Genomic DNA, 56,861 nt, shown 5'->3' on the forward strand with positions numbered 1-56,861 from the left:
GTAGATTTTCTCCCCAAGACTTTAATTTTGGATGTCCACTGGCAACCAGCGCATCCAGGGTTTCTGAAAATATTTCTAAAATTCAAGAAATATTGATCCAAATCAAAACGGAAGTTCCAAACCAATCTCAGTACAATCGTTTTTACTGTCCTATGGTAGATAAATCTTGGTTAATGACGGGAAGAGAAGTTAAAAATCCCTATGCTCCCGAAATGAGAGACTGCGGAGAATTATTACAATAGTTTATGCCAAAGTGTTTTCTAGGTACATCTTTATATGAAGCCTGCCCTCCAAGTTGCAGGCATTCATTCGCTAAACAAGACGTAGATGAAGATTGTATTGCCAAAAATAAATTAGAAGCATTTTTACAGGATAGAGTAACCTTTAAAATTGGATTTTCTGCATTTTCACAAATTCCGGCAAAAACCCTAGAAAAATTCATTTGGACATCAAAAGACAATTTAGAATTAATTTCCTATTTTCTGTATATTGGTGAACCAACACTTGTTCGTGAAATCATCGAATCTTTTTCTAACCACACATTAAGTTATCTTTTTAAGTGTGATTTTGAAAATTATATGAACATTCGAGAATCCATCAAAAGAGAAAAATCCGTAAAACATATGTTTGATATTCGAAGTTTCAAATATTGGACATTTGTTAGTTATTTGAGGATCTGTGATTTAATTCAATATTTTGTTCGTTATCTCAAAGAACCAGAGTATGCTTGCCAGTTTATCGTGATTTTACCTTCGGAAATAGTTTCCAACCTGAACAAATATACTGGTTTGGATTTTGAAGAAGAAAAAACTTTATACAATGCTTTGGGTGATTCCATCTACGAATTGCCATTACAATCGCCTAAAATTTATGAACATATGATGCAATTGTTTGCAGATGATCCAGAAGTTTCAATTATCCTTTCCACAATGGAAGGTCTCATTGAAAGACAACAGTTGATTTTGGAAACCACGGACAAACTAATCAACTTCATTGGAGAACACCGAATTGATAAAAACTTCCAATTTATTTTTTCTGAAATGGCAGGAATGGAAATTGGTACCGCTTCCGAAATTTTAAACCAATTGTTAGAAAGAAAAATGATCACTCCATCTCAAAAACAAATGATTATCGATTTTCTTAACACTGGAAAATTAGAATTATAGAATAAACTAACCTTCGCTAGTTTATTCTATATCTTTGAAATCTTTAACCTGCAATTTTTATTTTTTTTGCTAAATAAACGCTAAACAACAAACTAAATACAGAAATCATTCCCACCAGTTCATAATTCACAAGTTGGTTGTCAGCTGATTGCACCAAAATAAGTCCTGCAATGTATGAAGCGGCTCCTGACGAAATTTGTTGGATGGCAGAATTCACAGACATAAAACTCCCACGAATCCTTGGTTCAACTGCAGAAGTAATCATAGCAAATGCAGGAACCATCCTTCCCGAAACCAAAATCATAAATAAAGTTGTGACTGTGAGCACTACAGGCAATGAAGTTTTTGTTAGAGTCACAACAATCACAATAGGAATAACGGCAATGATGGAAATGATTTGGTAAATTTTTAGTTTTCCGTATCTGTCTGAGAGTTTTCCAATAAATCGGCTTGTAAAAAAAGTAAAAAGTCCTCCAAAAAAATAAATATAAGGAAGCTCACTTACCGCTAAACCAACGTTAGAAACTAAAAATGGGCTAAGGAAAGGGATAACCGTAAATCCACCAAACATCAAAAACACCATAAAAATGAATGGGGCCATATGGTCTTTTTTCACAATTACTTGTTTTAAAGATTTTAACTGCGATTGTTTTGGGTGAACATCAGAATCCAAATGATAACGAATGGATGGTAGTACCTTATAACCGATAGGCAAAATTAAAAATCCAGCAATCGCCAAAGATAGGAAAGGGAAATGCCATCCAAACTTATTGGCCAAAGATAAACCAATCGGAATTCCAATCACAGATGCGACAGAAAAAGAACTCATCACAACACCTGTGGCAGTTCCTCTTCTGAATACTGGAATGATATCTCCAATGATGGAAAGAACAGTGGCTCCAATCATTCCCCCAAATCCGCCGGCGACAACTCTTGCAAAAAGTAAAAATCCATAGTTAGGGGCAAACGCACAAAGTAATGTCCCAAAAGAAAACCCAAAGAACAAAACAAGAAGGCTCATTTTGCGATCATAAGAATCTAAAAATAAAGCACCGATGAGTCCAAAAACTCCAGCACTGATGGAATAAGAAGAAACAAGCAAACCAAATGCCGCCGAATTAATTTTGAAACTCTCCATAAAAACTGGTCCGAGTGGCATCATGATGACAAAATCAAGTATGTGTAAAAATTGGAGGGCAGCTAGGATAAAGATGATGGCTCTTTCTTTTTGGATGGTATGAAGCGGATGGGTAAGAGGTTGGCTCATAAAACTAATATTGACCAGGCATTCAAAATTTCCAAAACTATTTAGTTTCGAATTGCCAACTTTTGCATTCAGTCATAAAATTCCATCTATGAAATACGCGTTAATTACAGGTGCTTCCACTGGACTGGGAAAGGATTTTGCTTTGGCTTTAGCGGAAAAGGGTTACACCCCCGTTTTAGTTGCAAGGAGTGCTGATCGACTGAAAGCATTGGCTACAGAAATCAAAACCAAATTCGGCTTACAAAGTGTCGTCATAGCCCAAGATTTGGCCAAACCCAAATCGGCAGAGGTTCTATACAAAGCGGTTAAAAAACTAAAATTGTCGATTCATTGTTTGGTGAACAACGCCGGTTTTGGTCTGAACGGAGAATTCCATAAAAATTCTTTTGAAAGTGAATCCCAATTGATCCAATTGAATGTCACAACACTCGCAGAACTTTGCCATTTCTTTTTGCAAGATATGGTAGCAGCAAAAGATGGATACATTCTGAATGTTGCCTCCACTGCGGCTTACCAACCGGGTCCACTGATGTCGAATTACTATGCATCAAAAGCTTATGTTCTTTCACTCAGTGAAGGACTTGCTGAAGAAGTAAGGGATTATGGTGTTACAGTTACTTGTTTTTGCCCAGGACCAACTCAGACTGAATTTTTTGAAAGAGCAAATATGACCAAAATCAATTTAGTAAAGTCATCCTTTCTCATTATGAAATCTAGAGAAGTGGTTGATATTGGACTCGATGCTTTATTCAGTAAAAAAGTGATCAAAATTCCTGGTTTCGCTAATTTTCTATTGGCACAGTCGGTTCGGTTCTCACCAAGATTTCTCGTTCGTAAAATTGCAAAATATTTGCACCAAGCAGGGTAAATTTGGCCGAATTTTCATTTTCAAACAGATTTCATTTGTTAGGTGATTTGGATACAGAAAACCAAATCTATCAAACAAAACAAATTCTCGAAAACTCTGGAAATGAAATCTTAGATCTCACCAATTCCAATCCTACCAAACTAGGGTTGGAATTTCCTCCTTCTGCTTTATCTCATATATTCTCTAATTTGGATAGTAGCCTATATGAACCCATTGCAGAAGGATTGGAATCAACAAGACAATCCATTGTTTCCGAATATGAAAAAAGAGGGATCCCGATCCAAACATCGGATCTAATTCTGACAGCTAGCACTTCAGAGGCATATTCGTATTGTTTTAAACTTTTTACAAATCCCGGGGATGAAATCCTCACGCCAAACCCTGGTTATCCTCTGTTTAGTTTTTTAATTGGCCTTGAAAATCTAAAAGAAGTACACTACCCCCTCAAAGAAGAAAAAGAAACAGGAACCTGGACTTATTCTGCCGAAGCTATTGCCAACTGTATTAGTACAAAAACAAAACTCATAGTCCTTGTGAGTCCGGCAAATCCCACAGGATCTCGAACGACTGCAAAGTTCTGGAAAGAGTGGGAGGAATTAGGAATTCAAATTCCTGTTTTAGTGGATGAGGTTTTTGTGGGTTATGAATTTTCCGGGGAACCACACCAAATTCCTTTATCACCAAAATTTCCACTTTTGGTATGCAATGGTTTATCCAAAATGTTAGCTCTGCCAGGACTCAAACTTGGTTGGATCCTAATCAAAAGTCCAGAACCCTCTCGATCTCAAATTTATAAAAAAATAGGATTTATTGCTGATACTTATCTTTCCGTCAACTCCCCAGTCCAACTTGCCACACCGGAACTCATCCCCTGGAAAACAATGGTGCAAAATCGTATTCGAACAAGAATTATGCGAAACTTGAACAATTGTATTTCTTTTGCAGAAGAATGTTCCAAAGTTCTAAATTCACCAGGTTTTGAAGCCGGTTGGTATTTTTTATTTGAATTTGATTTAGAAAAGAAGGATGAAGATTTTGTTTTAGAGATTTTGTCTCAAACAAAGGTATTTTTTCATCCTGGTTCTTGGTATGGACTTTCGCATAATCGTTGTTTTCTTATCGTTAGTCTAATTTCCGATGAAGAAACATTACAACGTGGGTTAGAAACTCTTCAGGTTTATCTCAAATAATCAATGATGGCTGTTTTTTGGGCCAAGGCGTCAGCCTTTCCTAATTCGAAAGTTTCTCTGACACCTTTTGGATTGGTATAATCAAAAGAAGTAATCGGCAAAGGTTTTGATGGGGTAATCAAATAAGATTTTGCCAATAGTTCTGGGTCTTTGCCTACGATGGTATTTTGTTCATAGTGAATGCCAATGATTTTTGCGTTAGGCGAAAAAGTTTCAATGACCATATTATTTGTTAGTCCCCCATCCAAATAATATTCATCATCCACGGATTGAAAGTCGACGATAGGGGGAATGGATGAAGAGTTCATAATGAATTGTTCTATGGTTTCGGGATTTACAAAGTCTTTCTCGGTAAAATCAACGTCTTCCATATTCCATTTTTTGATCATCTCAGCTGTTCGATTTGCCGGGATACCTTCTGACCGGTCCCGATCATCCAAAATAAAAGCTCGACCCGTTTCCGAAATCAATCGCGCCAATCGAAATTTATTTTTTAAAGAATCTTCTTTCGGATGTGCTTTTACCGAATGGATCCACACTTTTGCACCGGATTCTAGAACTTTATCAAACTTCATTCCAAACCGAATGGTTCGGCGATACATATCCTCATGAGGAAAAGTGGATTCTCCTCGTAAAAGATTAGAAAAATGGAAATTCCTTGAGTTTCGTTTTGTGATTTCCTCAAAGTATTCAACCGATTCTTCTTCTGTTTGGGAAAGAATACACAAGGCCATGGCGGCACCAGCGGATACACCCGATACTTCTGTGAATCTTACTCCCCATTCACGAAGGGTTTTCCCCACTCCCAAAGCATAAAATGCCTTACAACCACCACCAGCGATGGCAAGAGAAGCATCATAAGATGGAAAAATTTTAACTAGTGTTTGTAATACTTGTTCTCTAACGCCCATACGATCGACAAATTCTAATCCCCTTCCCAACGAAAGCATAGAGTATTATTCTCACCTAAAAATCTGTCAAAATATAAACTTGCACGACAATCATCTTCTGTCGCAAGAAAGAAATCATAACCACCAGCTGGGTATTTGATTTTACAACATCCCTTTTTGTCTTTTCGTTCGGGTGGTTGGCGAACCGATTTATCTTGGCCTTTCAAATCTCCAAGAGTGGGAGGTAATTCCTGTCTCGAATCAGCAAAACTTTCAGAAACAATCATAACACAGAAAAAAAGATAGATCAGAATCGTTCGCATTCTGTAAAAATAGACTTGGTTAATGGTACACAAGTTCGGCGATTCCTAAAAAAGTCATGAATTAGGTTCAATCGTACGAAATGTATTTCTTATGGATAGGAAATATTTTTCTTTACCCATTTGTTTGCTCTTTTTATACTCTCCCCACTAAACATCCTTTGGGGACACCAATGAATAACACAAGACTACAATACCACGCTACGGGAGGACAGCTCTTCGTAATTTTACTGAAGAATATGTTTCTGACCGTTGTAACTTTGGGGATCTATAGCTTTTGGGCAAGAACCAATATACAAAAATTCATGGCAGAAAATTTAGAATGGGCAGGAGAACGTTTTTCCTTCCACGGAACAGGAAAAGAAAGGTTCATTGGTTTCCTTAAAGCCTTAGGAATTTTCATCGTTCTGTACATTGGAATTTATATCATTCAAACCATCCTCAACTACATTCCCATCCCTTATTTCGGAATGATTGTAGGTTATCTCTTGACACTTGGAGTTTTTCTTGCTCTTGTCCCTATCATTGTCGTGGGTGGAAGAAAGTATTTAACTTCTCGCACGGGTTACCGTAACCTTCGATTTGGCTTCGATGGAAAAATTTTAGAAGTCGCAAAAATCTATGGTAAAGGAATTCTTTTAACAATTGTTACGTTAGGGATTTACTACCCATGGTTCTTTGCGGAAAAAGAAGCCTACATCCAAAGCAAAACAAGATACGGAAATACAAACTTCGGATTTTCAGCGGAAGGTAAGGAAATCTTTTTTTTGTATTTAAAGGGTTTTCTCTTGAGCATTGTGACTTTCGGAATTTACTATTCCTGGTTTTTAGCCGACATCCAAAACTATATTTGGAACAGAACAAGCTTTCAGGGAAAAAAATTCAGTTCTGACATCACTGGTGGAAAAATTTTCGTAAATTTTATCATCGCCTATTTAATCATCCTATTTACCTTAGGGATAGGATTTGCATGGGCTGTAGTTCGTTTGACCAAACTCTTCCTTGAGTCGGTAAGTTTGGAAGCTGAAGTTGATTTCTCAACTATTTCTGCACAAACAGATACAACAGCAAATGCGACTGCGGAGGGATTGGAAGCACTAGCCGAAGCACTGGAAGGCTTCCTTTCATAAACATTGTTTCAAAATCAAACATTCACATCCCGATATTTTAACGGAGTATCAGCAGTCCCTGAGGAAGGGACTGTTTTGATTCACGGCCAAACCATTGATTTTTCATCTGCAGACACAGCCCACAAGCTAAACGTATCTCAATTTACTGAATTTGCACTAACGCATAAAGGTTGTAAGTTGGTTTTGCGTCCCGATGAAATTCGAGAAAGTCCAGTATTAGAAATCATTTGCCCAAAAGACGACGCAAAAAAGTTGGAATCACTTTGGATCCAATCAAAGAAAAACCAAAGCCACTCTCATGCGTTTTTTTATTCCATTAGAGAGATGAACCCAATAGTACTCGGGATTCTATCGATTGCCATCGTAGCCTTGATTGGCTTTTTTTATTTTAAAGGTTTGGAACTGGTGGTCAACCTGATTCCTATCTCTATGGACAAGTCACTGGGAGAATCAGTACAACTGAAGATGGATGCCCAGTTTCAAGAATGTAATACAAAAGCTACCGACAAGTTCTTTGCCGAAGCATTAAAAAAAATCGTACCAAAAAATAGTCCGCACCAATTCAAGGTCTCAGTGATTGGATCAACCATCCCCAATGCCTTTGCACTTTCCAATGGAAGAATTTATTTTTTTTCTGGATTGTTAAACGATGCTAAATCGCAAGAAGAAGTCATCGGAGTTCTAGCACATGAAGTAGCTCATGTGGAAAAAAGACACCATATGCGAAATCTTGTAAAGGCTGGTGGAACATCGCTTGCCATCTCTTTAGTGGTTGGACCTGGTTTAGGAAATATGGAATTTCTGGAAACATTTACAGAAATTGGCTCCACAATTCTGGTACTAAAGTTTTCAAGAGATTTCGAAACAGAAGCAGACATAACTTCTATTGAATACCTCAAAAACCAAAACCTTTCCCCATCTGGTCTCCTAACATTCTTTAAGCGAATGTCAGAACTTGAAAAAGAAATTACGAAGTCAGAAAAAAATCCACCGGATGCAAATGCCAAGGATGACCAAGTGGTTACATCGTCCATTACGGATTTTTTAAGTACACATCCAGCAACAGATGAAAGAATGAAAACTTTGGAAAAATTGATTCAATCAGGAAAAAAAGGTTCCGTCAAAAAAATAGTTTCTGACCAAACCTGGAAAGAAATTCAATCGGTTTGTTTTGATTTTAAAAAATCCGATTCTAAATGATTGTAAATTTGGCGGAGAGTTTCGCTTAAGCTATGTTTGTTTTTCCAGCCAAGTGATTTTAGTTTAGAATTATCTCCATAAACTTTGGATGTTTCGGATGCTCTCACGCGCCCGGCATCCACTTCAAATTTGATTTCATGACCTGAAATTTTTACTAACTCTTCTACCATATAACGAATACTTCGTTCTTCCCCAGAGCAGATATTGTAAATTTCACCCGATTCCCCTTTTTCTATTAATGTCAGATACCCACTAATGATATCTTCCACATGAGAAAAATCACGAGTCGGTGCCAAATCGCCGACAGAAATCGATGATTTTCCAAAGTGTTTCGCTTCAATGATTTGAGAACAAAAATTAGGGATGACAAACTCTTTACGTTGCCCAATTCCAATATGGTTGAAAGGACGAGCAATGACAATGGAAACGAAGGGACTATATGCAGAATACTGACGACAATAGGATTCGGCTGCTAATTTACTTCCTGCATAAGGATTGACTGGATTAGGCAAAAGAGATTCTTTCAACGGTAGAAGAGATAGGTTTTGTTTTCCGTAAACATCAGCTGAAGAAACATACAACATTTTGCATGGTCTTTGCATCCGATGTAAAATTTCGATTAAATTCAGAGTACCACCCACGTTGATTTCTTCGGTCTCCCAAGGATTTTCGATGGCAATCGGAACAAAGGCTTGGGCAGCCAAATGGATGAGGATATCTGGTTGAACCTCTTTTAAATTTTTTGCAACAACCTCTCGGTCACGAATATCACCTTGAAAACAATGGATTTGGTATTCACCAAGCGATTCTAGAGCAGGAAGGAGGTAACTACCGACAAATCCAGTGGCTCCGGTGACTAAAGTTTGTTTTTTTTTCATAGAAAAGGGAAATTTCCGATTCGGCTCTAAGATTTAGTTGCCATTCTTCCAATTTTTCAAATCCTCTCAACAAAAGAAAGAAAACTGTGGAAGACAAAAAGAAATTCAATCCATCCCCCTTTGTCGAAGTCCGAGATCCACAGTTGAATGTATCGGAATTGGTCCAAAAAATCGAATCCAAAATCCCATTGGATCCTGGACAAACTCCAAATTGGAAAGAACTCACAAAGATCAGTTACAAGCCGGAATCCCCACAAGGGTTTCGCAAATTTGATCCGGCAGGAACAGCCCATTTATTCGAAAAAGGGATTTCCAGCCCCAAGTTTTCCAATCCCAAATTTTGGTTTATTAAAGGACCTATTAAATATATCGTTAATCGCCTAATATCTGTTTACGGACTCATCGACAAAAAACTATCTGAAAATAGAATTCGTGCTTTTTTTTCAGTTCTCCATGAATTAGTTCGATTAGGTAGACGAATCGAACAAATTGAAAATCGGTTTGATGGATTTTACCGTGATCATCTCCTAAATGATTCTTCTGAAGAGTTGCCTAACTTTGGTTGGGCGGTCAATTCTTACTTTATCGATGCCGGTTCCAACTCAACTTGGAAAGTTGCATTAGAAGATATTTCAAAGACAAAGGGAATTACCGTTTTATTTCCAGAGTGGGGAGATATTTTAAAACAACTTTCCATTTTGAAAGTTCCTTTTCAATGTTTCACATCTCATGAAAGTGAATTTCAATTCATCCAAAGTAGAATTACAGCAACAGTCCAGTTAGAAAAAAAACTTTTTCCCCTTAACCAAATTCTGAAAAAAACGGACGTATTGGTTTACTTACCTTTAAATCGATTTCCATCGTTTTGGATTGAAAAAATTTTTGCAGAAATATCAAATTCTTTATCTAGCGGAAACCATTTGTATTTTTCCGTTTCAACAAAACCAAGTGAAACCAATCGACCCTTCCGAGATCTTCAAGTTTCAGAAATTGACTTAGATCGTTTGCCGAGTTACTTAGAAACTCTCGGCTTCAATCAAGTCCGAGATCTTTCCACAACGGAAGATACAAAAGTATACAAGTATACAAAATTTGATAAATGAATGTTTTTCAACATTTAGATGAACTGAAGGATTCAGATGGAGTTGGAAATGATGCAATTGGACTTGCAGAAGTATTTGCCTCACTTGGATACAAATCACATTTCATTACCAGATTACCAAGAAAGGGAAAACCATTAAACAGCCAATTTCATCTTGTAAACTCTTTTGATTTTCCAACAAGCGAAGAAGATATTCATATTTTACACTATGGTGGGGCAGGTTATCCGTATTTTCTTTTTCAAAACTTACCCGGACGGAAAATATTAAGATTTCACAATATAACTCCCGCTAGTTTTTATAAAAATACAACTACTCCTGAAATTCATTCAGCAATGGAAAAATTTGAATCTCTTTCGTATTTAGAAATCGCAAGTTTGTCCATCTTTTGTGATTCGATTTGGTGTGATTCCGAATTTAACTTCCAAACAATTTCAGGATATCAATTCAAAAATCCTTACATCATCCCTATTTGCAAATTATATGAAACGAATTCTAATTTAGATACAGGGATAAAAAACCATTCTTTGGTTTTTGTAGGACGTTATTCTCCACAAAAAAAATGGGAAGACCTGATCGAACTTTTTTCATATTGGGTCGAGGAATTTCCAGATGCCCAGTGTTTGTGTTTGGGTTCTGTGATTGGTGCTTTTGATGGATACTTTGATAAGCTAACAAATATTGTGCGAATTAAAAAATTAGAAGGAAAAGTTCTTTTTTTAACAGGCAAGTCTGACCTAGAAGTAATCTCAATCCTCAAGGAATCAGCTGCTTTTGTTTCGATGAGCGAACATGAAGGTTTTTGTTTGCCAATTTTAGAAGCCTTTGGTTGCGGAATCCCAGTTTTTGCTTATTCAGCTGGCGCTATTCCGGGGACAATGAAAGGTGCTGGTTTTCTTTTTCAAACGAAAGATTACCATTCTCTTCTGCTAAAACTAAAAGAGAATTTATACCAAACAGACAAATTACATTCTTTGATTGAAAATCAATACAAAACATTGAAATTTTATAACCAATTTCCATTCCAAGAAGTGATTGATAACATTCTTAAATCAGGTATCCAATGAATATACATCAATTTTCCGCAGGATTCCAGTTAGGTGATGCAATTTCCCAGGAAATGTTGGAGATCAAACGATTACTATCCAAAGAAGGATATAATGGAAAAATATTTGCTGAAAACGTATTTTCACATGATCGAAAATATGCAGAAAAACTAACCAAAGCGAACATCAAACCAGATGATGCTCTGGTATACCACCATTCCATTCATAGTGAAGCTTTAGAATTTATCTTAAAATTCCCAAACCGAAAAATTCTGATTTATCACAATGTAACTCCTGAAGATTTTTTTACAGGTTATGATCTTAAATTTTCTTATTTGCTACGCAAAGGTAGAGAGGATTTAGAAATGATTCGTGATATCTTTCATCATTCATTTGCCGTATCAAACTTTAACTTGTTAGAACTCCAAGAACTTGGATTTAAAAATGCAAGATTACTTCCTCTGCACTTGAACTTTCAAAAATGGAAAGATGTTCCTAGAGATCTTAAATTAAAAACATTTGCCTACCCTTCCTTTTTATTCGTAGGCCGCATTGCTCCAAACAAAAGACAGGATGATTTGATTCGGTTTGCAAGAACTTGGAAATCAAAAATGGGAAATCAGTTTTCTATGCGAATGTTAGGTTTTTGTAATCCAAACCAACAATCTTATTTAGATGAATTGAATTTTATGATTCACCATTTGGATCTTTCTGAAGAAGTAAAAATTATCTCTTATGTAGATGAAACTATGTTAAAGAAAATCTACTCTGAAAGTAATATGTTTTTGTCTATGAGCGAACACGAAGGATTTTGTGTCCCACTAATGGAAGCAATGTATTTCCATTTACCAGTGGTTGCCTTTGCAGCAGGAGCAATTCCTGAAACATTAGATCATTCAGGAATTCTTTTTGATTCTAAAGATTTTGATTCACTAGTTCCTTTAGTTGATTCTGTGTTCCAAAATTCGGAATTCCGAAATTCAATCATTGGTGCTCAAAATATTAGATTGGATGATTATTTACAATCTACAAGTATTCTCCCCATTCTCGAAGTTGTGAGAAACTAAAAGTGGCAAAAATTTTAATCATCACTGCACGATTTTTGGAACAAGCTTCGGGGGGAGCCGAAAAATTAGCTTACGATTATGCATCCATTTTATCTGAATTTAATGATGTAACAGTTTGTACATCTTCTGCTAAAGATTATGTAAGTTGGAAAAACGAATTTCCCAAAGGGGATCAAATTGAAAATTCGATTCGTGTGAAACGTTTTCCTGTCACACAAACACGAAACATAAAAAAAATGAACCATCTATTAAACCAATGTTTAGAAAAAGGTGATTCTGTTTCAGAAAAAGAACAATGGGAATTTCTAAAAGAACAAGGACCTTATTGCCCAGACTTAGTCAAATATGTAGCCAAAGAACAAAAATCATATGACCTAGCCATTTTAATAGGATACCTTTATTATCCGGTTGTGGCAAGTATTCCTAATTTAGAAATACCTTTTGTCATTGTTCCTACCTTCCATGATGAACCTCCATTCCGCCTTCCTATCTATCGAAAAACATATTCAAATCATTATTTTTATAGTTTTAATGCACCAGAAGAATTGTCAGTTTACGAAAGTTATTCAAAACAAAAACTTAGTTCTTATTTTTTGATTGGAACGTATCTTGTTGATCGTTTTGAAAAACAAAAATCAAAAATTTCTAATTCTACTCAATTGATTACCATCGGTCGTATTGAACCGGCAAAAGGATATCCTGACCTTTTTCATTATTTTGAAAATTGGAAACTTTATTCCAACAGAACAGATGTAAGTATAAAATGTTTAGGTTCCATCTCCTCTTTGGAAATACCAAAAGACCCTTTGATCACATTTACAGGATTCGTAAGTGAAGAGGAAAAAATTTCTGAAATTCAAAAATCCTTTCTTTTATTAAATCCATCTGCTTTTGAGAGTTTTTCGATATCCATAATGGAGGCTTGGATTCAGGAAAAACCTGTTTTGGTCAACGCCAACTCATCTGTAATGCGAGGACATTGTTTAAGAAGTCAAGGTGGGTTGTATTATTCGGATTCTCTTTCATTCCAACGAACCTTGGATTTTCTTTTGGAAAACCGTGACTTGGCCTACAGATTGGGCAGGAATGGAAGAGAATATGTTTTGAAAAATTTTACCCAAGATGTGATTCGTATCAAACTAAACCAGATGGTTAGTATACTACTCGGTTGATCTGCCCTTCAAATTCAGCTAACAAATATTCATGCACAAGACCGTTCGAAGCAAGTAAACTTGGAATCAAAATTGAAAAATCATTTCCATCCATAGAAGTAATTTTTCCATTTGCTTCTAAGACAATTAATCCTGCAGCTGCCATATCCCAAGGTTTTAATCCAAGTTCATAATAACCTTCAAATTTCCCTTCAGCTAACCAGCATAAATCGAGAGTGGCCGCACCAGTTCTACGGATTCCACGAGATTTTTGCAAAATGGATTTATAGTATTGCATAAGTGTATCTAAAGACAAGTTCCTATCGTAAGGAAATCCTGTTACAAAAAGAGAGTCTTTCAAAGAACCTGTTTTGGATACTTGGATTGGAGTTTTTTCTCTGAAAGCTCCTTGTCCTTTGATTGCATGGTAATAGGTATTTAGTTCAGGAAAAAAAACCATTCCAATGACGGGAGTCATTGATTCTGTTTCCACAACTCCAACAGATATTCCATACAATGGCAAACCATGAGTGTAATTTGTGGTTCCGTCCAATGGATCCACAACCCATGTATAACCAGATTTACCATCAATCTTTCCACGTTCTTCCGATAAAATTCCATCCAGAGGAAAGTTTTTTTGAATTTCATCCAGAATCATAGACTCGGCTTTTAAATCTGCTTCTGTGACGAGATTGTACAGACCCTTTTCATCAACCTTCAGTCCAGACTCTTTGTGTTTTTGGACCAAAAAATCGGCAACTTCTGGAAGGAAGTTTAAAAAATGATAAGATCTATCAAGTAATTCAGATTGCATCAATACCCACCAAATTCGATGTTTTTCTTCATTGCGGTGATCTCAACATCTAAATTTAGGGTCTCATCTGCCTTCAGTTTATTTCTTACTTGCTCCGTCGTTTTGATGACTTCGCTTAGTAGAGAACTTAATTCAGTTTTTCGTTTTTCTGATTCTGGTGAATTAACTTCTGAACTCAATTGATTGTATTGGTTTAAAATTTTGAAAACGGTTTCAGGAAAGTAATTCAAAAATTGTTTGGCTTTTCGAAAGGAAAGTGGATCTTCCGCAAGTTTTACACGCAAATCAGAAAGAGAATGTAAATATTCATTACATAGTCCTTGTAGATTAAGATCCTTAAGTAACTTGGACTCCTTTTCCGTTGTGATTCGAAATCCATCCAACTTTTCCATTTGTGATTTGTAATCGCTAAACTCTACTTTATCTTCAAATTTTTTCTTAAGTTCATTCCAGTTTTCTTTTGTTTGGTTGGATGAAAAAAGAAATGGAAAAAAACTAAATGGATAATGGTGCGCTTTCCCAATGGTGGTCCGATAAATGGCAATTCCTAAAAAAACAACATGAATGAAAGCCATCAAGACGTATGAAAACACAAGCAACACTCGATCATTGCTAAACTTTGTACCAAATCCAAAAAAACCAAGAGACAACAATGCTTGCAAATAAATTGCTTCTAACGATTGCTTTGCGGAATAAGAAGACTTATTTCTAGAAAGCCAAAGAACAAAAGGATAAACCATTGCACCAAGTGATGAGATAAAAAAAGGAAAAGGCAATAAAGCCATAGGATAAGTTAAAATTGTTGAAAGATGGGCACGTCTGGCCCATTTCCTTTCTTCTTGATTTTGTTCCAATTGTACTTCTGACATTCTATTTTGATTCCAACAGTTTTTGTTTGATTTCAGACTCAATTTTGATCATTTCTTGTTCTGCAGATTTTCGTTTTTGGCGTCCATCTTCTTGAATTTTTAAAGTTTCTGTAATGGTTTCGATTAACTTTTGATTCACTGATTTTAATGTATCAATTTCAATGATTCCTTTTTCCGACTCTCTCGCAATTTCTACCGTTCCCGACTTCAACATTTCAGCATTTTTTTGGATTAAATCGTTTGTTGTTTTGGAAACTTCTTTTTGTGCTTCCAAAGCTTTCCTTTGGCGTAACAAACCCAATGCGATCACGATTTGATTTTTCCAAAGAGGGATAGTATTTAAAATTGAACTTTGAATTTTTTCAACAAGGACTTGGTTCCCATTCTGAATGAGTCGAATCTGAGGTCCTGTTTGTAACGAAAGGATTCGAGTGAGTTTGAGATCATGGATTTTTTTCTCAAATCGGTCCACCATTTGTACCATATCTTGGTACTGCTGCGAAGCTAAAGTGTCTCCTTGGGCTTTTGCCTTTTCTAACATTTCGGGAAGGATTTTGTCTCGTAGTTCTTTTACCTTTTGGTCACCAGCAGCAATGTACACTTGGATTTCTTTAAAATATTCCAAATTTTTCTCATATAACGCCTGCAATAATGTTATGTCCTTTGTTAGGTTCGTGCGTGCAGTGTGTAACTCATCCACTATTTTTTCAATTTGGGACTGTAGATCTTCAAATTTTGCCAAAAACTTTCTGGAAGCATCAAAAAGACCACCTATGAGTGGAATCTTCGATAATGTCCCACCCTGACCTGCAAAACTATCCAAATTTAAATCTTTGATTTTGAATAATAAATTGTTTAATAGTTCGCCGGCATAACCCGAATCTTTGGTCTTAATTTCAGATAAAACCTTATCCGCAAATTCAGAAACCTTCGCCTGAGCCGGGGCTCCGTAGGAAACTACATCGTTTGGACTATTGAGTTTGATTTGTCCAGTCAGCTCCTCCACCTTTTGTAAATCTTCCTTTGTCAGTTGGAGTTCCGGGTCATTCGTTTTCAGTTCCAAAGAGTCCATTGAGTTTCTGTCCTTTATCGTTTCTCATAAAGATAGGATCGTTTTTTGAATATGAATCAAGCAGAAAACACGAAGGTGCGAAAACATGAACTAGTAAATTTATTTCTCTGAAAATTTGAGCCAAAACCGAGGTTTGGTGACAATTTGATTGCATGGATTGTTATAACTGTTACATTCCTGCGAGAAAAAAATATGCTAAATAAAGATTTGAAATTACCTGCCCTCCTCCCACAAGTTCTGACTGTTGATGTGACAACACTTGACAACCGTTTGATTGACCAATCCGAAGTACGAACATTATTGTTGCGACTCCGTTATCGAAATTACCATCATTACTTAATCATTAAGTTTTTGGTATGTACTGGCCTTTCACTCCCCGAGCTCATCCATCTTAAAATATCTGACTTCAATGCCGAACGCACCATCTTTAAATTAAAGAACGGTGGTCGTTTGCAAAGAAGAAAGATCTTCCTTGAACCTAATTTGGCTTTGGAACTTTATCGTTACTCGTCTGAATTTTCTCCTACAGATTATCTATTCCCTGGCCGTTATGGAAAGTTACGCACGAGAACAGTTCAGAAAATTCTTAAGAATGCAAGTAACCTCATTTCACGAGAAATCCACATACCCTTCCTTCGTGATGTGATCGCATTAGATCTTTTCAAAAAAGGTTTTCCTGTTTGGGAAATCCAAGAGTTTTTGGGACATAGAACCACTCGATCCACCAAGCAAAGAATATTATTGCACATTCCGGTCGAAGAACGAACAGATCCGCGACTTTTTAACCGAAACAAAAACCAAGCAGCGTAAAAATTTCTTGAACCTTTGGTGTTTTCAGAGATTCTAGTCACCAAGTAGGCTCGCCTTGGAAATAAAGACCAAAAAAATCGGAAAGCACACACTCGTTCACCTTAACGGTCGTTTGGACATTACCCATTCGGATGAAGTGGAGGCCAAATTGGCCGACGACGTGCAAAACGGCGAGGGAGATATTATCATCAACCTAGAGCTTATCTCCTATATCTCTTCTTCTGGAATTCGTATCTTTGTTGGGATGGTTCGAGAATTGGACAAACAAGGAAGAAAGTTAAAACTCTGTTGCATCACACCTCCTGTCAAAAAGGTATTCGATGTAGTAGAGCTTCTGGACTTGTTCGAAGTTTTTGAAACGGAACAAGAAGCCGTTAATTCCCTTTCTAAATAAAATCCACGTGGCTTACGCCTCGTTTTTCATTATCTCCGCACTTTTTTTCTTCCAGGTTTGGATCAACCTGGATATCTTCCCGGTTGTTTGGCCTGATGAAGTTTTGTTTTTTTCACCTTCCCTCTCATTTGCAACCGAAGGACATCTACAGACCAATGTTTTAAATGGACTAATCCCCGGTATGGAATCCAAAACTTTATGGATGCCTCCCTTATATTTTCTTTTCTCTGGCCTCACACTCACTGTTTTTCCTGACTCACTCACAACAGTTCGCATTGCAAATGCCTTCATCGTTTATCTTACTGGTTTAGGTTTTTATATTCTTTTGCGAAGACAATCCGTCTCGGAGTTTGCAAGCCAAATTGCTTTGGCCAGTTTGTTGTGGGAACCTTTACTTTTCCGTTTTGGAACAGCAGCAAGAATGGAAGGTCTTACTGCATTTTTCTTTATCCTGAGTCTACTTTTTGCAACTAACAAAAGATTTACGAATTTATGGTCTCCCTTGTTCGCTGGAATTGCACTTTCCTTATCTTCATTATCACATCCAATCGGTGCATCCTTTGGATTAGTAACTTTATTTTTGGTATGGAGGAACTTTGGAATCAGATCTTTTCCTTGGTTCATTCTCGGAGGAATCCTCCCTATCCTATGTTGGTTGTATTACATTCATCCCAATTGGGATTGGTTTGAAATCCAATTTGGAGCTCAACTCACACGCAAAAGAAATTTACTGCAAACATTCACCCTGATTGACAAACTAAAAGTTTTTTCTTTTGGATTTGGATTTTCCAAAGTCCGTTTGTTTGTAATCGCAATTCAACTTACATCTTTAGTCTTTGTAGCCTATCGATCACTCAAAGAATTCAAAACACTGAATCAAAAGTGGATTGTATTTTGGATTTGGATTTTTTCAGTTCTTTTGTCTTTATATACTTCATCAGAAGGATGGTATGTTTTTCATATTTTGTTCCCACTCGCATTTGGGATGGCTTTGTTATGCGACACAAAAGGATTTTATTCAAAGATTGCTTTTTTCGGAATCATATTATCTCTTTCCAGCTTACTTTATACAAATCACATCCATTGGTTTCGAACTGAATCCAAACAAATTCTTGAATCCCACTTCCAACATTTGGAAATGAGTTTAAAAAATTCTAAATTTGTTTATTTGCAAGCACTTCCCGATCCGTATTTTGACTTACGAAAAAAAAGACCCGATTTGAATATTTTGGAATTTATTCCAGGAGAACTAGACATTCCTTCCGAGGCGTACATCAAAACCATCCAATCCAGAGATAGTTTTGTATTTTATGATGACCAACTCATCAACCATGTGATCAAAGATATTTTAAAAAAATCCGCATGGAATCGAGAGGAATGGGAAATTCCTGTTCCAAGTAATCATTGGTTACACTATAAAACCATTGTGTACACAAAAAAATGAATGAGCGGTTTTTATTCAGAACTGTATTGGTTCCAATCTTCAGTTTTCTTTTTTGTATCGGTTGTTACCATTCTAATCATCCAACAAATCATTATTTATCTCTTTTAGGAGGACTATCTTTGGAGAAACGCATAACAATTGTTGGAGACTCTCTAGGGCAGTGGTCTGATGGTTTTGGATTAAGAACAAAACTACCGCAAGAGTTCAAAATCACCGATATTTCAGTTGCTGGTTACACAACAGAAGACTGGTTACAAAATCGAAACAGAATGACTGAAATTCCAACTGATCTTTGGATCATAGAATTGGGAACCAACGATGCAATGGTCTATGGAACTAGTGGTTTTGAATCGAGAACCTTAGAATTGATTTCTATTTTGCAATCCTCACCAATTACAAAGATCCTTTTGACAACCATTCCGTTAACCAATATGACTTCTATTCGGGAAATCATTCGTTCAAACAACCAAATCCTTCGACAACTGAAAGTTACAAAACCAAATGTCGATTTTGTAGAAATCGAATTGTTATTTGAATCGAATTCTGCAGAAATCCCATTGTATCCGATTTCTGATCCCATTCACCCCAATCAATTGGGGTATGAACTCATGGGAGAAGCATACCGCAAAAAAATATTAGGAATTTAAATCTGCGAGGATTTTGAGACCCTTTAGAGTCATCATTGGATCAATTTCATCAAACACTTGGTTATGCGAAGCATGTATTGTGGTAACAAGACCACCAGTTCCAACTACCACATAATCACCAGGATGTTCTTCTTTAATCGCTCTTACAATTTCTTTCAATAGTCCAATCCAACCAAAGAAAAATCCAGCCTGAATAGATTCTACGGTAGATTCACCTAATACGCGTTTGGGAGATCCAAAAACGATAGGAGGAAGTTGGGCCGTGTTACGCGTTAATGCGTCCATAGAAATTTTTAAACCGGGAGCAATAACTCCACCAACATATTCTGGTTTTTCGCTAATGACACAAAAGGTAGTAGCAGTTCCCAAATCCACGAGGATTGCTTTTTTTCCGGGATAGGTTTTGGCACAATATGCTGCGTTTACCAATCGGTCAGCACCAATTTCAAAGGGGCGCGGATAACTAATGCCAAAGTTAAGTTTCATTTGGTAATGAACACGTAGTGGATTTACATTAAACCAATCCTCTAACATTCGTTCTACGATTGGATTCAAAGAAGGAACTACACTAGAATAAATAGCCATTTTCACTCGATCAGCTTTTACATTCTCTTGTGTTAAAAATCCCTTCAAAAAAAGGCCAAGTTCATCGGAAGTTCGATCCCTTCGAGTTACCGTTCTCTTATGAAAATCAGGAGTGTCCTCACCTTCACGAAAAACTCCAAATACAGTGTTTGTATTTCCTACATCGATTACTAATAATAATGGTGATTCTGACATTTATATAATCCGAAAATTTGGTGAAGTGTCCATAAGTTCAATCTTTTCGCCGGTTTCCGTCATAATGAGAAGGAATCCTAATTCATCAATTCCCAAAACACGGCCACGAACCATTCTGGATTGCCATTCGGTTTCAATGACTTTGTGTTTTAATAAGGAATGATCTTCGATCCAAACCAAATCCTTTAAAATTTGTCCTTGGTCGAGTAAGGAAATCACTGCTTGATTGATGTCTACAATCAACTGATTGACAAATCTTTCTAAAATACCTTCCCCCAATGGTTCGTCACATAAAAAAGTAGCCTTCTCTTTCAAAGTTTCAGGAATACTCCTTCCAAAAAAATTGAGTCCAATTCCAATCACCACTTCAAAAATTCCATTTGTGAATTCGGATTGAACTAAAATTCCTGCTACTTTTTTATCTCCGCGATAGATATCGTTAGGCCACTTGACGGTTGTATCTTGTTCTCGTTCTGGAAAAAAATGATAGGTAGTTTTTAAAACAGCAGAGGATATGAATATGGATAACAAAGGAAGAGAAATTTCCGCAGCAGAAATTCTAATTTTCCCGGAAAATATCAAAGGATCTTCACCTAACGATTGCCAAACATTCTGTCCGCGGCCTTTCCCCGCAGTTTGTTCTTCAGCAATCACCCATGAACCAAAAGGAATTTTTTCATCACGAATCCACTCGTTGGTGGAAGTGACGGTAGGAAGCCTATGACCCAATTCTGATTTTAACAATCTATATTCCATGCGTCTATTTCTCTTTCGATTCGGATTGACGAAAGTAAAAAATCTATTAGATTGAAAGTATGAAACTATCTGGAAATACAGTACTTGTCACTGGTTGTGGTATGGGAATCGGAGCCTTAACAGCAGAACGATTGGCCAAAGAAGGAAATGATATTATAGGTGTAGATATCAAACTACCAATCCTAAAAGAAATCCAAACCAAAGTGGAATCACTTGGTAGAAAATTTTATGGCTTTGCTTGCGACCTTTCCAAAGAATCAGAGATAGAATCTCTAATCAAACAAATCCAAAAGAAAAAACTGACCTTCCAAATTTTAGTCAATAATGCCGGAATCGCTCCCAGCGGATATTACGAAGGAAAGGATTTTTCCGTTTGGAGTAAGGCAATTCAAATCAATGTGGCCGGACCCATGAAGTTGGTTTATCTTTCTCTTCCTATCCTGCGAGAACAAAAGGAAGCGACAATTATCAATTTGGCAAGTATAGCCGGAAAATTTGGTACGGAAGGAACTGTAACCTATTCAGCAACGAAACATGCAATGGTTGGTTTTTCCCAAGCTTTAAAAATGGAGCTTTATGATACCCAAATCGGTGTTAGCTGGATTTGTCCAACAATGGTCAATACCAGAATGATCGACGGAGTCAAACCTTCTCTTTTCACCCCAGTGATTGAACCTTTTCAGGTTGCAGATGCCATTGTCAAAGCGATCCAAAAAAATCCTGGTGAAGTTTTGGTTCCTTCTTATTTGCGGGCCTCCATTGTCATCCTACCCGCCTTATTTCCCAAATTTTCCCTCTGGTTGGCGGTCAAAACAAAAGCATCAAAAGGTTGGCTATTAGCAAACAAGGGACTTGAGAAAAATATTCCTGTTTAGAGGATAGGTTTTATGCATATTTCTCAGATCCTCGGTAAAAAACAAACAACCATCAGCTTCGAATTTTTTCCCCCAAAGAATGCGGAAGCTTCCGAGGATTTGTTCCGAAACATCCAAGAATTGTCCCAAATGAACCCAGCATATGTAAGTGTCACTTATGGAGCTGGGGGATCGACAAGAGATCTGACTCATGACCTTGTGGTCAAACTACAGGAAGAAACTGGACTAACGATTGTTAGTCATCTTACTTGTGTTGGTTCAACAAAAGATGAAATTCGAGAAATTCTGAAACGATATCAAAAAAGTGGAATCCATAACATCATGGCACTACGTGGTGATCCACCAAAGGGCCAAACGGAATTTCACAAAACGGAAAATGGATTTGAATTTGCTGGTGAATTGGTTGGGTTTATCAAAAAAGAATTTCCAGAGATGGGAGTTGGAGTTGCTGGTTTTCCAGAAGGCCATCCCTCTACGCCCAATCGTTTAAAAGAAATCGAATATTTGAAATGGAAAGTGGACCAAGGTGTAGATTATATTTGTACCCAGTTATTTTTTAATAATAACGATTTTTATGATTTTGTAGAACGTTGTGAAATTGCCGGAATCAAAGTTCCTATCATCGCTGGGATTATGCCTATCACTTCTCGAAAAGGAATGGCTCGAATGGCAGAATTGTCACTTGGAACCAACTTCCCTGCTAAATTATTAAAATCTCTTTCTCGTGCAGAAGATGATGTGTATGCAGAAAATGTTGGCATTCATTGGGCCACTGAACAAGTACGGGATTTATTGGATCACAAAATTGCTGGCATCCATATGTATACGCTTAACAAGTCCAAGGCGACAAGAAGAATTTACGAATCACTCGGGATTAGAAATTTCGACAGCATTGGTTGAAGACGTCGGAGTCGGTGAGATACTTATCCACCGACTATCTTTCCAAATTCCATCCAACACCAAATTCCCTTTTGCATTTACGATCCTCGATTGACCTTGTAGTTCGTTATTCTCCCAATTTCCTTCTAACAGTAAACCATCAGAGAAAAGATATTTGCCGAATCCATGTCGTTTGCCTTTTTTATAGGTACCAATAAATTTGTCACCATTCGCATAACGATAAATACCTTTTCCTTCTTTATAACCAAACTGGTATTCACCTTCAAAAATATCTCCATTAGAATATTGATAAATTCCTGAACCATGTTTGATATCTTCAAAGAATTCACCTTCAAAACGATCGCCGTTTTCATATTGAACCAGAAATTTTCCATTCCTGCAATTTTCCCCTTCGCAGATTTTTTGGTTCGACTTGCAGAGGCAGAAAAGGGATAAAAATAATAATAATAAATATTTGGGACGCATGAATGGCTGGGAGATGGATTTTTTTCCGTCAATTAGTAAGTATAAGTCTCAAGTAAAAACTAGTTCGGAATTAAGGCAATACATATGTCACAAAAAAAAGCACTGATCGTAGACGATAGTACTGTTACTCGTTTAATGATCAGAAAGATTATTTTAGACAAATACCCAGAATGGGAGATTTTGGAGGCAAGTTCTGCAGACGATGCCAAGACTTTGTTGTCCGAAAACCAAGACATCGACTTTTTCACGTTGGATCAAAACATGCCTGGGATCTTGTCCGGTTTGGATTTAGCTGAAGAACTCAAAAAAAATTATAACGATACAAAAATCATTTTAATCACTGCAAACATTCAAGATGCGATCAGAAATAGAGCAAAATCCATTGGAATCGAATTTGTAGAAAAACCCGTTACTGCTGAAAAGATTATCCCACATCTGGACTAAATATGAATTTTCTAACTGAAATAGAACGAGATTCTTTGTGTGAATTATTCAATATTAGTTTGGGTGGGGCTGCAAAGTTAATGAGCGAAATGATCTCGGATGAGATTTTATTAACGGTCCCAAGTTTAAAACTCATTAGCACAGAAGAAGCCAAAAATATTGAATACCTAGCGAACCAAGAAGTCTGCACCATAGAACAAAAGTTTATTGGTGGAATCGGAGAAGGATCGGCATTTCTTTTATTTCATAAAAGTGCAAGTTTGGAAATTGTCAAAATGATGATGAAAGACTATGTTGCACTCAATGAAGTTTCGCAGTTTGAAAAAGATGCGCTAAGTGAAATCGGCAATATTATCTTAAATGCTATCTTATCAAATTTGGCAAAAATGTCCGATTATAAAATTGAAACTCATATTCCGGAATTTTTTGCCGGCAAGTATGAAGATCTCCTTCTAAGAAGAAATCCCAAAAAAGACAACTCAATCCTTTTGGTTTTTATCGATTATAAACTAAGTGGTAAGGATATCAAAGGATATATATTTTTCATTCTTAATTTCGAAAGTATCAAAAACCTTTCTAGAGTACTCATAGAAAAGTTGAAACAGTGAATACTCTTAGTGAAAAACACTTACTAACAATTATTAAAAAGTCCGGAATTGGAATCCTTATTCTGGATCAAAATCTTAATATCGTTTTAGTCAATAGTTGGTTTCTTAAGAACTCTGGATTGAAAGAAGTTGATTTAGAAAATTCTCCTTTTTTAAAAATTTTTCCTGAACTCAAAAATACACGAACATATAAATCTATTGAACTTTGTTTGGAATATTCTCAATACTCCATTTTAACGCATACTTTAAATCCATTTCCGTTTCCTCTTTATGATAATGAAAAAAAAAGAGAATCTGAAGAACGTATTTATCAGTATTTACATATCATTCCTATTTCTATTGAAAATGAGACGGATCATTTTTGTATGATCCAAATTTCAGATGTTTCTCAACAAGTAGTCCGTGAAAAACTTTTACGAGAACAAATGAATTTGGCAAACCTAAGGGAAATCGAAGCACAAAAAGCATCACAAGCAAAAACAGATTTTTTAGCTTCAATGAGCCATGAAATTCGAACCCCACTCAATGCAATCCTAGGTATGACTGATACCTTAAACGAAACAGAGTTAACAGAAGAGCAACAAGAATATCTAACAGTACTTCGAAACTCAGGAAAGGCTCTCTTTAATATTATCAATGACATTTTAGATTTATCACGAATTGAATCAGGAAAATTGGAAATGGAACATATCCATTTTTCGATACGTGATCTAATGAGTGAAACAATCTCTTTATTCTATATGAAAGCAAAAGCAAAGGGTATCGAAATATCATTTCATGTAGAAGAAGAAATTTCCGAGAGTATTGCAGGAGATTCCACCCGATTACAACAAGTGCTAATCAATTTACTAGGCAATGCAATGAAATTTACGGAAAAGGGAAAAATTACCGTAGAGTGTCTGTTAAGCGAAAATAAAAAGAATCTAAAAATTTCTGTAGAAGACACTGGGATTGGCATTCCGACTGAAAAATTGACATCCATTTTCGAAAGTTTCACTCAAGTGGACAGTTCAACAACAAGGAAATATGGGGGAACCGGGCTTGGTTTAACAATAACCAAAAAGTTAATTCAGCTCATGGGTGGGGATATTTATGTTATCAGTAAAGTGTCTGTAGGATCAAAATTTATTTTCGAAATTCCGTATGAAGGTTTTATCAAACGTATTTCAGGAATCCACCAACATTGGCTCAATTTAGAACTCCCTGAACCAGAAAACTTTCCTGTGTGTAAAATTCTTTTAGCAGAAGACTCCGAAGAAAACGTTTTTATCATCAAAACTTTTTTTCGCAAATATCCGATCGAAATTATTACCGCATACAATGGGAAGGTGGCATTAGAAAAATTCAAATCGGAAAAGTTTGATATTGTTTTGATGGATATGCAAATGCCAGAAATGGATGGATTGGAAGCTACTAGAGAAATTAGAAAAATCGAACTCGCCAATCAAGTTAGAGCAAGTGATTCCGTACCAATTATTGCAATTTCTGCAAACGTTCAAAAGGATGATATAAGCAAAAGTTTTTTAGCAGGAATCACTTCCTACTTATCCAAACCTGTAAGAAAACAAGAGATATTGAAACTAATGTATTTTTACCTCGTTATGTAACCAATTTATATTTGTTATACGAAAGTTACTTTAAACTTTTTTCAACTGCCGTATCAGGATAAGCTTCCAATACATTTGGTTCCGACAGAATTCCATTTGCCTTTTCCAAAGATACAAATCCAGGTTCCGTTTGAAAACTAACCAAACGTGGCGAAAACTTGTTTTGAATTTGAACTCCATGTTTTTTGGCAATTCGTTCCAGAGTTTCTTGTGATTGGTCACTCGAAAATGTTACAATCAAAATTCCGGGCAAAACAATATGAGGTCCCATACCAACGGCTGTTGAATAAACTTCCGTAACTTTTGTTGTCGTTGTCGACTTAGATGATTTAGCAAATAACTCTTTTCCAGTAGGTCGCACATTCCAACCTGTTTTAATCCCTTTTTTTCCCTGTAAGTTTTGTTGGTTGTCTTGTGCTTGTTTTTGGTCAACGAACTCAGCTACAACATTTGGATTTCTATAGAATGTTTTAGTAATACCGCCTTCCACAAAGGTAATTGAATTAGGTGGATCTTTTGGATCTGCTTCCAAAGGAAACAAAAAGAATCCTAAACCTAAAATTACTAAATAAATAAGAACGATCTTTTTGAATTTCTGATTCATTGGTTACCTCCCATAAATGCGTAGTTGCACAGAATTGATTGAACCAGTATCAGTCGCACTTGCATCAAACACTCTGATGGTCCAAATTCCATTTGGATTTTCTCCCAAGTTGCGGGCCAATCCAAATCGATAAGTTGCAGAACCTGTCATAGAAGCGATGGAGGTGTTCCCAGAAGAACACAAACTGCCACTATATGGATTTGCACAAGCATGAGCTTCTGAAAGGAAACTTGAAGTACCACTAGGTGAAGTGATACGAATAAACAACTCAGGAAAATAACTATGGTGTGATGTAAATTCTACATCAATATACTCGATGTAAGTAATACTAGAAGTTACATTGTAATTAACAGTAGCACCTGTTACTAAATCATTATCAGGGATCGGTGTATTTGGTGATAACAATGGTTGGGTGTCAATGATTTGTGGTGTAGTAATTGGAGTCCATGTACCTGCACTGGTAATTAAACTAGCTGCGTCCACAGCACCAAACCCATATTTATGATTGATATTCAAACCTGCTGCATTGGTTGTCCAATCTGTATCCCCTGGATCGTTGGTTCGAGCAGAATAAGCAACTAACTCTCTTACATCACGCCAGGTCAAATCTGAACGATAACTTAATAATAAGGAAATCACTCCTGCAGCAAGAGGAGTGGCAGAAGATGTTCCATTGAATTTTTTTGTATAACTTGCAAATGAATAATCCCCAGATGTTCCACCGGCGTTGATCCCATTAGTTCCGGTCGCATCGGTTGTGGAAATCGCAGTTGTATATGCCGTTGCATTGTTTCCTTGCGTATGTGCCGATGCCCATAAATTGGCTCCAGATTCAGAATAATTTGCTTTCTTTCCATCTTGCCCAATACCGCCAATAGCCATCACACCGTAAAAATTTGCCTGACCATCATAGTTGGCATTATCTACTAGGATTGGTACCGTGATGCTTCCGCCGTTGGCACCATTCCCTGCAGCCCAAACGTAAACAGTACCTTTACCTGATTTACCCAGTAGAACTCCTTCTTTCACTCCTTGTTGCCAAAGAGAGCTAGAAGGCCAAAGCCATCCGTATCCATCTGGAGAACCCCAACTATTATTCGAAATAGAAACCCGAGAGGATTCATTTACCATAGCTCTATATTCGTCCGAAGTATAGATGGTAGATTTTTCAAGTAGATTAACACCTACCAATTTAGCACAAGGTGCTGACCCACGAACACCAATACTATTCCCTCCGCGTGCTGCGATCACGCCTCCAACAGCGGTACCATGAAAACTATTAGAATAAGTATGGTTTGGATAAATAGTATTGTTTAAAAGATTTAATCCTCTGGCTGTAACTGATATGTTTGTCAAAAGATCTTCATGTCTTGTGTCTAGACCATCATCCACAACACTGACAATCACTTTGTTCCCAGAAATGCCTTGGTTCCATACAGGATTGACATTTGCGTCTTCGCCTACCGTTCCTCCCGATTGGCCAAGATTACTTAAATGCCATTGGTCATTAAAAAGGGAATCCGCACTTGCTGGAGAAAAACTGCAGTTTTCTTCTTGTGCGTTACCAATCGCTTGAAATAAGAAAATATAAAATAGAGCATCACTGAAAGGGTCATTTTTATTGACTGGACTACAATTCCCAAAAAGAGCACTTACCAAAGTTAAAATGGAAATTGTAGTTTTCAATTGATTCATCTGAAGAAAATTCCTGACCTACTCTTTATAACAGTCGAACAGCCGGAATCAATCGAATTCCAGAGGTATTTGGAATCTTTTTTATGCCTTTGCTTCAGCCAGTCGCTTCGACCGGTCCTCTTGGACCAAAGCATCAATCAATTCATCCAAATCGCCTTCCATAATTGCCGACAAATTATGACTCGTAAAACCAATTCTATGATCCGTACATCGCCCTTGTGGGAAATTGTAAGTTCGAATTCGTTCCGATCTATCTCCTGACCCCACTTGTGCTTTTTTGAGAGCATCAGCACTTTGTTTTGCGGCGTCAGCCATCTGATCGACAATCCTTGCTCGCAATACGCGCATTGCCTTATCACGGTTTTTGATTTGTGAACGTTCTTCTTGGGAAGCAACTACAATCCCTGTGGGAATATGGGTTATCCTTACCGCAGAGTCTGTTGTGTTAACGTGCTGACCACCAGCACCTGACGAACGATAGACGTCTATCCGGAGATCACTTTCTCGAATTTCCACTTCTTTTTCTTCTGCTTCTGGAAGGATGGCAACAGTAACAGCTGAAGTATGAATTCTACCACCAGATTCCGTTTCTGGAATCCTTTGGACACGGTGAGTACCTGATTCGAATTTAAATAAGTCATAAGCCCTATCATCATCGAGGGAAAAAACAATCTCTTTGAATCCGCCAATACCTGTTGGACTTGCATCAATGATTTCTGTACGAATCCCCTGTTTGTCCGCATACTTATTGTACATACGAAATAAATCTGCACAAAACAAACCAGATTCGTCCCCACCTGTTCCAGCACGAATCTCAACCAAAATGCTTTTACCTGAATTTGGATCTGGGGGTAACAACATTATTTCGAGTTCTTTCGCCAACTCTTCTAATTTTTTTTCGCCTTCATCCACTTCTGATTTTAACATGGAATGCATGTCAGGATCACTTTCCGATTCGAGAAGTAATTTTGCGTCTAGGCAGTCTTTTGTAATTTTTAAATATTCGTCAGCTTTTGTATATACGGGCGTTAGGCGAGATCTTTCTTTCGATAGATTCTTCAATGTATCCGATGCGGTGGCCTTGGAGAGCTCATCCTCGATACGCAGGTATTTTTCTTGAATTTTTTTCAATCTATCTATCATGTCTATGGAAAGGATATAGAATGCCTGTTTTTGATAAACTAAAATCTAAAGAGGAATTCAGAAACCAGTGAACGAAACACCATCTCAGGCCCAATCGGCAGGTTTTTTAGACGGCCTAATCGAATTATTTGCCGGCTTAGAGGATTATCGAAGTCCCTATGCGCCGACAATCCAGCCTCCAGACGATTTGATTCGGGAATTGGTCCAAAATGCTTCCTTTAAATCTGGGCTCGTCAGTGCCACTTGTTCTCTTCCACCAGGCCCATTAGGGATTCTCAGCATCCTTCCTGAATTACTTTTTATGTATCGAATCCAAGGCCATTTGATTTTGGACATAGCAGCACTTTATGGAAAAGAAGTACAAGTCACAAAAGAACTATTACTCTATTGTCTCTTCAAACATGGTGGTGCTCATGTATTTCGTAAAATTATCGAAGAATCATCCCTAAAAATTTTAATTCGCCCAACAACCGTTAGAGTATTTCAAACTATGTTGGAAAAGTTAGGATTACTGATTTCAAAATCCATCATCCGTAAACAATTTGCGCGTTGGATCCCAATTGGTGGTGCAGTGGTAACAGGAACCTTTGCCTATTATGATACAAAACGTGTTGGCCAAACTGCAATGGATCTTTTTTCCAAAGAAATCCATGCAGAGGAAATCAGAGAGTTATTGGAGTCTCAGTGAAATTATTTTCTTTTTTAATCCCAATCGTCTTTATTCTTTTCTCTTGCCAGTCAAAACATGAATCCTTAGTTTCAGAAATAGAAGATTTAATCTCAAAAGAAAAATACGAAAAGGCACTGGCCTTATTACAAGATAGGCTTTCCGCCAATCGATCAACATCAGAAATTCTTTCCAAAAATAAACCAAACCAACCTAGGTTATTTGCTCTTTCCGAAGATAGAACCAAAATTGTTTGGACCGAAAACAAAACTTTATTTTTCAAAGATTTAGTTAACGATAATAGAAATTCAATTGAATTGAAACTTAGACCAGACTCCATTCAAGTTTCAGCTAATGGAAATTATGTGGCGGTCCAATATCCTCTAAAACAGTATGGTGGTTGTGCTTTGTTTGGATATTCCACCTCGGATTCTTCACTCGAACATGAATCAATCGTACATATTCCATGTAAAACTGGAATGACAATGACCAATTCCGGAGATTTGTTGTTATATTTTTTTGAAAACCAACTCTTCGTTGAAAAAACAGAAAATGGTTCTAAACCAGAAAAATTCATTTCTGGGGAATTGTTTCCCACTCCTTACCCAAAATTAAAAACGCATTACCATATCACTTCCATTGGAAATGAATTTCTCATTTGGTCTGGAATCGGCGGTTCATATAATTTATTTTTTCTAAATATGGAGTCGAAAAGAGTCACTCTACTTTCAAAGGACATCGTATTACCAAGGTTTTATTATCACAATGGCAATTCAGGATATGTTGTCGGTGGAAAAATTGGTGATCTTTATCTCAAAGAAGTTGTTTACCACCAAGGGAAAACTCCTTCAATCAATCGAGGAATTCCTATTGTCACTCGCGAAGCATTTTCATGGCGTCTCACAGGAAAAGATGAATTTATTGCCACCAATCAGAACGATCCCAACCAACCGATGAAATGGAAGGTTTCCGGTAAAAAGGAACATTTTCCATTCTTTATCGAAAGACTTTGGGGTGTGGCCGGAGACAAAATTATCTACGAAAGTAAACGCGGGGAACTTGTGTTGGACGATCTTAATTTTTCAGCAGAAGATTGGATGATTTACGATTATTTTAAAAAAGTGAGAAAAATGAATGATGGCTAAGCCGCCTGTTCTTTTTCCTTTTTAGCAGAAAAAATATCACAAGTTTTGTAAGTATCTGTGATGCAATGGGCAGTCAGTCTTTCCAAATCCTCTGTTTGTAAACGATCTTTGGCACTAGGACAAATAGAGAGTCCTTTCGTATACAAAGGGCATTTTACATAAAATTCATTTTCAGGAAGGGACTTCTGTGCCATAACTCTGAAAATTTTTTGGGGAAAGGAATCCCCTGTCAAATCGATTTTAGTGCCGATCCCAAAATTAAAGGTTCAAAAAATGAGTGTACCACCCAAAAATTAAAAGTACAAATTTAAGATCGTTGGCGTTTCTACCGATCCCACCTGATCTTCATTGGAAAAGTCGCGAAGATTAAACGTTTTCCCATTCCAATTTTTTCCATATAACTGCCCACCAAGAAACACTTGTACAAGGTCTTGTGCCTTAGTTGATTTTATGTATTTTGCCAAACCTTCCTGTTTCCATACATTAGAATCTTCTAAATTATAAGATTGCCATTTCATATCGGGATAAGAGGAGGAAGGTGAAATCAAACCATCAATGGGTTTTCCTACTAGTCGGTTATAAAGATTTGCATCAAACACTTCTTGCCCAATGAAGATTGCAACCTTCCAACCTGGAACAACCCAAACGCGATCTTGTTTAACTTCGCCAGGAGAAAGAATAGTTGATTCTTCTTCCGTTAATAAAGTTTTTTTAACAAGAGGTTCCATTAATTTTCCATCAGCGGAAAAAGGAATGGCTACATTATAAAGTGGCCCTTTGGAATCGAGAACAAGACTACCCTTTACAATCTTTGGGTTTGGTAAAATGATCGTACCAGCTAAGATAGGAACATTGTACTGTTTCGCTAATTCAGAAAAAGTTCGAACATAAACTTCAGCCATTTTTTCGGCTTTTAAATAAAATAAATCAGAACTTGAAAAATTTTCCCCTTTTGTTTTCAAAGCCAAATCAAAAGAGTCTGCATTTAAAAATCTGGATTTTTCATCTAAAAACACTAATCCTGTACCAGTATGTTCAGGAAGAATCACAATCGTCTTACGATCAAAAATTCCAGAAGATTTACCCTTGTTCAATGTTTCGTCAATTCGTTCACGCCACCATTCTTCTTTTACAAAGTCTTCCGGTTTTAGAACCAGTTGAATTCCTACTAGGTTCCCGTACTTTCTATCAACACCATTGGTTTGAAGATTCACATCGGTCCAAGTTTTAACAGGTTTTGAAATTTCTTCATCTGCTTCAGGTTTGCTAAAATTAAAATCGAATTTAAAATCAAAACTTAAGTCTGGAGTAGGTATATCAAATTTAGGTAAGGCTGTTTGATCATCTTTTAGAATGGATGCTGAGAAAAAACCAAAACCAAATAAAACGATAAAAATGAGAATTTTGTATGGGGGAACATATAAATTATGCATATTTTTTTAAATAAAGTTGGACTGCATCCAACATATACTCCGAAAAAAGATTGGAAGGATTAAACTTTGTTATATCAACCCAGTCCATATAGTCATGTTCATCAGATAACTGAATTTTTCCTTCCAATAGTTTGGCAGAATAGGCAATGATGACACAAGGGAAATTTCCTTCATTTACCCTATGTTTATGTATAAAAATGGGTTCAGGATTTACATCAATTTTAATTTGATCGCCTAATTCTTCATTTATTTCTCGAAATATACTTTCGGTCCAATCCGAAAAAAATTCATCTTCGTTCATACGACCACCAGGTAAATCTCCATGGCCAGACTTTCTATCGCGCAGAACTAATAATTGGTTTCCATCTCGAAGAAACAACTTTTGAGTAATTTGAAAAAAACCGTGGTTGCTCACAAAAACTTTCCCCAAACATTAATTTGGTGATCGACTGCATATAAATCTGGATTCGGAAGATTCTTAGATTTATAATAATTAACCATTCCTAAAGAAACACTAGCAAGTTGCGAAATGATCGGATCCATTGATTCTGTTGGAACACCAAAAAACAAAAAATTCACTGGACTTCCATCGCTAATCAGAAAAACTTCTTTCTCAATTTGTTTTTTATTTATTCTAAAAATAATTTTAGATCCTAAGTCCATTTGTGTTTGTGGATCCAGAATCCTTCCAAAAGAAATCACAAGATCCTCACCACCTAACTTTGGATTATCGGATAAATTCAACTCATTGATCCATTTAATAAAATCTGAAAACTCTACTGTTTTTGTGGAACCAGAAGCAATGAACAATTGTTTGTGTTTACTAGTTAAAATCCAAGATTCCCAAGTTTTTGGCAAAATAATGGATTCACCAGTAACACCGATGATCAAATCAATTTCTGCAAATTCAGAATCAGATACATTGGCAAAATTTGTTTTACTGAATCTAGATTCAGACTCGAACTTTCGATCTACTTCTAAAATGTCCAAATTGGTTTCATGAAGAAATCCACCGATTAGGTACTGTTTTAAAAAACCCCCAATGTTTCCTTTGGATCCAAGTAATAGAATTTTTCTTTTGGATAAGACCTTACCAATTCCATGCAGAGTATTATCCAATGCATTCAGAATAGAACGAGCCACTTCTTTAGATTCTTCCTTGGTTTTTTCATTCGAAATGGCAATGGAAAAAGAAGGTAAAAATAAGTTGGATCTTTCGACCTTCACTTTCACCAAACGATCATATCCGTTTCGCGTATGTTCAACAGTTCCGATCACTGTAGTTTTTAAAATTTCTGCAAATGGCCTTTCTCGTATGGATCGATCTTTGGTTTCTACCCAAAATTCATCTAGTACATCGCCAAATGAAAGCCCATCTAATGCACGCTCATTTAACACAGGCGCAACATAACCACCATCTTCAATTAAAATTATCTTTTCATTTTTCTCAATTAAGCCTAATAACTTGTTTAAAAAAAGAAAAACTGCCAACTGCCTCATCGCATCAAAAAAACCAAGTTTCGCATCTTCTAATTTATGGCGAAATGTTGAATGGGTTTCAAAGTCACTATACAACGGAGAAACTCCATAATACGGAGTATTGTTTTTTGTGAGTTTAAATTCCAAACCTGCCATAAAGAACGTTTCTGTCGGAATATCCAATAGAATATCTAAATATACTGGAGGAATATTTCCACCGTACTTTACAAAGGCGACATCTAACGAACGAACTTTTAGCCTTCGAAAAGTTTCGATCAGTGAAATGATTTCTGAAGTAATATGGTGAATTAAAAAAACATGAACACCTTCAAAATTAAATGAATGACCTTGGGAATTTGCAATATCTTCCAACATAGGCATTCGTTTTAAATAGAAGGAAGAGTCGAGTAAGGTTCGTTTTTGATTGATGCTAAAATTTAAAACTCGATCCAAACGGGAAAGGTCAACATACACTGAAACCTTTCCGATGATGGCGCGAATGGTATTTCCTTCTTTAATTTTTTTCGATGCCGAAGAATCTTCCAATAAAAGGAAAAGTTTTTTGAGGATAGACAAAGAAAAACTGGGATCAGAACTTAAAATCAAATTTCGATACTGTTCTTCCCAGTAAAAATTAATATTTGTTAGTTTTCCAAGAGGTGTTTTTTCGATTTGAGAAAATACCTTACTAAAATGGCTATTTTCTTCTTCGTAAAAAGTCTCCCCTTTTTGCGCAGCGTTGATCATCCCATTGCTTAATGATTCACTAATTTTCGATGCTCCTGCAATATAAGTTCTTGTATGTGCATCGCTAATAATTTCATGTTTGATATTTGATAAATTCAAACATCCGTCTTCTTGCGTATCTATTGTTATGCGAAGAAAAAAATCCCCAATCCGATATTGACTGGATACTCTTTCCATTAGTATATAATAACCGGAAGGGTGAACAAATTCAGCTTCAAAAGGGAATAAGAGTGCCACCGAGGAATTTCGATTCGGATCTTCTCCATAAAACTCTGGGTGGATTTTTTTAGCTACGGACTGCTGTTGAAAAGACCCAAATACAAAACGTAAATTTTCTTCAAATTGTTCGCGAAACAATACCCAGTCTTTTAAAATCCCTGCTCTAGCAAAAACCTGCACATGTTGGATATGCATATCCACCAATTCATGATTGATGTTTGGATTTATTTTATAGGTAAAAGACAAATCGCCTGGTAAAGAATGTAATTGGTTACCGATCTCTTCACCGATGGTCCGAGAAAGAATCGAAAGTCCAAAAAATATCCTTAGGTTGGTTAGATCTATCTCCCAAAGGCCATCTTCTACAGGGACGAGGACGGGACCTAAGGAAGTATGTATCTGATTATTTTCTGTCATAAAGCTATTTAAAATCGACAACTACCTTAACACTTGATGGATCTTTAGCAGTTGCATATGCCTCTTCCAGTTGGTCTGATGAAAAACGATGGGAGATTAAATTTGTTTCTAGTGCATGAGTGATCTCAGGATTGTCACGAAGGAGCGAAATCGCCATATGAAAATCCCCACAACGAGAACTATGAATTTCCTTTTGATTTACAAAGAACTTGGCCACCAAACGAGAGTCATCTGACCATTTATCTACACTTGTTGTGTCTACGAGGATGGCTCCACGCGGACGGACCAATGAATTTTCATGTTTTGGGTTAGGACGAATTGCTAAACTTAGTTCTTCTGGATTAGAAACCACTACCAAATCAAATCGCGGCAATCGATTCGAAAATGAATCAGAATTTAGAATACTCTCTGCTTCTGAGGAACTTCCTTCGAAAACAGTAAATTGTTTTTTAAGATTCTCTTTGATCGGTTTGGAAACTCCGCCAAAAACAAATATGTTTTGGTTCTTACGATTTTCTTTTTGCCAATGAAACGAAACATTTTCTTCTGAATACGGGAGAATCGAAAGTTCATCCACTACAAGTTCGGTTAAATGAGCAATCCCTGCCATCACTTGGCCATTCGTTGTTTTGAGATGCACTTCTCGTTTTGCAATTTCTAAGGCAGATTCAAATCCTGAGGTGGTGGAAGTGGTATCATAAACAATATCAAATTGATTTTTAATTTCACTAATATCAGTTTTGCGAAGATCAATCACTTCATCCGCACCCATTGCTTTGGATAATGTAACCAAATGATCATGGCGAGTGATTGCCGTTATGCGAAAGTTTAAATGATTCGATTTTCGGTACGAAGCAAGAGCTGCCAAGATCAAACTTCCTAACCGGCGTGGCCCAAGAACAGCCACATGGTCTCCGGATTTGGGAGGGGACGCAAGGATGGCCTGAAGGGCGGCTGCAAAAGGTTCCATCAGGACTGCTGCTTTAGGTGAAACACCTTCCAAAGAAATAGCAGCATGCACTGGAGCTAAAATATAAGGGCCAAAGCCACCAGGAAGACGGTCGATCCCAAGGACTCGCCTTTCGGGGGAGTGGGTAGGAATTCCTTCTTTACAAAAAAGATCCAAGTCCTTGTCTCCTCGGGCCTCATAGGTATCGTTGATTTCCACAACAAATTGTTTTCCTTGGTTGTCACCAAGTCCTTCCGCTAGAACTTCATGCCCAATGATTTGGGGGAGTGGAAAGGGTAAAAATCGTCTATCTATGTCTGTGGAACAAACTCCACATGAGATCGTTTTAAGAGGAATATAACCAGGTCCTAAATGAAGGTAAGGTTGGCCATTCCGTTTGATTTCCCAACCTTCCGTTTCATTGCCAAAATACTCGTATTCAGCTGATTCAAACGAGTCATCGGATGTGTAATCCTTCGCTCGAAATTTTAAGTTCATTACCTATTGTTGATAAAAAAAAGAAGAATGATCGTCAATGTAAAAAAGGTAAAGTTGAGAAGAAAGCCCTGTCTGATTTCTCTCCTTTCTTTATCACCAAGTAAGTAACTTGTTACAAAGACCGAAAAAAAACCGCCAAGATGAGCCCAATGTGCTACTTGATCACGAGCGAATAAATTGGTTATATCAGAATAAACCATCATCCAACCAAAAAGAAAAACCGGGAATGGAATGGATTTTTTTTGGGAGATAGGAAAACGAAAAGGAGATAAGAAAGTGGCAGCAGATGCCAAACCAGAAATCGCACCACTTGCCCCAACAATGGGAGTCCTGTCACCTAAAATCAGACCCCTAACTGTCGCATCGCCTAACACAGATAGTATTCCGGCCATAAAATAAAATAAAAGCCATCTTGCTTTCCCTACTCGATTTTCTACAACTCGGCCAAGGAGTAATAGGAAAAATAAATTCGAAAGCAAATGGGCCCCTGATCCGTGAAAGAATGTAGATAAAATCCAATTGATTGGTTCAAATTCGCCTGGTGTTGCGATAAAATAAACTGAAATCAAATCAGGAAAAAAAATGGATACAGTTGGGTATAACAAAAAAAGAAATAATGAAAATCCAGCTGTGAGGGGAAATTCCCAAATAAATGATCGCATAACTATTGAAATGTTGGTGGTTTGGCTTCTTCAGGGTTTCTAAAATAAGCTGGATCAAATCCAGGGATTCCTGTCGCCAATTCATACAGATCCGGTTGTTTCCAAATCAGTTCATAATAATCCAAAGTTCCGTAAGAATCAAAGTGGCTATCATATAACAATCGCAAGTATTTTTCACGGTCATTAAAAATGATTCGATTGACTTCATGGACCATATCAGCAAAAGTTCTGGTTTCTTTATCAAATTCATCGATAGAATCATGTAATAATCCAAGAAGGACAATGTACTTTTCAGCTTGTTTCAGCGATTTTAGTGCGTATGCCAATTCTTGGAGTTTCATCAAATACAAATAAGGTCGAATATTTTTTCCTACGAGTAGTTTCTGTTTTGCAACGGCAATTTCGCGGTATCCCAATCTTAGGTATAATTTAGTTTCTGTTTTTTCTTTTCCGTTGGCAAGTCTGGCAAGCCTGCCTAATTCAATTTCTAGTTCTTCGATTTCATCTTCTAAAACATAAATATACAGTTGAATGAGTAGACCTTGTGTTCTCCGGAGTTCAGAATAAGAACGACCCAAATCCATTTGCAAATGCAGAATTTCTGATTCGATATGGTGTTGTACGCAACGTTTGAAGTATTTTTTTTGGTCGTCCGTTCCGCGATTGCTGATTGTGGAATTTAAAATGCGCAGAAACTCGTAGTTATCCTTAAGTCCGTAGCTAACACGAATTAACTGAGTTGCTTTGGAACTGGACTGATCCGGTGTCATCTCTCCAATCACTGTCAGAAAGAGCATTACTATGACCGAAAAACGTTTCATCTATGCAAATAGTTTCGGTCGTACGCAGAAAACATTAGCATGATAAAAAAGAAAAGACATATACGTCTCATATTCTAGTATTATGTCGGAGAAGAACCTGTGCAAAAGTTAGGATCACTACCAACTTCCCCTCTGGAAGCCATCGACCTCCTTAAATCTGAAATGGACCAACCGGTCTGGGAATCACGTCTTTTGGATTTGATGAAATTGGCCGCAGATGGAGATAAAAACATCTGGGCTTTGATCTACCAAATCATTCGGGAAGCCGACTCTGGTCGACTGAGTTGGGGTTACCATAAGTCCTTACTTTCTGGAATGGTCTATCTTCTCTCTTATGTAGGTGATTCCAAAAGTTATCGAGTACTACTGAATTATGTCAAATCACTTGATCGTGCCATACCCATCGGTGCGATGGAACTTATCTCTGATTTACTTCCCACTTTTGCTGAACTTGACGTTCGGGAATTGTTTAGCATTGCCTCCAACTCGGATGAATTAAAATCAGCATTTGGTGTTCTTGCATTATGCAAACTCAATTTGGAAAACAGACTTTCCGATGATGAAAAAGAAAAACTAAAAGATTTTTTATCTACGTACAAAAATTATAAATACTACCTCACTGATACAATCGAATTAACGTTAGAACAATTAAATGAAACGGATGCGAGCGATATGTTGACGGAGTTAGATGGAATCTTTCAATGAAAGCAGCAGTTCTCCCCCAAGGTTCAAGATCTCTTGAAATCCAAGAATTAGATCTCCCCACTCTTCTCCCTAACCAAGTAAAAATCAAAGTCAAAGCATGCGGCATTTGTGGCTCTGACATTCATTTGGTCCTTCACGGAAAAATGAGGGCAACTTATACTCCTTGTGTTCCTGGCCATGAAACTTCAGGTGTTGTGGAGGAAGTAGGCCAACAAGTTACCCGATTCAAAAAAGGGGATCGAGTAGTTGTCAGTGCCGGAACATCTTGTGGAAAATGTAAACACTGTTTGGCAGGTAGAGAAAATCTTTGCGAAGAAATCGGCGTTCTTGGTTTTAACCAACGTGGTGGTTTTGCTGAATATTTACAAATCGAAGAACGTTACCTTCACAACTTACCAGATGAAATTCCATTTACGGAAGGTGCCATCCTTGCCGATGCTGTTTCCACTCCTTATCATGCTGTCAAATACCAAGGGGAAATCAAACCAGGAGACACGGTTGCCATCATTGGATGTGGTGGACTAGGAATTCACGCTGTGGCCATTGCCAAAGCTTTGGGAGCAGGCAGAATTTTTGCTGTCGATATTGATAGTGGTTCTCTCGAAAACGCAAAATCATACGGTGCCGATGAACTCATATTAGTCGAAAAAAACATGCAAGTGGGTAAGGTTTTAAAAGAAAAATCTGGCGGCATTGATTTGTTATGCGACTTTTCTGGTTTTATGCCTAATATTGAGAATTCGGTCCGTGCGATGAACCGAGGTGGAAGGATTGTACTTGTGGGAATTGGCAGAAACAAATTGGAAATTCCTATGCCTTTTTTTCTGATCGAAAGACAAATTCGTATAACGGGTTCTTACGGTTCCGATAGAAGGGCAATTCCCGAACTCATCCAACTCTATAAAGATAAAAAACTAAATCTGACCAAGTCCATTAGCGGAGTTCATAAGTTAGAAGATACAAATGAATTTTTACATGCACTGGAAGAAAAAAAAGGAAATCCCATTCGGTTTATCATCAACCCGGAATTATAGTATTTGATGAAAACAAAGTGGTTTTTGTTTTAAAGTAAAAGACTAAATAGTGATGGTTATAAGTTTTAAATCTAGAGATTTATTTTTATTTAATTTCAACTAATAAAAAACTTAAATCATCCATTTGGTATTTCCAACCGGAAGAAAATCGAAAGAGCGAATCTTGAACAATCGCCGCCAATTCCTGAAATTTTTGGTAACGATTGTCCCATAACAACGATTTGAGTTTATCTTCACCGAAACTTTCGCCAATTTCATTCAACAAGTCAAAAATTCCGTCAGTATATAATAAAATTTTATCACCGGGCATTAATTTCACTGTATCTTCTGCGTAAGGGATGTGAGAGAACAAACCCAATGGTTTTCCTTTCACATTTAAATGAATCACTTCTGATTCTGAATTTCGAATGAGAAAAAAACCAGGATGGCCTGCATTACTGAATGTAGCCGTATATAATTCCGTATCGATAAATACATAAGAGGCAGTGATAAATAGATTTTTTGTTTTCCCAACCAAATGCCTGTTCATTGAATGAAAAACCCTGGATGGGAATTGTAAATAAGCACCCGCCCCAACAAAAGCCATTTTAGACATAGCTGCCACCATTGCAGAAGAAATTCCATGCCCTGAGACATCTGCCATAAGAATCGCCCAATTTCCCATACTATCTTTTGTATGATCAAAGTAATCTCCACCCACGGATTCTAAATTCTGGGAAAAACCGATGATTCTAATCTTATCATCTTCATTGTATTTAGATGATAATAATGATTTTTGGAGAGCGTGGGCCAAGGCCAAATCCTTATCGATTTGAATTAACCTCTGTAGTTCTTTGTTTTTGTTACGCAATTCCGCATTCATCCTGTTAATTGAATGCAAAAGTTGCCAATAATGTTTGAATACATAAAATCCAAACAATAACAACATCATAAAAAATCCAAAATGAATGATCCTCTGACTATGTGGAAGTAGTTCAAGATCAACCAAAATATCATGTAGACCTGCAATTACGATAAAAAGTAAACCCAAGGTGATTGTTCGCAAATTTTTATTGCCCTTTATCAATACATAAACAGAGGACAAAATGGTAATCACAGCTTCTAAGACAATCACCCAATTGTAATCGTCTTCACTGTTTAAAAAGGAAATTCCATTTTCATAATTACCTACGATCGATGTGATAAAAACTATGATATGAAGACCTGCGAGAATCTTAAATAAATTGCGAAAGAAAGGAGGAAATATCCCAATCAAAAAAAGTAAAAGTGCAAATGGGAAAAATGCAAAGTTAATGTACGTTAGGGGAGTGACTATATAAGAGAACTGACTGAGAGAAAAACCAACAAAACCATTTAATCCTTCTAAAAGGGCCGCGGAAAATAGAAGAATCGAAAAATTTAAGAATATTATCTCTCTTTTTCTGAGAAAATAAAATCCAAGAAAAATAATCGAAAGAACAAGTAAAATCGGCGCAAAAAATGTTTCAGAAAAATTTTCTAAAAACAAATCCACTAGAGCCATCGAATGATCTTTAAAAAATACCTTTCGATCCATTCCTATAAACCCATGGTACCTTGATTGAAATTGAATGATAAGCGAACCAGCAGGGTTTTGATTTAACGGAATGATGTAGGGAAAAAAATGATCTTGGAGTCTGGATTCAAAAACAAATTCTTTTCCTTGGAAAAGTTTAAATTGTTCCAATGCTATTTCAGCATAAAGAACAGGGCTTTTGAGTTGCCGAACAAACTGATCACTAAATTTAATATAAAGATATTTGCCTTTTAAAGATTCAAAACCAAGGCGATTGGGTTCCATTTTTTGCCAAACATTGTTTGGAATGGAGACGGGGTCTTTGACTTCCTCGGAAGACCAATAATAATACCGGTCCAAAAGATAAATCGACTGTTGGAACTGACGATCTGGGGCAACTTCCGATTGCAAATCCAAACAACCAAATAGTTGGATCCAAAACCCGAAATAAAGAACAAACTGTAAGAAAGTGTGAATCGATTTATATGATTTGACTTCTTTCAAAATTTGATTCCTATAGGATCAGCAGGATACGTTCAATGAATCGCAATCGATTCCTATCATTTTTTTATCTACTCTCCTTCCTATTATTGTCTCTTTCCGCACTGGTGGCTCAAGAAGAGAAAACTGCCCAAGAACTATTCGTGGAAGACAAAATGGAATGTTATTCCATAGCAATGGAAATTGACGGACAAGAGTACCAAAAATCCCTAAAATGTATTTCGAAGGATTCCCTCTGTTATATTATCCAAGGTTTTGCCATGAGTTGTATTCCTCGCACAGGAAGATATCCTGCCGAATTACCCAATCTAATTCCAAAACCGACCCAACCATAATCGTATAACAGGAGATTTATGAAAATCAAAACAAAAATCAGTGAAATGTTAAAAATTGATCTACCGATCATTGCAGCACCAATGTTCCTTGTCTCCTATCCGGAGTTAGTAGTCGCAGTTTCAGAGGCAGGTGGGATCGGATGTTTTCCCTCATTAAACTATAGAACCCCGGAACAGCTCCGAGAAGGTATATTAGAAATTCGATCCAAATCCAAAAAACCAATTGGAGTCAATTTAATCCTTCATAAAGAACATAACCCAAACTGGGCGAAACAATTTGAAGTGGTGATGGATTTAAAAGTCGAACTCATCATTACAAGCCTCGGAACTCCAAGAACCATTGCGAAAGAAATCAAATCCAATGGCTCCACTTTGTTTTGCGATGTAACCACCCTCAAACATGCAAACATTGTCGCAAAGTCTGGGGCAGATGCACTCATTGCTGTCTCCCAAGGGGCTGGCGGGCATGCAGGTGCCATCACTCCTTTTGCGTTGATTCCTTACTTAAAAAAGGAAGTTGGACTTCCAGTGATTGCAGCAGGTGCCATTTCCACTGGATCACAAATGGCGGCGGCCTTGTCTTTAGGAGCCGATGCAGTGTATATTGGAACTCGTTTTATCGCAACTCCGGAGTCCAGAGCACAAAATGAATACAAACAAATGTTAATCGATTCAAGCCCTGATGAAATCGTTTATACTGAAAAAATTTCTGGAATCCCGGCCAACTGGTTGTCAAAATCAGTAGAACGTTCTCCCGAGATTTTAGAGGATGGTCCGAAAAAAATTGCAGCCGGCCACGCCGGTGGAGAAAAAGCTATCGAACAAGAATACAAACGTTGGAGAGATATTTGGTCTGCCGGCCAAGGAGTCGCTCAAATCCACGAAGTGAAACCTGCTGGCGAAATTGTAAAAGAAATTGCAAGTGAATACTTGTCGACGTTAAACAGCCTTCCTCGCTAAACAAATATCATGCGAATCGGTTAAATAGACCGGTTCGCATTAAAAAAATAAATACGAAAATGAGTCGTTAGTTCTCGATCTTACTTTCAAATTAAAACTTAAAATTTGAGAATCGCATCAATCATTCCCTTGGTATCTAAATAATCATTCGATTTGTAGATCATCTTTCCATCGGCATCCAAGATGAGAAAAAAAGGTAATCCAATTTTTAATTCTGGATAATTAGGATTGTTTGCAAATTCTTCAAAAATTGGATCTGTATCATAAATTTTCCAAAGGATGGCTTTGTTTTTAAAAGTTTCATTCCACTCCTGATTAGTAAGTGTGAGTTTTTGAAATTCTTTGCAGTTTGTACACCAATCAGCATAAAAATCGATAAATATCGGTTTCCCTGTTTCTTTGGCGATCCGATACACTTCTTCTTTTGAGCGAAACCATTCTAGATTTCCGTGCACCTCTGTTGGGACCGATTTGAATCCCGCAGCAGGGGACGCTGAGGAGAATTTAGAAACTCCCGATTGTAAAAGTAGGATTAAAATTACGAGCGAGGTATAGGCACCTAACTGTAGAAGAGAGTGTTTCATTTTCTCACAGGGAAGGCCTTCTTTCTTTTGTAAGTAGAGAAAACTAAGTGCTAAAGTCCAAATGAGAAATACTTTGGCTGCGAGACTCGCATCCAAACCCCATAGTCCAAATGCCTTTTCTAAATAAGTAAAAGAAAAATACAAAATCATTAGAGCAAGAATCCATTGAACTGACTTCATCCACTTTCCCGATTTGGGAAGGGCGAATCCAAAAACACCAATGAGTAAAAATGGAATCCCAAGACCTAAACCAAAAACAAACATTTTTAATGAGGTAAAAAGAATGGGGACCAAACGAATCCCCTCTGTTTGGTAAGCAATGAGTTGGACAAGAATTGATACAACAACAGGACCTACACAAGGGGAAGATAGTAGGCCAGCTCCCACACCCAAAAAAAATGTATTCGCATAACTAACATTTGCTGAATTTCTTAAATCACCTGCAAAAAAAGGAAAATATAAAAATTCAGCAACACTAAGGCCTAAAACAAATAACAAAATAGCAAGGAGAACCTGTGTTTCAGGATAACGTAAAAAAGAATTGAATGCCCCGCCGCTAAAACCTGCAACTAGTCCAAACACTGCGTACATACTGGCAAGACCCACGTAGTAAACCAACGGATGTGACCATTTATGATTACTAACTCGGGATTTTAAAATCCCTGCAGTTATGGGATACAATGGATACACACAGGGCAAAAGACCTGCCAAAAGCCCACCTAAGGCCAAAAAGAAAAAACTAAAAAGGGAAAAGGAACCAGAAGACAATTGGGATTCAATAAAGGTTTGGATTTCAGATACCATACTCGCTGTCTTAGAACGTAGCTGTGGCTTTCAAAACAATGCTTCGATCCAATCTTCCGTATTCAGAAATAGGATGTGAGGTTTGTTTAGAAAACTGTTCTATATATTCGACACGATTTGATGCCTCCCCGGTACTGTCTACATACCATTTATTTGGTTCTCCTTTAGAATCATACGAACGTACCTCCGTATATCCGATTGCCAACCTAGCGGAAGGAGTCATAAACCATTCTCCAAAGATTTGCCTTGTAATGTAGTAAGACTGGTCAGAGTAAAGAGGATCAGTGGTTCCCGGTTTGAATCGCAACCAAGGCTCTCGTTCCACCGTCTCTGTGGCACGTAATCCAGGTGAGGGTCCACCTGTTGCGATTTCTCCTCGCATCACAAGCCTGAGGATTCCATTGCCTAATCCTGCCCAAAGGTATGCACCTCGCCCCGTGGATTCTGCGACTTTGGTAGCTGGCTGGTATGGAGCCAATTTATCTACAATTTCCCCACCCAATTGTTTTTTGACCATTCCTCCCAACCCTAAATTGAGAGTGTCTTTCCAAACCATATGAGATTCGACTGCAATCACCTGCTCTTGGTTTAGAGAAACACTTCCTTGTTTTCTGGTGGCCGGATTACCATCACTTACGAGGCAACGAGTTTTACCTTCTCGACACTCATCGCTCGCATAACCAAAAGCATTCGATGCCCTTCCTAAAATATGAAGACCTGTTTTAAAATTTTCAGTCCAACTTGGTTCCCATCCTAACTTTCCAATCACATCATAACCTGTATTGGTCGTGTTTTGTGTGTTGCGATAACCTTCCCCGTTGACAACTGCTGTTTGTACAGAAAAAGATTTCCAACGAAGGATGTAATTGATTCCAAGATCCACTGGGTCTTTTGCAAAACCCATAGATTCTAATGGTGATTTATCAAAATAACGCCAGTCATAGTTCCCTGACCATACAGAAAACATATGTGGAAGTTCAAACATACCAAATTGAATTTGATGCTTTGTATTTCCTAATTCAAAAGTTTTGGCTAGATTTGCTCGCCTAACCAAAAATACATAAGGGTTGGATTTATTTCCAGTATCTGCTAACGTATCGTTCGTTAAAGCATCGTTACGGAGGATTTCTCCCCAAAATTCGGCCTTGATTCCAGTATCTTCCCATTCTTTCGAAATGGTTACCATTGTCCAAGGTAAAGAAAATCCTGCTTTGTCAGAGGGAGATAAGTCTGTAGTACCAGAAGCTTTGTCTCGAATGCGATAAGAAAGTGTGGGAGTTAAAATGGCCCCAAGTTTTAATCCATAGTAGCCATCCGGTTCGTCTTTTTTAGTTGTGACTACTTCCTCACCAAATACTGGATAGGTGAAGAAGTATAAAAATACAAATACCTTTAAATAAAATTTCACTTTTTACCGTAAGTTTCGTCCGGAGTAAAACTATTATCTTCCCAACCTACTGGTTTGTGACAAGGGAGACATCTTGACAACATCGGGTTGTCTTTTCGTTTTTCTTTGAACTTAATGGTAGCACCATCTTTTGTGATTAGTTCCTTGTAATCATTTTTTTCCAAGTCAGTGGCACCCAGTTTAACTGCACCACCAGTTCCTTTAGAAAATTCAGACCCATTGATGTTTACTAGTCCTTCGCAAACACAAGTATATCCTTTTTTTTCCTTTTCTTCGTAGAACACACCGAATGCGGTTCCGCGAACACCGGCAGTGGTAGTAGGTGTTGAAACTTCAAAATTCCCTTTTTTAAAATTACTGACTCGAAACCAAGCTGCGCCCTTTTCTACATAGGCTTTTGCGACTTTATTTTCCGTACTCCATTCTTTTAGCGTAAAATCAGTGTTTGGTTGGATTCGAATCTCCGTTTCCATAAACAAAAAATCTACTTTAGATCCATTGCCGGTTTTGATTCGGTCCCCAGGTTTGAGAATGTCATTGACTTTGAGAGTTTTCCAAAGTTTGGAAGAATCAGTTGAGGAAAGAAAACTCACTTTCCCGCGGGTAAATGTTGCCACTGCAAATTCTTCCGCAGAAAGAGAAACGCTGGTTAGGAGGATGGAAAAAAGGGTTAGAAGGATTCTGAGGCTCATAATCCTTCTAACAACCATATTGATAGAATTTATCAATCAATTTTATCAATAAATTTATGTCGAAAAGGTCTTACCAAGGAATGGTAAAACCCATATCTTTCAATTTGTACTCCAATTCCTCACGTTCACGGCTTTTTTTAGCGGTGGAACCTTGTTCATCTAACAACCCTAGTTCGATAGCCTTTTGTTTGGCCCCTTCTTTTCCGGAAGTATTCAGAGCTTGGATGATTTGTGTATCGTATTTGGTCAGGTTCAATGCGCTTAGACGGTAGTCGACAAATGCTTCCCATGCATTTGGAACCCATTTTTTCACTATTTGTTCCCCAATGGTTTTTGCAAAGAGACGAATCTCCAACTGCGCATGATCATCCATTCGAAGTGCCAAAAAATGAAGTAAATTATGAAGGTCTATTTTCCAATACGCTTCTGTATATGTTGCAAGAGGGAGGTCCTTTCTTGCCTGTTCGCGAGCCACTCCCATTTCTAATCTTTCGTTATAAATGTCAGTAGCAAACTTTTGGAATTCCGTCTCTCTTTTTGTTAGGTGGTCTCCCTTGGATGATTCTAAATATCCATCACTACCTTGTTTGTTTCCAACGGATTGGACTCTCCACTCTCCAGGAAGTGTCGTTTGCGCTGAATCAATGGCTACGGAGTAACGCGTAGAGTATTCATTGACATTTGCCATACGATGGCGAATCCACTGGCGCCAAGTGTCCATGGGAACTCGAACATGTAGCTTTAGTTCGCACATTTCGAATGGAGTGCTGTGGCGGTGGCGCATCAAATACCGAATGAGCCCACGGTCTTCATTTACTTTTTTTGTTCCTTTTCCGTACGAAACGCGTGCTGCCTGAACGATCGATTCATCTGAACCCATGTAATCAACAAGCCGAACAAAGCCATCGTCCAGAATCGGGAATGGTTTACCTAGAATGGAGTCTAATTCGGGAACGGAAACTCTTGAAATGGATTCGAAATCAGATTGTTGCATATTAGCTTTATTTTTTAGTTCACAGGCATATGAAAAGTCGAAAATAGAGTTATAGCGCACCCGTATTGCCTGATAAATAGAAAGGATGCTAAATGGCACTTGAAGAAAATTCGCTGGAAGATCGTTTGATCAAAATTTCCACCAGAGACAGCAATAAAAGTCTTATGGTAAACCCGGACAAAATTTACATTTTTCCGGTGCCCAAAACCACTTTCCAATTTTTGGAAAATATTTGGCAATCCTTCGCAAATAAAATGGTTTCTCTCGTTGACTTCAACGATGATCCCATTTTTAACTTTTCCATTTTTGAAGTCATTGACCAAGATGAAATGAAAATTGTGGCCACAGCCACTCACTTCAAACTCAAAGAAATTGCTGAACGCAGAAAAATTCCTGGAATTGAAGAATACATCAAAAAGTCGAGACCCATCCATTTGGCTGACCCTCGTAATGAATCTGCAGGTTTTATACGAAAGTCCATCATTGATTTTAACAAAGGTCTAAGACCTGAAGTTACTTTTATCAATCTCAAAGAAGAAGAAATTCACCCAGAGAAAAAAGTGTTACTTTCTGAAACGATGAACCATGCAATCGGAATTCCTCTCTTTGTGAACGAAAACCCAATCGGGATTCTCTGGGGGATTACGAAAGATCCTATTCCTGAAGACAAAATTCGTCCTCTCACACTCCAACTTTATTCCTTGTTTGATGTAATTGAGTTTGTTGTTGCAAAAGAAATGGAATCTGGAAATGACCATTACATTGCACAAAAAAATATCGAAAAAGCAGATACCGTTTCTAATTCCCGAAACCTATTTTACACAACGACAAAAGACCAAAAAGAACCGGTCACTTCTATTATCTTCAAATCACATCAGTATAATATTGAATATAGAATGGATGCATCCTTCATTATTCCGACAACTGATGGTTATGCGGTCTCATTAAAAAGTTTTACTCCTGAAAAACTAAACAATACAGGAAAAAATATTTTGCTCATTCCTGGATTTTTTTGCAGGCGTTCCGTTATGGACAAACTAGCAAAAGAACTTGCTCTCAAATATGGCTATCGAGTTTTTCTAATGGATATGAGAGGAAGATCCAGACAAACCATGCCAAAACATGGAAAAAAAGAAGGATGGACAGTTGATAATTACATCCAAGATGATTTTCCTGAAATTTTACGTTGGATTCGTTGGCACTACCCGAGCGAAAGGACAGTAGTCCTTGGACACAGTATGGGTGGAATGATTCCTAGGTTTTATGTATCTTCTTACGAAAAAATCAAAGAGCAAAAAGAAGAATTCAATTTGCCAAAACCAGAAGAATACATTGCGGGGATTGTTTCCATTACATCGCCTAACTATATAAGCTTAAAATCCAATTTCATTGGACTTGATACATTGAAACGTGGATTTAGTATGCTCCCACATAAAATGATTTCCGACATGATTTTGAGTATGGCTAGTTTTTCGATGCAAGCCACAATCCAAACCATTGACTTAAAAAAATTCTTTAAACTCATATTGAATCTTCATTCCAGCTTAAGAAGTTTTAGTTATAATATTGGAACCAAAGTTTTGACTATCAAAGACTTTGTGGGATATAAAGAAATCACTCCTCCAGAATGGTATTTTCTCATGGAAGATGTGTTTTGCGAAGAATCTGTTTCTGTGATTATGCAGTTTTTCCAAAGCCAAATCTCCAATGAAAGAAGTTTCTGGTCAAACGATGGTCGTATCAATTATACGGAAAACTTTTTAAACAACTTCAATATGCCAATTTATAGTGTAGTTGGTACAGTTGATAAAATTGTTCCCGAAGAAAGTTTAACCGAATTAAAAGATCTGAAATCAGAAAACAAGGTGATCACTTACTACGAACAAGGCCACCTTGGAATCATCTTTCATGGAGAAACTGTCAGAAAAATTTGTAAAGGGATCGATGAGTGGATCCAAGAATTAAAATAATTTAAAGATTCCCCTAACGGCCGCTAAACCGGTTGTGGATGAGTTCCATCTCTTTTTGAAGAGTGGCATCCCTGCCGGCGAGAAAATAGGCCCCTCTCACAGGAACGCTAGTAATTTCTGAATCTTCGGTAATTGTCACAACGGTTCCTGGAATTTTTCTTTCCAAGCTGTAAGTCCAAGACCCACGCATTTTAAAACTAGCATCGGTCAGTTCAATTTTCCATAGTTTGTTGGGAATGGATTCACGAAGTTCAAATATCATATATCCACCCATATCCGGTGTTTCTTCCCATTTTTGGATCGTACCGTCTGCCCTGGTTTCCAAAATTTTGATCGCTACCACTTCCTTTCTGCGATTGGGAAGATCATTTACATCTGTAATGTAAGCCCAAATGTCCTCTGGCTCTGCTTTTAACCATTCGCTTGTTTCTGAATGAAATTTGGGATCTTGGAAATAACCGACAGCTAAAAAAAGAACGACAAGTCCGATCAGTAAAAAACTGGTTCCAAAAGCAAAGAGAACAATTCGTTTCATAACTTTTTTTCTTGCTAAGTCTTGGATTGATCAATCATAATCTTTTCCACGATGCATGCAAATGAAGAGTTAATTCAAAAGTTTTACACAGCTTTCCAAAACAAGGACGGCCAAACTATGGTTTCCCTTTACCATCCCGAAATTGAATTCCAAGACCCAGCCTTCGGTCACTTAAAAGGAAAAGAAGCGGTAGCTATGTGGCTTATGTTAATCGAAAAAAGCCAAAACCTAACCATTCGATTTTCGAATATCAAAGCGGATGAGTCCAAAGGTTCTGCAGGCTGGGAAGCAGATTATAGTTTTAGTAAAACGGGAAGATTGGTTCAAAACAAAATCCATGCAAACTTTACGTTTAAGGACGGAAAGATTTTCACTCACAAAGATCATTTTTCGATGTGGAAGTGGCTCGGAATGGCAATGGGTCCTGTCGGTTATTTTCTTGGTTGGTGGCCAGCTCTTGGAAACAAGGTCCGCAAAGAAGCAGTCACAGGATTACAATTGTATATGAAACGAAAACGTATGTAGTGTGTTAGTTGATAAAACAGGGAATCCAAATTGGTTTCTAACCAAAACTGATTTGAATTCCCTTCCCAATGTTTACTTTATATTGTCTGTTAAGGATTGGGCATATTGGAGAGTCCACCTGCGTTTGTAACGTCAGAATATCCAATGGATTCTAAAAAGGATTTTGCACTCCCGCTCCGACCACCTGATGCACAATACACAATGATGGATCTATTTTTATCGCCAAACTCATCCAACCGTTTGGAGACTTGGTCCACTGGAATATTAATCGCACCAGGAAAATGTCCTGATTGAAACTCTGCAACAGTTCTCACATCAACAACCAAAGCACCAGCATCAATTTTTTCCTTCAATTGAGACTGGTCCACTCCCAGTGTGGATCTTAATTTATAAACGATAAAAACAAGACAAACTAGAACTAATACAATTAACGCAATACGATTCAAAATCACTCTCCGACTTTATTAGAATAGACGAACGAAACAGAATCATTTGGGCCAAGCTCTCGAAAAAAACAAGAATAATATCCTGTATGACAGGCAGCCCCGATTTGGCTTGTAACGTACTGTACAAAAAAGGGATTTGAATGTACATAAATCGCTGAAAGGTTCTGAAGATGTCCCGATTCTTCACCTTTCACCCACTTTCCTTTTCTAGAACGACTATAATAAGTTCCAAGCCCAGTTGTTACAGCAGACAGAAGGCTTTCTTTTTTACCCCAAGCCAACATCAGGTCCTTTCCTGATAAGTCTTGTGCGAGAAAGGGAGAAAGAGCAGGAATGTTATTTTGAAACGAATTCCATTCTTCTTCCGTGAATTTTAAACTTCCTGATTCCCATAACAGACGTTTACTGCCATTTTCAAAATCAGAATCAATCTCTAACAAAGCATCTTCATCACAATCGATAAATAATTGTTTTTTAGTAAAATCAAAATGATTCACAAAATCTTGTGCGAGATCGGAACTCATCACTTTCAGAATTACCTCATTTGAGTTTAAAGAAGGTTTCGATATGATGGTGATCTCTTTTTCTTTTGGAAGTTGGATCATCAATTTATCTCCACAGATAAAATTTCTGTTGTTTTAGTTTTTCCACGAAGAGACAATGTGCCCATCGATTTGATTTTTAAATTTTGTCGAAACTCTAAGGAAACTTGATCATACAATTCTTTCGAAATCAGAAAGTTTCTTTTTAATTCTTTTCCTAAAGATTCCAACCGACTAGCAGCATTGACCGTATCGCCGATGACAGTGTATTCCAATCGTTTTTCCACACCGATATTGCCAACAATAACAGGTCCATAGTGAACCCCTATACGAATGGAAATAGGTTTTTCTCCATTTGTTTCTCTTTTTTGATTCCAAACAGATAATGCTTGTAACATGCTAACACCTGCTCGGACTGCATTAGTGGCATCGTCTTTTCCAGGAAGAGGCGTTCCAAAAGTCACCATCATCCCATCCCCGATAAATTTATCGAGTGTCCCACTATGTTCAAAAACAATATCTAACATAAAACTATGATACTCGGAAAGGAGTGACATGGTTTTTTCAGGTCCTAATGATTCTGAAATTTGAGTGAAATTGGCGATATCACAGAATAAAACAGCAACCGTTGATTCCTTTCCACCTGGCTTAAAGAAATCATCATTAGCTTCTCCCATTTGGCTGGCAACATTTGGAGAAAAATACCTAGAAAGTTGAGACATTTTGATTTCGTTTGTAACAGCCGCCAAAACAGTTCGCCTAACACGGTATGTAAGGTATGCCAAAAAAAATCCTAAAACACCAATGATTCCCATAGACATGATGTAGTTATTTACATGGGCAGCGGGGCCAAGAAATGCTTCTTTAAAACTTTCTGTACTGACAAATCGTGGATCTTGTTGCGCATATACCAAAATCCCTGCTTGGCTAACTACAACTCCCAAAGCATAAATCATTGGATATATGGGTTGGATACTAAAGGCATTCATCACCAAGGTTGCTGCGATAATAAAGTGTAAATAAGTTTTGATTAAGTACGTTCTTGGAACTTGTGACTCACCACCGACGGCATTGTACCAAATAAACGGTAGGATTGTTATGATGAATAAATCTATCAAAACACAAAATAGGCCAATAAAGGAAACAAACTTCTCCCTTTTCAAAAACTTAGATAAAATATACAATACTAAATTTAAAGCTAACGAAATAGAAGCGATTGTTAATAATTCAAATAAAGTTTGGGCAACAAAGAAAGTAGCAATTGTCAAAAGAGAAAAGATTAAAATTTTTCCGTAGAGACTAAACTTAATCCCTTCGATCTCCTTTTCCCTTAAGATTTGTTCTGACTTTGTTGCCATAAGTTTATTTTAAAAGATCACCTGGATTCGCATCACGATCGGGAACAAATAAAGATAAAGTTTTTTCTTTTCCTGATGCGAGTAACATTGCTTCCGATAATCCAAATTTCATTTGCCTTGGTTTTAAATTGGCAACAACTACCACTTTTTTCCCAACGAGTTCCTCTGCTGTGTAACTTACTTTAATCCCTGCAAAAACATTTTTGATTCCTTTTTCTCCAAGGTTTACTTTCACAAATAACAGTTTGTCGGCACCTTCCACAGGGCCTGCTTCCAAAATTTGACCCACTCGGAGTTCTACTTTAGAAAGTTCATCAATGGTGATAAAACCATCTTCCGAAACAGTAGTTGAGTTGGACTCAGAGGCAGTAGTTTTACCTGGTTCTGATTTAGACTTTTCTGGATTTGCTTTTTGAAATGCCTCTTTGGTTTCTTCAATCATAAGTGAAATATTTTTTTCCTCTACACGTTTTGATAACATTTGGTAAGGCCCAAGAACTTGGTTTTCGAGTGTTTCTTTCAAATTTAAAAAACTTAAACTTTCCACTTGGAAAAGTTGGGCAACAGAATTTACAATTTTAGGTGTTACCGGCCCCAAATAAGTAAATAGAATCTTTGCACAATTAAGAGAAGTGGTCACAACCTCTCTTGCTTTTTCAACATCTGTTTTAATTAAATTCCAGGGCGCATAATCATTTACGTATTTGTTAACTTTATCACCAAGACCTGTAATTTCTCTCATCACCTTAGAATAGTTACGTGACTCATATGCTTCACGAATTTCTTGTTCTTTGGATAAAAGTTCAGAAACAAGTGATTTTCCCTCTATAGAAAGAGCACCTAACTTACGATCCATTTTATCTAGAATAGAAGTAGAAACGCGGGAAACTAAATTCACAAGATTTCCAATGAGATCGGAATTCACTCGTGAAACAAAATCATCAAATGATATATCCACATCTTCCATTCCCGAACCCAAACGGCAGGCCAAATAAAATCGAAAATGTTCTACATCCAAATACTTTGCGAATGTGGAAGCATTGATAAATGTCCCTCTTGATTTGGACATTTTCTCACCGTTGACAGTTAAAAATCCATGCACATTGAGTTGAGAAGGAGTTTGGTAATCGGCTCCCATAAGCATCGCAGGCCAAAAAAGTCCATGAAAATATAAAATGTCTTTCCCGATAAAGTGAACGATTTCTCCTTTTCCCTCTTTCCAAATTTCATTGAACTTCTTTTCATCTTTTAAAAAGTTCATAGAGGATGCCATATATCCGATCGGAGCATCCAACCAAACATAAAAATATTTATTTTCTTCTTCAGGAATTGCAAAACCAAAGTATGGGCCGTCTCGACTGATGTCCCATTCTTGTAACCCAGAGGTAAACCATTCCTTTAGTTTTTTCTGTGCCCCTTCATTCAAGCGACTTTCGCCTTCGATCCAAGTTTGCAGTTGGGTTTGAAAGTCTTGTAGTTTAAAAAACAAATGTTTAGATTCTTTGAGGACTGGTGTGGTTCCACAAATAGAACAATAGGAATCTTTTAAATCTTTGGGAGAGTAGCTTGTTCCACATACTTCACAAGAATCACCGTATTGGTCTTTTGCCCCACACTTGGGACAAGTTCCTTTGATAAATCTATCGGGAAGAAACATTTTGTCGTGTTCGCAATACGACTGTTCAATGTTCCTTGCAACGATATGACCTTTTTTCTTTAAAGTGAGATAAATGGATTCTGAGAATTTTTTGTTTTCTTCCGAATTTGTCGTATAATAGTTATCATACGAAACACCGAAGGAAGTCAGGTCTTTGTAATGTTCCTTCTGTACTTCTTCGATCATGGTCTCAGGAGTTTTGCCTGCTTTTTTCGCGGCAATCATAATGGGAGTTCCGTGTGTGTCATCAGCACAGAAAAAATAACAATTGTTCCCAACTAACTTTTGGAAACGTACCCAGATATCTGTTTGGACTGCTTCTAATACATGTCCCAAATGGATGGAACCGTTGGCATAGGGAAGCGCACTTGTAACGAGTATATTTTTCGACATAGATTAATTCCAGTTTCCTGATTCGAAGTTCCAATTCAGCCCATTTTTGGGAAAAATCAAGAAAAGAGTAAAAAAATGAAGTTGAACGGAGAATCCAAAGCAATAAAATTCCTGATTGTTATGGCAAAGAAAATCGTTCAAAATTTGAAACAAGTCAAAGGGAACAAAAAGAAACATCCGGAATCCATCCAATCGACTCTGGACATCGAAAGTGACCTTCATATTGAATATGCCAAAGTCCTTCTTAGTTTGTGGTCCTATGCCTGCCATGCGGATGGGCAATTCAAAAAGAAAGAAGGCGAAATCGTGGGAGAACTTGTAAACGTACTATTTGAACCCGATTGTCTTTTAAGTGGATTCCAAACTCAAAAAAAACAAGTTTTGGACATCTTATCAAAAACTTTTGAAAACCCACTGCCAATGAAAACCATAACCAAGGTCGTTTCCGACAATGATGAGTATGCTTTGAATTTTTTTGAAGATGCCGTTTGTATTGTTGCTTCCGACGGTTCTCTCAACAAGGAAGAAATTCGATTTTTGGAAGATTTAGCCGCTGAATTAAAGATAAGCCATATGGACAAAGTGAGAGTCGAAAAAAAATATCTAAGCTAAGTTAAAAAAATTCTTACTACGGGCCAAGGAACCGAATACCAAGGTATTTTGTGAATTTTAAAGCCTTGGTTTTGAATAACAAATCCAGTGTCGGTCCGTGATTGGCTCTAAATTCAATTTTGTATCTAGTCTAACAATCTCCAACATTTCTTTTACTTCTTCGATTCGGTAAGCAGCAAGCAAACTGTTATAAAAATCGGTTTTTAAAACTTCAGGTTCATCATTCGCATAACGAACTACTAGTTGGTCTGCAATGGTTAATGAGTCCGGTCGCATCAAATCAGAAATAAAAATAAAACTATCTGAATGAATGGACCTTTGTACTGCCCCCCAGAATTCAAATGGATCATGTAAATGGTGTAATAAGGAATTAGAAAATACCAAATCATAAGGGGATTCAGGAACAAATTCCTGAATGAGTTCTTTTTTAAATTCTATTTTTTTGTTTCTTTTTTTTAGAACCATTATATCCATACGCTTCTTACAAAGATCTAACATGAACCCGGAACCATCTAGAAATGTAAAATTTGAATTCGGAAACTGTGAATACAGTCGAGACGACATATCACCTGGACCACATCCTAAATCCAAAATGGATTCAGGAGTAAATCTGGAAGGAAGTCTATCTTGAAACTTACGAATCAGATAGGAATGAGCCGTTTCAAAGTCAGCGTGGGCATAAGATTCTACTTGGGTAGGTTCTTCCATAAGTTCTGGCTCTGGAATTCGAACCATGTGGTGAAAGGAAAAGTTTACAGATCGTTTCATTCTCTATTAAGGATAAAAAATTCATGAGACAAATTATTCTATCCATTCTTTTCTTTGTCTTTCTGACAAATTGTATGCTCACGGAAGCCATTGGTGTTCCCACTTACGGTGCCATCAAAGGTTCAGAAGCAAAAACAAGAATTTCCGAAGCCATTTTTGAAGCAGAATCCACTGCTTCTTCCTTTTGGTTAGCGCAATCAGGAATGAAAGGAGGACAAGGACCGATTTCTCCCCTCCTTCTGATCAATGGTTTTTTAGCCAAAATTC

At 37.3% G+C, this 56,861-nt stretch carries 59 protein-coding genes and 1 pseudogene (1 of these 60 running past the window's edge); 29 read left to right on the forward strand and 31 right to left on the reverse strand.

Annotation, left to right across the window (positions count from 1 at the left end; translation table 11 throughout):
- Both EHQ47_RS07320 and EHQ47_RS07325 read left to right on the forward strand, forming a co-directional pair.
- Positions 1 to 242 (forward strand): annotated as a pseudogene (locus tag EHQ47_RS07320) (hypothetical protein); the annotation flags it as partial.
- A 3-nt stretch (positions 243 to 245) separates the two neighbouring features.
- Complete coding sequence (locus tag EHQ47_RS07325) at positions 246 to 1,166, forward strand: cyclic nucleotide-binding domain-containing protein (RefSeq protein ID WP_135695366.1); 921 nt, start codon at positions 246 to 248, stop codon at positions 1,164 to 1,166.
- 43 nt (positions 1,167 to 1,209) lie between these two features.
- On the opposite strand, the gene EHQ47_RS07330 is transcribed toward EHQ47_RS07325, so the two are convergent.
- Positions 1,210 to 2,433 (reverse strand): MFS transporter, encoded by a 1,224-nt coding sequence (locus EHQ47_RS07330; RefSeq protein ID WP_135748913.1) that lies wholly within the window; start codon positions 2,431 to 2,433, stop codon positions 1,210 to 1,212.
- Between the two features lie 88 nt (positions 2,434 to 2,521).
- On the opposite strand from EHQ47_RS07330, the gene EHQ47_RS07335 reads away from it, so the two are divergent.
- Together EHQ47_RS07335 and EHQ47_RS07340 are read left to right on the forward strand one after the other, a co-directional pair.
- The gene (locus EHQ47_RS07335) at positions 2,522 to 3,301 is read left to right on the forward strand and encodes an SDR family NAD(P)-dependent oxidoreductase (RefSeq protein WP_135748912.1); all 780 of its coding nucleotides are present in this window, start codon (positions 2,522 to 2,524) and stop codon (positions 3,299 to 3,301) included.
- A 2-nt stretch (positions 3,302 to 3,303) separates the two neighbouring features.
- Complete coding sequence (locus EHQ47_RS07340; protein WP_135776891.1) at positions 3,304 to 4,491, forward strand: pyridoxal phosphate-dependent aminotransferase; 1,188 nt, start codon at positions 3,304 to 3,306, stop codon at positions 4,489 to 4,491.
- Here EHQ47_RS07340 and EHQ47_RS07345 read toward each other — a convergent pair.
- A complete protein-coding gene (locus tag EHQ47_RS07345; RefSeq protein ID WP_135776892.1) occupies positions 4,479 to 5,441 on the reverse strand; it encodes a patatin-like phospholipase family protein in 963 nt (320 codons plus the stop codon). The two genes, EHQ47_RS07340 and EHQ47_RS07345, sit on opposite strands and share 13 nt — an antisense overlap.
- A complete protein-coding gene (locus tag EHQ47_RS07350; RefSeq protein ID WP_244290254.1) occupies positions 5,417 to 5,704 on the reverse strand; it encodes an LIC_11321 family protein in 288 nt (95 codons plus the stop codon). The genes EHQ47_RS07345 and EHQ47_RS07350 overlap by 25 nt, the downstream gene beginning before the upstream one ends.
- A 170-nt stretch (positions 5,705 to 5,874) precedes the next feature.
- Between EHQ47_RS07350 and EHQ47_RS07355 the strand changes: the two genes are divergently transcribed.
- The gene (locus EHQ47_RS07355) at positions 5,875 to 6,831 is read left to right on the forward strand and encodes a YjgN family protein (RefSeq protein WP_135748908.1); all 957 of its coding nucleotides are present in this window, start codon (positions 5,875 to 5,877) and stop codon (positions 6,829 to 6,831) included.
- 3 nt (positions 6,832 to 6,834) lie between these two features.
- Positions 6,835 to 8,031 (forward strand): M48 family metallopeptidase, encoded by a 1,197-nt coding sequence (locus EHQ47_RS07360; protein ID WP_135776893.1) that lies wholly within the window; start codon positions 6,835 to 6,837, stop codon positions 8,029 to 8,031.
- Here EHQ47_RS07360 and EHQ47_RS07365 read toward each other — a convergent pair.
- Positions 7,989 to 8,909, reverse strand: a complete 921-nt coding sequence (locus EHQ47_RS07365; RefSeq protein WP_135748906.1) for a GDP-mannose 4,6-dehydratase — start codon at positions 8,907 to 8,909, stop codon at positions 7,989 to 7,991. The two genes, EHQ47_RS07360 and EHQ47_RS07365, sit on opposite strands and share 43 nt — an antisense overlap.
- 86 nt (positions 8,910 to 8,995) lie before the next feature.
- Between EHQ47_RS07365 and EHQ47_RS07370 the strand changes: the two genes are divergently transcribed.
- Genes EHQ47_RS07370 through EHQ47_RS07385 form a run of 4 tightly spaced genes read left to right on the forward strand, consistent with a single transcriptional unit; the run spans position 8,996 to position 13,294 of the window.
- Positions 8,996 to 10,012, forward strand: a complete 1,017-nt coding sequence (locus EHQ47_RS07370; protein ID WP_135776894.1) for an LIC_10202 family protein — start codon at positions 8,996 to 8,998, stop codon at positions 10,010 to 10,012.
- The gene (locus EHQ47_RS07375) at positions 10,009 to 11,076 is read left to right on the forward strand and encodes a glycosyltransferase (protein ID WP_135748904.1); all 1,068 of its coding nucleotides are present in this window, start codon (positions 10,009 to 10,011) and stop codon (positions 11,074 to 11,076) included. The genes EHQ47_RS07370 and EHQ47_RS07375 overlap by 4 nt, the downstream gene beginning before the upstream one ends.
- Positions 11,073 to 12,122, forward strand: a complete 1,050-nt coding sequence (locus tag EHQ47_RS07380; RefSeq protein WP_135748903.1) for a glycosyltransferase — start codon at positions 11,073 to 11,075, stop codon at positions 12,120 to 12,122. The genes EHQ47_RS07375 and EHQ47_RS07380 overlap by 4 nt, the downstream gene beginning before the upstream one ends.
- Positions 12,123 to 12,124: 2 nt before the next feature.
- On the forward strand, positions 12,125 to 13,294 hold the full coding sequence (locus EHQ47_RS07385) for a glycosyltransferase family 4 protein (protein WP_135776895.1): 1,170 nt from the start codon (positions 12,125 to 12,127) through the stop codon (positions 13,292 to 13,294).
- On the opposite strand, the gene EHQ47_RS07390 is transcribed toward EHQ47_RS07385, so the two are convergent.
- The 3 genes from EHQ47_RS07390 to EHQ47_RS07400 are packed head-to-tail and all read right to left on the reverse strand — an operon-like array spanning position 13,275 to position 16,028.
- Positions 13,275 to 14,087, reverse strand: a complete 813-nt coding sequence (locus EHQ47_RS07390) for an inositol monophosphatase family protein (RefSeq protein ID WP_135776896.1) — start codon at positions 14,085 to 14,087, stop codon at positions 13,275 to 13,277. The genes EHQ47_RS07385 and EHQ47_RS07390 overlap by 20 nt on opposite strands.
- Positions 14,087 to 14,956, reverse strand: a complete 870-nt coding sequence (locus EHQ47_RS07395; protein WP_135748900.1) for a magnetosome magnetite crystal formation protein family — start codon at positions 14,954 to 14,956, stop codon at positions 14,087 to 14,089. The genes EHQ47_RS07390 and EHQ47_RS07395 overlap by 1 nt, the downstream gene beginning before the upstream one ends.
- A gap of 1 nt (position 14,957) precedes the next feature.
- Positions 14,958 to 16,028, reverse strand: a complete 1,071-nt coding sequence (locus EHQ47_RS07400; RefSeq protein ID WP_135776897.1) for a toxic anion resistance protein — start codon at positions 16,026 to 16,028, stop codon at positions 14,958 to 14,960.
- 192 nt (positions 16,029 to 16,220) lie between these two features.
- Here EHQ47_RS07400 and EHQ47_RS07405 point away from each other — a divergent pair, with 192 nt between their 5' ends.
- The 4 genes from EHQ47_RS07405 to EHQ47_RS07420 all read left to right on the forward strand — a co-directional run bounded on the left by EHQ47_RS07405 (position 16,221) and on the right by EHQ47_RS07420 (position 19,323).
- Positions 16,221 to 16,838: a site-specific integrase gene (locus tag EHQ47_RS07405; RefSeq protein ID WP_135695397.1), complete on the forward strand. Its 618-nt coding sequence runs from the start codon at positions 16,221 to 16,223 to the stop codon at positions 16,836 to 16,838.
- A gap of 55 nt (positions 16,839 to 16,893) precedes the next feature.
- Positions 16,894 to 17,232: an STAS domain-containing protein gene (locus EHQ47_RS07410; RefSeq protein WP_002975971.1), complete on the forward strand. Its 339-nt coding sequence runs from the start codon at positions 16,894 to 16,896 to the stop codon at positions 17,230 to 17,232.
- 7 nt (positions 17,233 to 17,239) lie between these two features.
- Positions 17,240 to 18,676 (forward strand): dolichyl-phosphate-mannose--protein mannosyltransferase, encoded by a 1,437-nt coding sequence (locus EHQ47_RS07415; protein ID WP_135748898.1) that lies wholly within the window; start codon positions 17,240 to 17,242, stop codon positions 18,674 to 18,676.
- A 119-nt stretch (positions 18,677 to 18,795) separates the two neighbouring features.
- Positions 18,796 to 19,323, forward strand: a complete 528-nt coding sequence (locus EHQ47_RS07420; RefSeq protein WP_135776898.1) for an SGNH/GDSL hydrolase family protein — start codon at positions 18,796 to 18,798, stop codon at positions 19,321 to 19,323.
- Here the strand turns inward: EHQ47_RS07420 and EHQ47_RS07425 are convergent.
- Both EHQ47_RS07425 and EHQ47_RS07430 read right to left on the reverse strand, forming a co-directional pair.
- Positions 19,312 to 20,103, reverse strand: coding sequence for a type III pantothenate kinase (locus EHQ47_RS07425; protein WP_004784778.1), 792 nt, complete (start codon positions 20,101 to 20,103; stop codon positions 19,312 to 19,314). The genes EHQ47_RS07420 and EHQ47_RS07425 overlap by 12 nt on opposite strands.
- Complete coding sequence (locus EHQ47_RS07430) at positions 20,104 to 20,859, reverse strand: biotin--[acetyl-CoA-carboxylase] ligase (protein WP_135776899.1); 756 nt, start codon at positions 20,857 to 20,859, stop codon at positions 20,104 to 20,106. It abuts the gene before it with no gap.
- Between the two features lie 59 nt (positions 20,860 to 20,918).
- Between EHQ47_RS07430 and EHQ47_RS07435 the strand changes: the two genes are divergently transcribed.
- On the forward strand, positions 20,919 to 21,734 hold the full coding sequence (locus EHQ47_RS07435; RefSeq protein WP_135748895.1) for an SDR family NAD(P)-dependent oxidoreductase: 816 nt from the start codon (positions 20,919 to 20,921) through the stop codon (positions 21,732 to 21,734).
- Positions 21,735 to 21,746: 12 nt separating this feature from the next.
- A complete protein-coding gene (metF, locus tag EHQ47_RS07440) occupies positions 21,747 to 22,634 on the forward strand; it encodes a methylenetetrahydrofolate reductase [NAD(P)H] (protein WP_135748894.1) in 888 nt (295 codons plus the stop codon).
- On the opposite strand, the gene EHQ47_RS07445 is transcribed toward metF, so the two are convergent.
- Positions 22,599 to 23,099, reverse strand: a complete 501-nt coding sequence (locus tag EHQ47_RS07445; protein ID WP_208727409.1) for an MORN repeat-containing protein — start codon at positions 23,097 to 23,099, stop codon at positions 22,599 to 22,601. The genes metF and EHQ47_RS07445 overlap by 36 nt on opposite strands.
- 84 nt (positions 23,100 to 23,183) lie before the next feature.
- Between EHQ47_RS07445 and EHQ47_RS07450 the strand changes: the two genes are divergently transcribed.
- From EHQ47_RS07450 to EHQ47_RS07460, 3 genes are read left to right on the forward strand one after another with little or no spacing between them, the layout of a single operon-like run.
- Positions 23,184 to 23,543, forward strand: coding sequence for a response regulator transcription factor (locus tag EHQ47_RS07450; RefSeq protein WP_135695411.1), 360 nt, complete (start codon positions 23,184 to 23,186; stop codon positions 23,541 to 23,543).
- Between the two features lie 2 nt (positions 23,544 to 23,545).
- Positions 23,546 to 24,151: a chemotaxis protein CheX gene (locus tag EHQ47_RS07455; RefSeq protein WP_135748892.1), complete on the forward strand. Its 606-nt coding sequence runs from the start codon at positions 23,546 to 23,548 to the stop codon at positions 24,149 to 24,151.
- The gene (locus EHQ47_RS07460; protein ID WP_135748891.1) at positions 24,148 to 25,758 is read left to right on the forward strand and encodes an ATP-binding protein; all 1,611 of its coding nucleotides are present in this window, start codon (positions 24,148 to 24,150) and stop codon (positions 25,756 to 25,758) included. Before EHQ47_RS07455 ends, EHQ47_RS07460 begins: the two co-directional genes overlap by 4 nt.
- 25 nt (positions 25,759 to 25,783) lie before the next feature.
- Here the strand turns inward: EHQ47_RS07460 and EHQ47_RS07465 are convergent, their stop codons facing one another.
- The 3 genes from EHQ47_RS07465 to prfA form a co-directional block, all read right to left on the reverse strand.
- Entirely contained in the window at positions 25,784 to 26,362 is a 579-nt protein-coding gene (locus EHQ47_RS07465) for a hypothetical protein (protein ID WP_135748890.1), read from the reverse strand.
- A 3-nt stretch (positions 26,363 to 26,365) separates the two neighbouring features.
- Positions 26,366 to 28,057, reverse strand: coding sequence for a S8 family serine peptidase (locus tag EHQ47_RS07470; RefSeq protein ID WP_135776901.1), 1,692 nt, complete (start codon positions 28,055 to 28,057; stop codon positions 26,366 to 26,368).
- 81 nt (positions 28,058 to 28,138) lie between these two features.
- Positions 28,139 to 29,200, reverse strand: a complete 1,062-nt coding sequence (gene prfA, locus EHQ47_RS07475; protein ID WP_135748888.1) for a peptide chain release factor 1 — start codon at positions 29,198 to 29,200, stop codon at positions 28,139 to 28,141.
- A gap of 67 nt (positions 29,201 to 29,267) precedes the next feature.
- On the opposite strand from prfA, the gene EHQ47_RS07480 reads away from it, so the two are divergent.
- Positions 29,268 to 29,888 carry a hypothetical protein gene (locus EHQ47_RS07480; RefSeq protein WP_135748887.1) on the forward strand — a complete coding sequence of 207 codons (621 nt, stop codon included), beginning with the start codon at positions 29,268 to 29,270 and terminating at the stop codon, positions 29,886 to 29,888.
- Complete coding sequence (locus EHQ47_RS07485) at positions 29,885 to 31,012, forward strand: hypothetical protein (RefSeq protein WP_135748886.1); 1,128 nt, start codon at positions 29,885 to 29,887, stop codon at positions 31,010 to 31,012. The genes EHQ47_RS07480 and EHQ47_RS07485 overlap by 4 nt, the downstream gene beginning before the upstream one ends.
- Here EHQ47_RS07485 and EHQ47_RS07490 read toward each other — a convergent pair.
- The 7 genes from EHQ47_RS07490 to EHQ47_RS07520 form a co-directional block, all read right to left on the reverse strand.
- Entirely contained in the window at positions 31,009 to 31,206 is a 198-nt protein-coding gene (locus EHQ47_RS07490) for a hypothetical protein (RefSeq protein WP_135776902.1), read from the reverse strand. The two genes, EHQ47_RS07485 and EHQ47_RS07490, sit on opposite strands and share 4 nt — an antisense overlap.
- A 99-nt stretch (positions 31,207 to 31,305) precedes the next feature.
- A complete protein-coding gene (locus EHQ47_RS07495; protein WP_135776903.1) occupies positions 31,306 to 32,445 on the reverse strand; it encodes a carbon-nitrogen hydrolase family protein in 1,140 nt (379 codons plus the stop codon).
- On the reverse strand, positions 32,438 to 32,860 hold the full coding sequence (locus tag EHQ47_RS07500) for an NUDIX domain-containing protein (RefSeq protein WP_135748884.1): 423 nt from the start codon (positions 32,858 to 32,860) through the stop codon (positions 32,438 to 32,440). The genes EHQ47_RS07495 and EHQ47_RS07500 overlap by 8 nt, the downstream gene beginning before the upstream one ends.
- Complete coding sequence (locus EHQ47_RS07505) at positions 32,857 to 35,307, reverse strand: hypothetical protein (RefSeq protein ID WP_135748883.1); 2,451 nt, start codon at positions 35,305 to 35,307, stop codon at positions 32,857 to 32,859. The genes EHQ47_RS07500 and EHQ47_RS07505 overlap by 4 nt, the downstream gene beginning before the upstream one ends.
- Before the next feature lie 4 nt (positions 35,308 to 35,311).
- Complete coding sequence (locus EHQ47_RS07510) at positions 35,312 to 36,754, reverse strand: MDR/zinc-dependent alcohol dehydrogenase-like family protein (protein ID WP_135748882.1); 1,443 nt, start codon at positions 36,752 to 36,754, stop codon at positions 35,312 to 35,314.
- Complete coding sequence (locus EHQ47_RS07515; RefSeq protein ID WP_135695437.1) at positions 36,754 to 37,416, reverse strand: rhomboid family intramembrane serine protease; 663 nt, start codon at positions 37,414 to 37,416, stop codon at positions 36,754 to 36,756. The genes EHQ47_RS07510 and EHQ47_RS07515 overlap by 1 nt, the downstream gene beginning before the upstream one ends.
- Positions 37,417 to 37,418: 2 nt before the next feature.
- Positions 37,419 to 38,237 (reverse strand): adhesin OmpL37 family surface protein, encoded by an 819-nt coding sequence (locus EHQ47_RS07520; protein WP_167483273.1) that lies wholly within the window; start codon positions 38,235 to 38,237, stop codon positions 37,419 to 37,421.
- A gap of 162 nt (positions 38,238 to 38,399) precedes the next feature.
- Between EHQ47_RS07520 and EHQ47_RS07525 the strand changes: the two genes are divergently transcribed.
- Complete coding sequence (locus EHQ47_RS07525) at positions 38,400 to 38,942, forward strand: hypothetical protein (RefSeq protein ID WP_244290290.1); 543 nt, start codon at positions 38,400 to 38,402, stop codon at positions 38,940 to 38,942.
- Positions 38,939 to 39,976 (forward strand): zinc-binding dehydrogenase, encoded by a 1,038-nt coding sequence (locus tag EHQ47_RS07530; protein ID WP_135748880.1) that lies wholly within the window; start codon positions 38,939 to 38,941, stop codon positions 39,974 to 39,976. Before EHQ47_RS07525 ends, EHQ47_RS07530 begins: the two co-directional genes overlap by 4 nt.
- Before the next feature lie 85 nt (positions 39,977 to 40,061).
- On the opposite strand, the gene EHQ47_RS07535 is transcribed toward EHQ47_RS07530, so the two are convergent.
- Positions 40,062 to 42,014, reverse strand: coding sequence for a PP2C family protein-serine/threonine phosphatase (locus tag EHQ47_RS07535; RefSeq protein ID WP_135776904.1), 1,953 nt, complete (start codon positions 42,012 to 42,014; stop codon positions 40,062 to 40,064).
- A 35-nt stretch (positions 42,015 to 42,049) separates the two neighbouring features.
- On the opposite strand from EHQ47_RS07535, the gene EHQ47_RS07540 reads away from it, so the two are divergent.
- Both EHQ47_RS07540 and EHQ47_RS07545 read left to right on the forward strand, forming a co-directional pair.
- Complete coding sequence (locus EHQ47_RS07540) at positions 42,050 to 42,346, forward strand: hypothetical protein (protein WP_135748878.1); 297 nt, start codon at positions 42,050 to 42,052, stop codon at positions 42,344 to 42,346.
- Positions 42,347 to 42,364: 18 nt separating this feature from the next.
- Positions 42,365 to 43,306, forward strand: a complete 942-nt coding sequence (locus tag EHQ47_RS07545; RefSeq protein WP_135748877.1) for an NAD(P)H-dependent flavin oxidoreductase — start codon at positions 42,365 to 42,367, stop codon at positions 43,304 to 43,306.
- A gap of 98 nt (positions 43,307 to 43,404) precedes the next feature.
- Here EHQ47_RS07545 and EHQ47_RS07550 read toward each other — a convergent pair whose 3' ends face one another.
- From EHQ47_RS07550 to thyX, 4 genes are read right to left on the reverse strand one after another with little or no spacing between them, the layout of a single operon-like run.
- Positions 43,405 to 44,694, reverse strand: a complete 1,290-nt coding sequence (locus tag EHQ47_RS07550; RefSeq protein ID WP_135776905.1) for a protein-disulfide reductase DsbD family protein — start codon at positions 44,692 to 44,694, stop codon at positions 43,405 to 43,407.
- A 10-nt stretch (positions 44,695 to 44,704) separates the two neighbouring features.
- Positions 44,705 to 46,102 carry a hypothetical protein gene (locus EHQ47_RS07555; RefSeq protein ID WP_135776906.1) on the reverse strand — a complete coding sequence of 466 codons (1,398 nt, stop codon included), beginning with the start codon at positions 46,100 to 46,102 and terminating at the stop codon, positions 44,705 to 44,707.
- Positions 46,099 to 46,812 (reverse strand): FecR family protein, encoded by a 714-nt coding sequence (locus EHQ47_RS07560; RefSeq protein ID WP_135748874.1) that lies wholly within the window; start codon positions 46,810 to 46,812, stop codon positions 46,099 to 46,101. The genes EHQ47_RS07555 and EHQ47_RS07560 overlap by 4 nt, the downstream gene beginning before the upstream one ends.
- A 52-nt stretch (positions 46,813 to 46,864) precedes the next feature.
- Positions 46,865 to 47,788 (reverse strand): FAD-dependent thymidylate synthase, encoded by a 924-nt coding sequence (gene thyX, locus EHQ47_RS07565; RefSeq protein ID WP_135748873.1) that lies wholly within the window; start codon positions 47,786 to 47,788, stop codon positions 46,865 to 46,867.
- Positions 47,789 to 47,880: 92 nt separating this feature from the next.
- On the opposite strand from thyX, the gene EHQ47_RS07570 reads away from it, so the two are divergent.
- A complete protein-coding gene (locus tag EHQ47_RS07570) occupies positions 47,881 to 49,758 on the forward strand; it encodes an alpha/beta fold hydrolase (protein WP_135776907.1) in 1,878 nt (625 codons plus the stop codon).
- A 13-nt stretch (positions 49,759 to 49,771) separates the two neighbouring features.
- Here the strand turns inward: EHQ47_RS07570 and EHQ47_RS07575 are convergent, their stop codons facing one another.
- Positions 49,772 to 50,293, reverse strand: coding sequence for an SRPBCC family protein (locus EHQ47_RS07575; RefSeq protein ID WP_135776908.1), 522 nt, complete (start codon positions 50,291 to 50,293; stop codon positions 49,772 to 49,774).
- Positions 50,294 to 50,344: 51 nt separating this feature from the next.
- On the opposite strand from EHQ47_RS07575, the gene EHQ47_RS07580 reads away from it, so the two are divergent.
- Positions 50,345 to 50,818 carry a nuclear transport factor 2 family protein gene (locus EHQ47_RS07580; protein WP_135776909.1) on the forward strand — a complete coding sequence of 158 codons (474 nt, stop codon included), beginning with the start codon at positions 50,345 to 50,347 and terminating at the stop codon, positions 50,816 to 50,818.
- Between the two features lie 89 nt (positions 50,819 to 50,907).
- Here EHQ47_RS07580 and EHQ47_RS07585 read toward each other — a convergent pair whose 3' ends face one another.
- Genes EHQ47_RS07585 through metG form a run of 4 tightly spaced genes read right to left on the reverse strand, consistent with a single transcriptional unit; the run spans position 50,908 to position 55,214 of the window.
- Positions 50,908 to 51,264: a rhodanese-like domain-containing protein gene (locus EHQ47_RS07585; protein WP_135695459.1), complete on the reverse strand. Its 357-nt coding sequence runs from the start codon at positions 51,262 to 51,264 to the stop codon at positions 50,908 to 50,910.
- Positions 51,265 to 51,266: 2 nt separating this feature from the next.
- Positions 51,267 to 51,869, reverse strand: a complete 603-nt coding sequence (locus EHQ47_RS07590; protein ID WP_135776910.1) for a phosphoribosyl-AMP cyclohydrolase — start codon at positions 51,867 to 51,869, stop codon at positions 51,267 to 51,269.
- Entirely contained in the window at positions 51,869 to 53,164 is a 1,296-nt protein-coding gene (locus EHQ47_RS07595; protein WP_135748868.1) for an adenylate/guanylate cyclase domain-containing protein, read from the reverse strand. The genes EHQ47_RS07590 and EHQ47_RS07595 overlap by 1 nt, the downstream gene beginning before the upstream one ends.
- Positions 53,165 to 53,168: 4 nt before the next feature.
- The gene (metG, locus tag EHQ47_RS07600) at positions 53,169 to 55,214 is read right to left on the reverse strand and encodes a methionine--tRNA ligase (protein ID WP_135748867.1); all 2,046 of its coding nucleotides are present in this window, start codon (positions 55,212 to 55,214) and stop codon (positions 53,169 to 53,171) included.
- A 120-nt stretch (positions 55,215 to 55,334) separates the two neighbouring features.
- Here metG and EHQ47_RS07605 point away from each other — a divergent pair, with 120 nt between their 5' ends.
- Positions 55,335 to 55,826 carry a tellurite resistance TerB family protein gene (locus tag EHQ47_RS07605; RefSeq protein WP_414467782.1) on the forward strand — a complete coding sequence of 164 codons (492 nt, stop codon included), beginning with the start codon at positions 55,335 to 55,337 and terminating at the stop codon, positions 55,824 to 55,826.
- A 57-nt stretch (positions 55,827 to 55,883) separates the two neighbouring features.
- Here the strand turns inward: EHQ47_RS07605 and EHQ47_RS07610 are convergent, their stop codons facing one another.
- Positions 55,884 to 56,594, reverse strand: coding sequence for a class I SAM-dependent methyltransferase (locus EHQ47_RS07610; RefSeq protein ID WP_208727410.1), 711 nt, complete (start codon positions 56,592 to 56,594; stop codon positions 55,884 to 55,886).
- A 23-nt stretch (positions 56,595 to 56,617) separates the two neighbouring features.
- Between EHQ47_RS07610 and EHQ47_RS07615 the strand changes: the two genes are divergently transcribed.
- Positions 56,618 to 56,861: the 5' portion of a TIGR04452 family lipoprotein gene (locus EHQ47_RS07615; RefSeq protein ID WP_135776911.1), read on the forward strand. It continues 230 nt past the right edge of the window; the window shows 244 of its 474 coding nt (coding positions 1-244); its start codon is at positions 56,618 to 56,620; its stop codon lies beyond the right edge, outside the window.

Origin of the sequence: Leptospira bourretii, from assembly GCF_004770145.1 — a bacterium.
GTDB classification, from domain to species: Bacteria; Spirochaetota; Leptospiria; order Leptospirales; family Leptospiraceae; genus Leptospira_A; species Leptospira_A bourretii.

Excerpts from the sequence above, each read along its gene's own strand:
- EHQ47_RS07325 (WP_135695366.1), top strand. The coding sequence starts at position 246 with ATGCCAAAGTGTTTTCTAGGTACATCTTTATATGAAGCCTGCCCTCCA.
- EHQ47_RS07330 (WP_135748913.1), bottom strand. The coding sequence starts at position 2,433 with ATGAGCCAACCTCTTACCCATCCGCTTCATACCATCCAAAAAGAAAGA.
- EHQ47_RS07335 (WP_135748912.1), top strand. The coding sequence starts at position 2,522 with ATGAAATACGCGTTAATTACAGGTGCTTCCACTGGACTGGGAAAGGAT.
- EHQ47_RS07345 (WP_135776892.1), bottom strand. The coding sequence starts at position 5,441 with ATGCTTTCGTTGGGAAGGGGATTAGAATTTGTCGATCGTATGGGCGTT.
- EHQ47_RS07350 (WP_244290254.1), bottom strand. The coding sequence starts at position 5,704 with ATGCGAACGATTCTGATCTATCTTTTTTTCTGTGTTATGATTGTTTCT.
- EHQ47_RS07355 (WP_135748908.1), top strand. The coding sequence starts at position 5,875 with ATGAATAACACAAGACTACAATACCACGCTACGGGAGGACAGCTCTTC.
- EHQ47_RS07365 (WP_135748906.1), bottom strand. The coding sequence starts at position 8,909 with ATGAAAAAAAAACAAACTTTAGTCACCGGAGCCACTGGATTTGTCGGT.
- EHQ47_RS07375 (WP_135748904.1), top strand. The coding sequence starts at position 10,009 with ATGAATGTTTTTCAACATTTAGATGAACTGAAGGATTCAGATGGAGTT.
- EHQ47_RS07380 (WP_135748903.1), top strand. The coding sequence starts at position 11,073 with ATGAATATACATCAATTTTCCGCAGGATTCCAGTTAGGTGATGCAATT.
- EHQ47_RS07390 (WP_135776896.1), bottom strand. The coding sequence starts at position 14,087 with ATGCAATCTGAATTACTTGATAGATCTTATCATTTTTTAAACTTCCTT.
- EHQ47_RS07395 (WP_135748900.1), bottom strand. The coding sequence starts at position 14,956 with ATGTCAGAAGTACAATTGGAACAAAATCAAGAAGAAAGGAAATGGGCC.
- EHQ47_RS07400 (WP_135776897.1), bottom strand. The coding sequence starts at position 16,028 with ATGGACTCTTTGGAACTGAAAACGAATGACCCGGAACTCCAACTGACA.
- EHQ47_RS07405 (WP_135695397.1), top strand. The coding sequence starts at position 16,221 with ATGCTAAATAAAGATTTGAAATTACCTGCCCTCCTCCCACAAGTTCTG.
- EHQ47_RS07425 (WP_004784778.1), bottom strand. The coding sequence starts at position 20,103 with ATGTCAGAATCACCATTATTATTAGTAATCGATGTAGGAAATACAAAC.
- EHQ47_RS07430 (WP_135776899.1), bottom strand. The coding sequence starts at position 20,859 with ATGGAATATAGATTGTTAAAATCAGAATTGGGTCATAGGCTTCCTACC.
- EHQ47_RS07435 (WP_135748895.1), top strand. The coding sequence starts at position 20,919 with ATGAAACTATCTGGAAATACAGTACTTGTCACTGGTTGTGGTATGGGA.
- metF (WP_135748894.1), top strand. The coding sequence starts at position 21,747 with ATGCATATTTCTCAGATCCTCGGTAAAAAACAAACAACCATCAGCTTC.
- EHQ47_RS07445 (WP_208727409.1), bottom strand. The coding sequence starts at position 23,099 with ATGCGTCCCAAATATTTATTATTATTATTTTTATCCCTTTTCTGCCTC.
- EHQ47_RS07450 (WP_135695411.1), top strand. The coding sequence starts at position 23,184 with ATGTCACAAAAAAAAGCACTGATCGTAGACGATAGTACTGTTACTCGT.
- EHQ47_RS07455 (WP_135748892.1), top strand. The coding sequence starts at position 23,546 with ATGAATTTTCTAACTGAAATAGAACGAGATTCTTTGTGTGAATTATTC.
- EHQ47_RS07465 (WP_135748890.1), bottom strand. The coding sequence starts at position 26,362 with ATGAATCAGAAATTCAAAAAGATCGTTCTTATTTATTTAGTAATTTTA.
- EHQ47_RS07470 (WP_135776901.1), bottom strand. The coding sequence starts at position 28,057 with ATGAATCAATTGAAAACTACAATTTCCATTTTAACTTTGGTAAGTGCT.
- prfA (WP_135748888.1), bottom strand. The coding sequence starts at position 29,200 with ATGATAGATAGATTGAAAAAAATTCAAGAAAAATACCTGCGTATCGAG.
- EHQ47_RS07490 (WP_135776902.1), bottom strand. The coding sequence starts at position 31,206 with ATGGCACAGAAGTCCCTTCCTGAAAATGAATTTTATGTAAAATGCCCT.
- EHQ47_RS07495 (WP_135776903.1), bottom strand. The coding sequence starts at position 32,445 with ATGCATAATTTATATGTTCCCCCATACAAAATTCTCATTTTTATCGTT.
- EHQ47_RS07505 (WP_135748883.1), bottom strand. The coding sequence starts at position 35,307 with ATGACAGAAAATAATCAGATACATACTTCCTTAGGTCCCGTCCTCGTC.
- EHQ47_RS07510 (WP_135748882.1), bottom strand. The coding sequence starts at position 36,754 with ATGAACTTAAAATTTCGAGCGAAGGATTACACATCCGATGACTCGTTT.
- EHQ47_RS07515 (WP_135695437.1), bottom strand. The coding sequence starts at position 37,416 with ATGCGATCATTTATTTGGGAATTTCCCCTCACAGCTGGATTTTCATTA.
- EHQ47_RS07520 (WP_167483273.1), bottom strand. The coding sequence starts at position 38,237 with ATGAAACGTTTTTCGGTCATAGTAATGCTCTTTCTGACAGTGATTGGA.
- EHQ47_RS07525 (WP_244290290.1), top strand. The coding sequence starts at position 38,400 with ATGGACCAACCGGTCTGGGAATCACGTCTTTTGGATTTGATGAAATTG.
- EHQ47_RS07530 (WP_135748880.1), top strand. The coding sequence starts at position 38,939 with ATGAAAGCAGCAGTTCTCCCCCAAGGTTCAAGATCTCTTGAAATCCAA.
- EHQ47_RS07540 (WP_135748878.1), top strand. The coding sequence starts at position 42,050 with ATGAATCGCAATCGATTCCTATCATTTTTTTATCTACTCTCCTTCCTA.
- EHQ47_RS07545 (WP_135748877.1), top strand. The coding sequence starts at position 42,365 with ATGAAAATCAAAACAAAAATCAGTGAAATGTTAAAAATTGATCTACCG.
- EHQ47_RS07550 (WP_135776905.1), bottom strand. The coding sequence starts at position 44,694 with ATGGTATCTGAAATCCAAACCTTTATTGAATCCCAATTGTCTTCTGGT.
- EHQ47_RS07560 (WP_135748874.1), bottom strand. The coding sequence starts at position 46,812 with ATGGTTGTTAGAAGGATTATGAGCCTCAGAATCCTTCTAACCCTTTTT.
- thyX (WP_135748873.1), bottom strand. The coding sequence starts at position 47,788 with ATGCAACAATCTGATTTCGAATCCATTTCAAGAGTTTCCGTTCCCGAA.
- EHQ47_RS07570 (WP_135776907.1), top strand. The coding sequence starts at position 47,881 with ATGGCACTTGAAGAAAATTCGCTGGAAGATCGTTTGATCAAAATTTCC.
- EHQ47_RS07575 (WP_135776908.1), bottom strand. The coding sequence starts at position 50,293 with ATGAAACGAATTGTTCTCTTTGCTTTTGGAACCAGTTTTTTACTGATC.
- EHQ47_RS07580 (WP_135776909.1), top strand. The coding sequence starts at position 50,345 with ATGCATGCAAATGAAGAGTTAATTCAAAAGTTTTACACAGCTTTCCAA.
- EHQ47_RS07590 (WP_135776910.1), bottom strand. The coding sequence starts at position 51,869 with ATGATCCAACTTCCAAAAGAAAAAGAGATCACCATCATATCGAAACCT.
- EHQ47_RS07595 (WP_135748868.1), bottom strand. The coding sequence starts at position 53,164 with ATGGCAACAAAGTCAGAACAAATCTTAAGGGAAAAGGAGATCGAAGGG.
- metG (WP_135748867.1), bottom strand. The coding sequence starts at position 55,214 with ATGTCGAAAAATATACTCGTTACAAGTGCGCTTCCCTATGCCAACGGT.
- EHQ47_RS07605 (WP_414467782.1), top strand. The coding sequence starts at position 55,335 with ATGGCAAAGAAAATCGTTCAAAATTTGAAACAAGTCAAAGGGAACAAA.
- EHQ47_RS07610 (WP_208727410.1), bottom strand. The coding sequence starts at position 56,594 with ATGAAACGATCTGTAAACTTTTCCTTTCACCACATGGTTCGAATTCCA.